Origin of the sequence: Polaromonas sp. (assembly GCF_029945895.1) — a bacterium.
Taxonomy (GTDB): Bacteria; Pseudomonadota; Gammaproteobacteria; order Burkholderiales; family Burkholderiaceae_C; genus Polaromonas.
The window spans coordinates 57672-114469 of record NZ_JAQSDL010000106.1 but is presented as its reverse complement, the minus strand read 5'-3'; the positions used below and the strand labels follow the sequence as shown (position 1 = coordinate 114469).

At 63.5% G+C, this 56798-nt stretch carries 53 protein-coding genes and 2 tRNA genes (1 of these 55 only partly in view); 30 read left to right on the top strand and 25 right to left on the bottom strand.

The genetic code is table 11. The features are described from left to right. Positions 1-16: 16 nt before the first annotated feature. Complete coding sequence (locus PSV33_RS16355; protein ID WP_300563327.1) at positions 17-1756, top strand: phosphoethanolamine transferase; 1740 nt, start codon at positions 17-19, stop codon at positions 1754-1756. Here PSV33_RS16355 and PSV33_RS16350 read toward each other — a convergent pair. From PSV33_RS16350 to earP, 3 genes are all read right to left on the bottom strand, one after another. Beyond that, the gene (locus PSV33_RS16350; RefSeq protein ID WP_300563326.1) at positions 1731-3098 is read right to left on the bottom strand and encodes an ATP-binding protein; all 1368 of its coding nucleotides are present in this window, start codon (positions 3096-3098) and stop codon (positions 1731-1733) included. The genes PSV33_RS16355 and PSV33_RS16350 overlap by 26 nt on opposite strands. Before the next feature lie 70 nt (positions 3099-3168). Then, positions 3169-3828, bottom strand: a complete 660-nt coding sequence (locus PSV33_RS16345; protein WP_300563325.1) for a response regulator — start codon at positions 3826-3828, stop codon at positions 3169-3171. After that, a complete protein-coding gene (gene earP, locus PSV33_RS16340) occupies positions 3825-4949 on the bottom strand; it encodes an elongation factor P maturation arginine rhamnosyltransferase EarP (RefSeq protein WP_300563324.1) in 1125 nt (374 codons plus the stop codon). Before earP ends, PSV33_RS16345 begins: the two co-directional genes overlap by 4 nt. Before the next feature lie 104 nt (positions 4950-5053). On the opposite strand from earP, the gene uvrC reads away from it, so the two are divergent. The 3 genes from uvrC (at position 5054) to PSV33_RS16325 (ending at position 8593) form a co-directional block, all read left to right on the top strand. Continuing rightward, complete coding sequence (gene uvrC / locus PSV33_RS16335) at positions 5054-6994, top strand: excinuclease ABC subunit UvrC (RefSeq protein WP_300563323.1); 1941 nt, start codon at positions 5054-5056, stop codon at positions 6992-6994. 127 nt (positions 6995-7121) lie between these two features. Further along, complete coding sequence (gene pgsA / locus PSV33_RS16330; protein WP_293592334.1) at positions 7122-7688, top strand: CDP-diacylglycerol--glycerol-3-phosphate 3-phosphatidyltransferase; 567 nt, start codon at positions 7122-7124, stop codon at positions 7686-7688. Then, a complete protein-coding gene (locus PSV33_RS16325; protein ID WP_300563322.1) occupies positions 7685-8593 on the top strand; it encodes a DMT family transporter in 909 nt (302 codons plus the stop codon). Before pgsA ends, PSV33_RS16325 begins: the two co-directional genes overlap by 4 nt. Before the next feature lie 12 nt (positions 8594-8605). Here the strand turns inward: PSV33_RS16325 and PSV33_RS16320 are convergent, their stop codons facing one another. Next, on the bottom strand, positions 8606-9559 hold the full coding sequence (locus PSV33_RS16320; protein WP_300563340.1) for a LysR family transcriptional regulator: 954 nt from the start codon (positions 9557-9559) through the stop codon (positions 8606-8608). A 74-nt stretch (positions 9560-9633) separates the two neighbouring features. On the opposite strand from PSV33_RS16320, the gene PSV33_RS16315 reads away from it, so the two are divergent. The 6 genes from PSV33_RS16315 to PSV33_RS16290 all read left to right on the top strand — a co-directional run bounded on the left by PSV33_RS16315 (position 9634) and on the right by PSV33_RS16290 (position 14410). Then, entirely contained in the window at positions 9634-10512 is an 879-nt protein-coding gene (locus PSV33_RS16315) for an alpha/beta fold hydrolase (protein WP_300563321.1), read from the top strand. A gap of 17 nt (positions 10513-10529) precedes the next feature. After that, a complete protein-coding gene (locus tag PSV33_RS16310) occupies positions 10530-11630 on the top strand; it encodes a tartrate dehydrogenase (RefSeq protein ID WP_300563320.1) in 1101 nt (366 codons plus the stop codon). Between the two features lie 268 nt (positions 11631-11898). Further along, on the top strand, positions 11899-12171 hold the full coding sequence (locus PSV33_RS16305; RefSeq protein WP_026779519.1) for an HU family DNA-binding protein: 273 nt from the start codon (positions 11899-11901) through the stop codon (positions 12169-12171). A 25-nt stretch (positions 12172-12196) separates the two neighbouring features. Then, positions 12197-12272: transfer RNA gene (locus PSV33_RS16300), tRNA-Val, on the top strand. Positions 12273-12369: 97 nt separating this feature from the next. Beyond that, positions 12370-14280 carry a SurA N-terminal domain-containing protein gene (locus tag PSV33_RS16295; RefSeq protein ID WP_300563319.1) on the top strand — a complete coding sequence of 637 codons (1911 nt, stop codon included), beginning with the start codon at positions 12370-12372 and terminating at the stop codon, positions 14278-14280. A gap of 54 nt (positions 14281-14334) precedes the next feature. Further along, positions 14335-14410 (top strand) — tRNA-His (locus PSV33_RS16290). A 61-nt stretch (positions 14411-14471) separates the two neighbouring features. Here the strand turns inward: PSV33_RS16290 and PSV33_RS16285 are convergent. After that, positions 14472-14912 (bottom strand): response regulator, encoded by a 441-nt coding sequence (locus tag PSV33_RS16285; RefSeq protein ID WP_300563318.1) that lies wholly within the window; start codon positions 14910-14912, stop codon positions 14472-14474. A gap of 129 nt (positions 14913-15041) precedes the next feature. Further along, positions 15042-16016 (bottom strand): NADPH:quinone oxidoreductase family protein, encoded by a 975-nt coding sequence (locus PSV33_RS16280; protein ID WP_300563317.1) that lies wholly within the window; start codon positions 16014-16016, stop codon positions 15042-15044. Between the two features lie 105 nt (positions 16017-16121). Here PSV33_RS16280 and surE point away from each other — a divergent pair, with 105 nt between their 5' ends. From surE to rlmD, 4 genes are all read left to right on the top strand, one after another. Next, positions 16122-16928 (top strand): 5'/3'-nucleotidase SurE, encoded by an 807-nt coding sequence (gene surE, locus PSV33_RS16275; protein ID WP_300563316.1) that lies wholly within the window; start codon positions 16122-16124, stop codon positions 16926-16928. Beyond that, on the top strand, positions 16925-17788 hold the full coding sequence (locus tag PSV33_RS16270) for a protein-L-isoaspartate(D-aspartate) O-methyltransferase (protein WP_300563315.1): 864 nt from the start codon (positions 16925-16927) through the stop codon (positions 17786-17788). The genes surE and PSV33_RS16270 overlap by 4 nt, the downstream gene beginning before the upstream one ends. A gap of 115 nt (positions 17789-17903) precedes the next feature. Further along, the gene (locus PSV33_RS16265; RefSeq protein ID WP_300563339.1) at positions 17904-18803 is read left to right on the top strand and encodes a peptidoglycan DD-metalloendopeptidase family protein; all 900 of its coding nucleotides are present in this window, start codon (positions 17904-17906) and stop codon (positions 18801-18803) included. 370 nt (positions 18804-19173) lie between these two features. Further along, complete coding sequence (gene rlmD / locus PSV33_RS16260; protein ID WP_300563314.1) at positions 19174-20673, top strand: 23S rRNA (uracil(1939)-C(5))-methyltransferase RlmD; 1500 nt, start codon at positions 19174-19176, stop codon at positions 20671-20673. 63 nt (positions 20674-20736) lie between these two features. On the opposite strand, the gene nirK is transcribed toward rlmD, so the two are convergent. After that, entirely contained in the window at positions 20737-22227 is a 1491-nt protein-coding gene (gene nirK, locus PSV33_RS16255) for a copper-containing nitrite reductase (RefSeq protein WP_300563313.1), read from the bottom strand. A gap of 347 nt (positions 22228-22574) precedes the next feature. Next, entirely contained in the window at positions 22575-23264 is a 690-nt protein-coding gene (locus tag PSV33_RS16250) for a Bax inhibitor-1/YccA family protein (RefSeq protein ID WP_300563312.1), read from the bottom strand. Positions 23265-23458: 194 nt separating this feature from the next. Between PSV33_RS16250 and PSV33_RS16245 the strand changes: the two genes are divergently transcribed. Continuing rightward, positions 23459-23866: a heme-binding protein gene (locus PSV33_RS16245; RefSeq protein WP_300563338.1), complete on the top strand. Its 408-nt coding sequence runs from the start codon at positions 23459-23461 to the stop codon at positions 23864-23866. Between the two features lie 233 nt (positions 23867-24099). Here the strand turns inward: PSV33_RS16245 and PSV33_RS16240 are convergent, their stop codons facing one another. The 14 genes from PSV33_RS16240 to PSV33_RS16175 all read right to left on the bottom strand — a co-directional run bounded on the left by PSV33_RS16240 (position 24100) and on the right by PSV33_RS16175 (position 37123). Continuing rightward, positions 24100-24291, bottom strand: coding sequence for a hemin uptake protein HemP (locus tag PSV33_RS16240; protein WP_300563311.1), 192 nt, complete (start codon positions 24289-24291; stop codon positions 24100-24102). Positions 24292-24489: 198 nt separating this feature from the next. Then, on the bottom strand, positions 24490-24903 hold the full coding sequence (locus PSV33_RS16235) for a biopolymer transporter ExbD (protein ID WP_300563310.1): 414 nt from the start codon (positions 24901-24903) through the stop codon (positions 24490-24492). A gap of 19 nt (positions 24904-24922) precedes the next feature. After that, a complete protein-coding gene (locus PSV33_RS16230) occupies positions 24923-25636 on the bottom strand; it encodes a MotA/TolQ/ExbB proton channel family protein (protein ID WP_300563309.1) in 714 nt (237 codons plus the stop codon). A gap of 3 nt (positions 25637-25639) precedes the next feature. Beyond that, a complete protein-coding gene (locus PSV33_RS16225) occupies positions 25640-26299 on the bottom strand; it encodes an energy transducer TonB (protein WP_300563308.1) in 660 nt (219 codons plus the stop codon). 153 nt (positions 26300-26452) lie between these two features. Beyond that, positions 26453-26710 (bottom strand): (2Fe-2S)-binding protein, encoded by a 258-nt coding sequence (locus tag PSV33_RS16220; protein ID WP_300563307.1) that lies wholly within the window; start codon positions 26708-26710, stop codon positions 26453-26455. Between the two features lie 231 nt (positions 26711-26941). Further along, the gene (locus PSV33_RS16215) at positions 26942-27658 is read right to left on the bottom strand and encodes a Fe2+-dependent dioxygenase (protein WP_300563306.1); all 717 of its coding nucleotides are present in this window, start codon (positions 27656-27658) and stop codon (positions 26942-26944) included. Between the two features lie 81 nt (positions 27659-27739). Beyond that, on the bottom strand, positions 27740-30019 hold the full coding sequence (locus tag PSV33_RS16210) for a TonB-dependent siderophore receptor (RefSeq protein ID WP_300563305.1): 2280 nt from the start codon (positions 30017-30019) through the stop codon (positions 27740-27742). Positions 30020-30328: 309 nt separating this feature from the next. Then, positions 30329-30604 (bottom strand): DUF6587 family protein, encoded by a 276-nt coding sequence (locus tag PSV33_RS16205; protein ID WP_300563304.1) that lies wholly within the window; start codon positions 30602-30604, stop codon positions 30329-30331. After that, on the bottom strand, positions 30601-32550 hold the full coding sequence (feoB, locus tag PSV33_RS16200; protein WP_300563303.1) for a ferrous iron transport protein B: 1950 nt from the start codon (positions 32548-32550) through the stop codon (positions 30601-30603). Before feoB ends, PSV33_RS16205 begins: the two co-directional genes overlap by 4 nt. Further along, positions 32547-32843, bottom strand: coding sequence for a FeoA family protein (locus tag PSV33_RS16195; RefSeq protein ID WP_300563302.1), 297 nt, complete (start codon positions 32841-32843; stop codon positions 32547-32549). The genes feoB and PSV33_RS16195 overlap by 4 nt, the downstream gene beginning before the upstream one ends. 338 nt (positions 32844-33181) lie before the next feature. Continuing rightward, positions 33182-33658 (bottom strand): bacterioferritin, encoded by a 477-nt coding sequence (gene bfr, locus PSV33_RS16190; protein WP_300563301.1) that lies wholly within the window; start codon positions 33656-33658, stop codon positions 33182-33184. A gap of 190 nt (positions 33659-33848) precedes the next feature. Beyond that, positions 33849-35420, bottom strand: coding sequence for an alkyl hydroperoxide reductase subunit F (gene ahpF / locus PSV33_RS16185; RefSeq protein ID WP_300563300.1), 1572 nt, complete (start codon positions 35418-35420; stop codon positions 33849-33851). 86 nt (positions 35421-35506) lie between these two features. Further along, entirely contained in the window at positions 35507-36070 is a 564-nt protein-coding gene (gene ahpC, locus PSV33_RS16180; RefSeq protein ID WP_300563299.1) for an alkyl hydroperoxide reductase subunit C, read from the bottom strand. A gap of 231 nt (positions 36071-36301) precedes the next feature. Further along, on the bottom strand, positions 36302-37123 hold the full coding sequence (locus PSV33_RS16175; protein ID WP_300519003.1) for a pyruvate, water dikinase regulatory protein: 822 nt from the start codon (positions 37121-37123) through the stop codon (positions 36302-36304). 175 nt (positions 37124-37298) lie between these two features. Here PSV33_RS16175 and ppsA point away from each other — a divergent pair, with 175 nt between their 5' ends. The 10 genes from ppsA to dnaB all read left to right on the top strand — a co-directional run bounded on the left by ppsA (position 37299) and on the right by dnaB (position 46765). Further along, positions 37299-39698: a phosphoenolpyruvate synthase gene (ppsA, locus tag PSV33_RS16170; protein WP_300563298.1), complete on the top strand. Its 2400-nt coding sequence runs from the start codon at positions 37299-37301 to the stop codon at positions 39696-39698. A gap of 214 nt (positions 39699-39912) precedes the next feature. After that, positions 39913-40209: a hypothetical protein gene (locus PSV33_RS16165; RefSeq protein ID WP_300563297.1), complete on the top strand. Its 297-nt coding sequence runs from the start codon at positions 39913-39915 to the stop codon at positions 40207-40209. Then, the gene (locus tag PSV33_RS16160; protein WP_300563296.1) at positions 40206-40784 is read left to right on the top strand and encodes a tetratricopeptide repeat protein; all 579 of its coding nucleotides are present in this window, start codon (positions 40206-40208) and stop codon (positions 40782-40784) included. Before PSV33_RS16165 ends, PSV33_RS16160 begins: the two co-directional genes overlap by 4 nt. Before the next feature lie 146 nt (positions 40785-40930). Then, positions 40931-41191, top strand: coding sequence for a DUF4212 domain-containing protein (locus PSV33_RS16155; RefSeq protein WP_300563295.1), 261 nt, complete (start codon positions 40931-40933; stop codon positions 41189-41191). A gap of 2 nt (positions 41192-41193) precedes the next feature. Then, a complete protein-coding gene (locus tag PSV33_RS16150; protein WP_300563294.1) occupies positions 41194-43320 on the top strand; it encodes a sodium:solute symporter family protein in 2127 nt (708 codons plus the stop codon). Between the two features lie 354 nt (positions 43321-43674). After that, positions 43675-44040: a 30S ribosomal protein S6 gene (gene rpsF, locus PSV33_RS16145; protein ID WP_007871089.1), complete on the top strand. Its 366-nt coding sequence runs from the start codon at positions 43675-43677 to the stop codon at positions 44038-44040. A 73-nt stretch (positions 44041-44113) separates the two neighbouring features. Then, a complete protein-coding gene (gene priB, locus PSV33_RS16140; protein WP_300563293.1) occupies positions 44114-44413 on the top strand; it encodes a primosomal replication protein N in 300 nt (99 codons plus the stop codon). 10 nt (positions 44414-44423) lie between these two features. Continuing rightward, complete coding sequence (rpsR, locus tag PSV33_RS16135) at positions 44424-44708, top strand: 30S ribosomal protein S18 (protein ID WP_077592883.1); 285 nt, start codon at positions 44424-44426, stop codon at positions 44706-44708. 11 nt (positions 44709-44719) lie between these two features. Further along, entirely contained in the window at positions 44720-45172 is a 453-nt protein-coding gene (rplI, locus tag PSV33_RS16130) for a 50S ribosomal protein L9 (RefSeq protein WP_300563292.1), read from the top strand. A gap of 180 nt (positions 45173-45352) precedes the next feature. Then, positions 45353-46765, top strand: a complete 1413-nt coding sequence (dnaB, locus tag PSV33_RS16125) for a replicative DNA helicase (RefSeq protein WP_300519035.1) — start codon at positions 45353-45355, stop codon at positions 46763-46765. A gap of 73 nt (positions 46766-46838) precedes the next feature. Here the strand turns inward: dnaB and PSV33_RS16120 are convergent, their stop codons facing one another. Then, positions 46839-47243: an RNA-binding protein gene (locus PSV33_RS16120; RefSeq protein ID WP_300563291.1), complete on the bottom strand. Its 405-nt coding sequence runs from the start codon at positions 47241-47243 to the stop codon at positions 46839-46841. A 107-nt stretch (positions 47244-47350) separates the two neighbouring features. Next, positions 47351-49186, bottom strand: coding sequence for a M14 family metallopeptidase (locus tag PSV33_RS16115; RefSeq protein ID WP_300563290.1), 1836 nt, complete (start codon positions 49184-49186; stop codon positions 47351-47353). 181 nt (positions 49187-49367) lie between these two features. On the opposite strand from PSV33_RS16115, the gene dusA reads away from it, so the two are divergent. After that, positions 49368-50399 (top strand): tRNA dihydrouridine(20/20a) synthase DusA, encoded by a 1032-nt coding sequence (gene dusA, locus PSV33_RS16110; protein WP_300563337.1) that lies wholly within the window; start codon positions 49368-49370, stop codon positions 50397-50399. Continuing rightward, positions 50392-51324 carry a DMT family transporter gene (locus PSV33_RS16105; protein ID WP_300563289.1) on the top strand — a complete coding sequence of 311 codons (933 nt, stop codon included), beginning with the start codon at positions 50392-50394 and terminating at the stop codon, positions 51322-51324. Before dusA ends, PSV33_RS16105 begins: the two co-directional genes overlap by 8 nt. Here the strand turns inward: PSV33_RS16105 and PSV33_RS16100 are convergent. Continuing rightward, on the bottom strand, positions 51296-51931 hold the full coding sequence (locus PSV33_RS16100; RefSeq protein ID WP_300563288.1) for a GntR family transcriptional regulator: 636 nt from the start codon (positions 51929-51931) through the stop codon (positions 51296-51298). The genes PSV33_RS16105 and PSV33_RS16100 overlap by 29 nt on opposite strands. 141 nt (positions 51932-52072) lie before the next feature. Between PSV33_RS16100 and scpA the strand changes: the two genes are divergently transcribed. The 3 genes in view from scpA to PSV33_RS16085 are tightly spaced (at most 21 nt apart) and all read left to right on the top strand, a layout consistent with a single transcriptional unit that may run on beyond the window. Next, complete coding sequence (gene scpA, locus PSV33_RS16095) at positions 52073-54241, top strand: methylmalonyl-CoA mutase (protein ID WP_300563287.1); 2169 nt, start codon at positions 52073-52075, stop codon at positions 54239-54241. Continuing rightward, positions 54238-55275, top strand: coding sequence for a methylmalonyl Co-A mutase-associated GTPase MeaB (gene meaB / locus PSV33_RS16090; protein ID WP_300563286.1), 1038 nt, complete (start codon positions 54238-54240; stop codon positions 55273-55275). Before scpA ends, meaB begins: the two co-directional genes overlap by 4 nt. Positions 55276-55296: 21 nt before the next feature. Beyond that, on the top strand, positions 55297-56798 hold the 5' portion of the coding sequence (locus tag PSV33_RS16085) for an acyl-CoA carboxylase subunit beta (RefSeq protein WP_300563285.1). It continues 31 nt past the right edge of the window; the window shows 1502 of its 1533 coding nt (coding positions 1-1502); it begins with the start codon at positions 55297-55299; the stop codon falls past the right edge of the window.

Below are 56798 nucleotides of genomic sequence, written 5' to 3'. Positions count from 1 at the left end.
TCCAGGCTGACTTTCCATGGTCATCCCCACCGCCCCGATGATGAATTTTTCCGCCACCGGCGCCCTGGCGCCGGCCCCCGTCCTGCCCTCAAAACCGTGGTTTCAGCGGCCGTCCCTGCAGGTCGAAACCCTGGTGCTGCTGTGCGTCGGCTTTCTGCTGCTCAGCGGCAACGGGCCGTTCTGGCGCGCCGCGCTGGCTGGCCGGGGGTGGGCGCTGGTGGCGACCTGGGGTTTTGCGGCTGCCCTGTTTGTCGCTTTCTCTGCCTTTTATTTCGCTTTTCTGGCGCTGCTGGCAACACGCCTGACCGTCAGACCTTTGCTGAGTCTGCTGGTGCTGTGTACGGCTTTTGCAGCCTGGTACATGGACCATTACGCCATTTACCTGGACCGCGCCATGCTGCGCAATGTGCTGGCCACCAATGTCAACGAGGCCCGGGAACTCTTTGTCTGGGGCATGGTGCCGCACGTTCTGCTACTGGGTGTCCTGCCGGCGGCGCTGATCTGGTGGCCCCGGTTGAAGCAACGCACCCTGGGGCGGGCGCTGGCCGTCCGCCTGGGCTGGATCGCGGCCGCGCTGGCAGTGGGCGCAGCCAGCCTGCTGCTGGTGTTTGCCGACTTTGCCTCGCTGATGCGCAACCACAAAGAGGTGCGTTATCTGCTGACGCCGGGCAATGTGGTGGCCGCGCTGGCCGGCAATGCACTGGGCGGCGTGCAGCGGCCATCGCAGCCCAAGCTGCCGGTTGGCGAGGATGCCCGCCTGGGTGCCAGCTGGAGCGCCCGTACCCGGCCGGTCATGTTTGTGCTGATCGTTGGCGAAACCGCGCGCGCGCAGAATTTTTCGCTCAACGGCTACGCGCGCCAGACCAATCCGCAGCTGGCCAGGCAGGACGTGATCAATTTCCCGCATGCCACCGCCTGCGGCACCTCGACCGAGGTTTCCCTGCCCTGCATGTTTTCGCCCTACGGCCGTAGTCACTATGACGAGGAAAAGATCCGCGGGCATGAATCGGTCTTGCACGTCTTGGCCCGCGCCGGCTTCAAGGTGCTCTGGCGCGACAACCAGTCCGGCTGCAAGGGCGTCTGCGACGGTCTGCCTGCCGAGCAGCTGGACGACGCCAAGGTGGAGGCACTGTGCGCGGAGGGCCATTGTCTGGATGAGGTGCTGCTGCAGGGCATGGAAGGCATTGCCCGGGACAACAAAGGCAACCTGCTGGTCGTCATGCACCAGCTCGGGAGCCACGGACCGGCCTATTTCAAGCGTTATCCGGCGGTGTTCAAGCAGTTCTCCCCGGCTTGCCAGAACGAAGACCTGAGCGTCTGCACGGCTGCGGAAATTGTCAATGCCTATGACAACTCGCTGCTCTACACCGACTTCTTTGTTTCAAAGGTCATCGATTTCCTGGCGGGCGCGCAGCAGCAGTACGACACGGCCATGCTGTATGTCTCGGATCACGGCGAGTCGCTGGGTGAGGGGGGCCTCTACCTGCATGGCATGCCTTACCCGATCGCGCCCGCTGTGCAGACACAGGTGCCGTTTGTGATGTGGTTGTCGCCGGGGTTTCGTCGCAGCTTCAAGATCGACCAGGACTGCCTGCGCTCGAACGCGGGCGCCGCGGTCAGCCACGACAACCTGTTTCATTCGCTGCTCGGCGTGCTCGATGTCCAGACCCTGGCCTATGACAAGTCGCGTGATCTGTTTGCGCCTTGCCGCCCGGCACCCTTGGTGGCCCTCAACGGGCCGGAAAAAGCACACTGACCCGCAAGCCGGTGCCGCCGCCCGGCGCTTCGTCCAGCCTGATGTCGGCGCTATGGCGTTCGGCGACCGCCCGGGCGATAGCCAGGCCCAGCCCGCTGCCATGCGACGCATGGCCGTCGGCACTGACACTGCTGCCCCGGTAAAAGCGGTCAAACACCCGTTCCCGCTCAGCGGCGCTGATGCCCGGCCCGCTGTCGGTCACGCTCAGGCAGGGGCGGCCCTGCTCAACCCGGGTGGTCACGTCGATGCGCCCGCCTGCAGGCGTGTGGCGCAGGGCGTTGTCGACCAGGTTGTTCAGCAGGATGGCCAACTGCTGCACATCGGCGTGGACAGTGGGTGTTTCTTCGGTCACCGCGCCCAGGTCAATCTGCCGGTCATCGGCGCGGGCGCTGAAACGGCCCACGGTGGATCGTGCCAGTTCTGCCAGATCAACCGCTTCCCGGCGCAGGGCCGGGGTTTCCGGCGCCAGCCGTGACAACTGCAGCAACTGCTCGACCAGGTGCTGGGCGCGCTCAATGCCGGCGCGCAGCTGCACCAGCGCCTCCTCGCGCTGGGCCGTATCGCTGGCGCGTTCGAGCAATTGCAACTGCAGCCGCAGCGCTGTGATCGGCGTACGCAGTTCGTGGGCCGCGTCGGCCAGGAACAGCCTCTGCAGTGACAGGGCCCCGCCCAGTCGGGCCATCAGGTCGTTGATGGCGCCTATCAACAGGTGCAGCTCCGGCGGGTGGGCCGACAGGGCGATCGGATGCAGCGCCTCGACACTGCGCGCCGTGACCTCACTGGCCGCCAGCGCCAGCGGCGCCAGGCCACGCCGCAGCGCCAGCGTCAGCATGCCGGCGAGCAGGGCCAGCATCACGAGGGCAGGCAGGATCAGCACGGAGCCTGTTTCACGCGCCAGCGCCTGACGCTCGCTGTCGCGCTGGCCGGCCTGCACAATGCCGTCCTCAAGCACGATGGTGTAGAGGTGCCAGCGCTCGTGGCCGATGTTGACCACGCTCAGGCCGCTGCGCGAGCGAAAGGGCAGGTTGACGGCCGGGTCGGACCGGTGCAGCAGGGTGCCGCTGCGCGTCCACGCCGCGGTGACAAACTCAAACTTGCCGTATTCCTCGTAAACCCGCGGCAACTGCTCGGCCAGGCTGGGGGTGCGCGCCATGCCGTAGGTGCCGTGGTGGTTGGCCACCGCGAGCGCGACCTGCTTGAGGTTGTCTTCGAACACCTCGCCCATTTCGTGCGCCAGCGTCCAGTACGAGATGCCCACCAGCAGGCTGGCGCCCGCCACCAGCGCACCCATGGCCCAGACCAGAACGCGGCGGTGGATGGACTGAACGGGACTTGTGCTCATGGCCTGCTCCTTGTGTTGTCGTTCGCCCTGGCCGCTACCCCCGGCAGGCCGGGGCCCCTCCCTGCGTAGCTCATGGTGCCACCACCTTGTACCCGACACCGCGCACATTGCGGATGGTGTCAGCGCCGAGTTTGCGGCGCAGCTTGTGCAGGTAGACCTCGACCGCATTGCTGCCGATCTCCTCGGCCCAGCCGTAGATGGAGTCTTCCAGCTGGGCTCGTGACAACACGGCGCCGGGCCGTTGCATGAGGGTCTCCAGCAGTGCGAATTCGCGGGCGGACAGGTTCACGGCTTCACCTTTCAGGCTGACTTGTTTGTGGACCGGGTCAAGGATCAGCTCGCCACATTGCAGCAGGGGGGAGCCGCCGCCGGCATGGCGGCGCAGCAGCGCGCGCACCCGGGCGATCAGCTCATCCAGGTCGAAAGGCTTGAGCACATAGTCGTCGGCGCCCGCGTTGAGCCCGGCGATGCGGTCGGCGACCGCGTCGCGTGCCGTCACGATCAGCACCGGCACGGCGTTGCCGCGCGTGCGCAGGCCCTTGAGCACCGCCATGCCATCCTGGCCGGGCAAGCCGAGGTCCAGCACGGCCAGGTCGTAGACGCCGTTGGCCAGCGCGCGCTCGGCGGCGTGCCCCTCCATCACCCAGTCCACGCTGAACCCGGCGTCGGCCAGACCCTGGCGCATCGCCCGGCCAACCATGGTGTCGTCTTCCACCAGCAGCAGCCTCACGGTGCAAGCCCCTGTTTCTGCGTGACAAAGTCCAGCAGCTGCGTGGCCAGGTCGGCCTGTTCCTTCAGGCGCTGACCGGCCGCGCGGGCGCAGCCGGACCACAGAGGCAGGTCGGGAGCCGGCAAGTCGCGCTGCAGGCCGTTCCACACCTCATGAAAACGCCGCAGCGACGGCGGGGCCTGCAACATGTCCAGAAAGGCTTGCAGCTTGGCCTGATGGGCGTGGTCGGCCTGGGGGTAAATCTGCCAGACGAAGGCCTGGCCGGCCCAGAGCGCGCGCACCACCGAATCCTCGCCGCGTACAAAGTTCAGGTCGCAGGCCCAGAGCAGGTGGTCGAAATCGTCCTGGCGCAGCCAGGGAAGGTATGAAATTGATAGCGGCTCGCGCCCGTCCTGCTTGGGCTGTGGCCACTTTTTGTCATGAACGGCGGTCTGGACGGCGGCCGTGGCGCGGCCCGCGGTCACGAGCAGGCGCACCGGCGCGGCGGCGCTGCCCATCTGCACCAGGTGGTCCAGCAGCTGCGCCAGGGCGGGGGGCTCGTAACAGAACAGCGACACCAGCATCTCGCCATTCCAGTCAATGCCGCGCCCGGCCAGCCAGGCCTGCCGGTCAAAGGCCGCCTGGCGCGCTGCCAGCGTGGACTCGCGCAGCAGCCCGCCAGTGGCGGCGCTGAAGCCGGGGTAGAAAAACCACTTGGTCCAGCCGGCAGCCGGGCCGCGTGGCACCGGCGAGGGCAGGGCATGGCAGCGCTCCACCCAGGGCTCGGCGGACAGGTATTCGAGGTTGATCCATACAGGTTTTTGGCCTGTAGCCCTTTCCCTGTCTGCGCAGGCAGCTATGAATTCAGGAGCAATTTCGCAGCCAAAGGCCTCCACCAGCACCTCGCAGGGGGCGGCACCCAGACGCAGGACGTTCATGCCCAGCGGCTCCAGCCAGGGCAGGACGTCGACACCGTCGCAGCCTTCGGGCGCCATCCAGTGCAGGGCCGACGCGTCGTCCACCCACAGCCGCACACGCTGCCCGCGCGCCGCCAGTTCCGCGCTGAGCCGCCAGCAGACGCCGATGTCGCCGTGGTTGTCGATGACCTTGCAAAAAATGTCCCATTGCGGGCGATGATCCATGCCCGGATTGTCCACAATACGGGGGCTGCCAGCCGGAGTTGTCCGGAATTGCCGATACTTCTTCCGGAAGACGGCCCCCACCGGCCCAACGCGCACCCACCACCATGACCCCATCCCACGAATTTGACCCCCAGCTGCTCAGCGAAGTTGCGGCGCTGCCGGCCATGCCCGGCGTTTACCGCTACTTCGATGCGGACGGCGCGGTGCTGTATGTCGGCAAGGCGCGCGACCTGAAAAAACGGGTCTCCACTTACTTCCAGAAGAACCACGGTGGCACGCGCATCGGCCACATGGTGACGAAGATCGCGCGCATGGAAACCACCGTGGTGCGCTCCGAAGCCGAGGCGCTGCTGCTGGAAAACAACCTGATCAAGACGCTGAACCCGAAGTTCAACATCCTGTTCCGGGACGACAAGAGCTACCCCTACCTCAAGCTCGCGTCGCACACCTTTCCGCGCGTCGCCTACTACCGCGGCGCGGTCGAAAAAAAGCACAGCTACTTCGGGCCTTATCCCAGCGCCTGGGCGGTCAAGGAGACCATCTTGCTGCTGCAGAAGGTCTTCAAGCTGCGCACCTGCGAAGACACGGTGTTCAACAACCGCACCCGGCCCTGCCTGCTGTACCAGATCAAGCGCTGTTCCGCGCCCTGTGTCGGCCATGTGACGCCCGAGCAGTACGCGCTGGACGTGGCCAACGCCGAGCGTTTTCTGCAGGGGCAGGCCGGGGACATCCTGACCGAGCTGGAAAAGCAGATGCGGGGCCGTGCCGAAAAGCTGGAGTTCGAGCAGGCGGCAGAGCTGCGCAACCAGATCTCGGCGCTGTCCAAGGTGCTGCACCAGCAGTCCATGGAAACCGGCGGTGACAAGGACGTGGACATCCTGGCGGTGAAGGTGCATGGCGGCAAGGCCTGCGTGAATCTGGCCATGGTGCGCGGCGGCCGGCACCTGGGCGACCGGCCGTATTTCCCCACCCATGTCGAACACGCGGCCGACCTGGCCGGACTCGATGAAGACATTGGCGAAGCTGCTGAAGGCGCAGAGGGCGCTGAGGGCGCTGAGCTCGCCGTGCCTGCAAAGACCAAAAAGCTCGAGGCCCTGGTGCTGGAAGCCTTCATCGCCCAGCACTATGTCGGCGTGCCGGTGCCGCCCGTGCTGGTGTGCAGCGAACCGGTGGACAGGGAACTGATCGCCGCGCTGGTCATGCAGACGGGCAACAAGGTCACGGCGATCCACCAGCCGCGCGAGCAGCGTCGCATCTGGCTGGAGATGGCGCAGACCAACGCCGACCTGCAGCTGGCCCGGTTGCTGGCCGAGCAGGGTTCGCAGCAGGCGCGCACCCGCGCGCTGGCCGAGGCGCTGGACCTGTCGCTGGACAAGCTCGATGCGCTGCGCATCGAATGTTTCGACATCTCGCACACGGCGGGTGAATCGACCCAGGCCTCCTGCGTGGTGTTCCATGGCCACAAGATGCAAAGCGCCGAATACCGCCGCTACAACATCGAGGGCATCACGCCGGGCGACGACTACGCTGCCATGCGCCAGGTGCTGATGCGCCGCTACAGCAAGCTCGCTGAAGCGGCGCGCAACAACACCGCCCGGCTGCCGGACCTGGTGCTGATTGACGGCGGCAAGGGGCAGGTCTCGATGGCGCGCGAGGTGTTCGAGGAGCTGGGCCTCGACCTCGGCCTGATTGCCGGCGTCGAGAAAGGCGAGGGGCGCAAGGTCGGGCTCGAGGAGCTGGTCTTTGCCGACGGCCGCGAGAAGGTCTACCTCGGTCGCGACTCGGCGGCCCTGATGCTGATTGCCCAGATCCGCGACGAGGCGCACCGTTTTGCCATCACCGGCATGCGGGCCAAACGCGCCAAGGTGCGGGTCGGTGCCAGCCGCCTGGAAGACATCGCCGGCATTGGCCCCAAAAAACGCGCCAACCTGTTGCAGCGTTTTGGCGGCATACGCGGCGTGAGTTCGGCCAGCGCGGAGGACATTGCCACGGTGGAGGGCATTTCCCGCGAGCTCGCCGAAGAAATCTACCGCGCCCTGCACTGAACCCGGTTCATGGCCTGAGACGTATTTGCGCCACGAAGCGGTGTGAAAGTGGGTCAAAGCGGCGGTATTTGACGGGTGCTGACGGCGTGCATGTTCGGCCCGGCGCCGCGCATGTCAAAATCGGGCCATGTTCCTGACCATACCCACCGTGATGACCTGGACGCGCATTGTGGCGATTCCGCTGATCGTGGGCATTTTCTATCTCGACATGACGCCGGCCAGCCAGAACCTGATTGCCACCGTCATGTTCGTGGTGTTTGCTGCCACCGACTGGCTCGACGGCTTTCTGGCACGCAAACTCAACCAGACCTCGTCCTTCGGCGCCTTTCTCGATCCGGTAGCCGACAAATTTCTCGTGTGTGCCGCGTTGCTGGTGCTGGTGCATCTGCGGCGCGCCGATGTGTTTGTGGCGCTCATCATCATCGGGCGCGAGATCGCCATTTCCGCCCTGCGCGAGTGGATGGCGCTGATAGGTGCGACCAAAAGCGTGGCGGTGCACATGCTCGGCAAGATCAAGACCACGGTGCAGATGATCGCGATTCCCTTCCTGCTGTTTGACGGCATCCTGTTCGGCGTCATCAACACCAACGTCTGGGGTACCTGGCTGATCTGGCTGTCGGCCATCCTGACGGTCTGGTCCATGGCCTACTACCTGAAAAAAGCCATTCCCGAAATCCGCGCGCGCGCCAAATGAGTTCTCCCGGCTCGAACAGCGCCCTGATCCGGGCCATGCCTGCCGTTTTTGTGCTGATCTGGAGCACTGGCTTCATCGTCGCCAAATACGGCCTGCCTTATGCGCCGCCGCTGACCTTTCTGGCGATCCGCTACGTGTTGTCGCTGGCCTGCTTCCTGGTCTGGATCGCCATTGCACGAGTGGCCTGGCCTGCCAGCCGCTCGCAGTGGCTGCATCTCGGGGTCACCGGCATCCTGATTCACGCGGGTTACCTCGGCGGCGTCTGGTCGGCCATCAAGGGCGGCATGGGTTCGGGTCTGTCGGCACTGATCGTCGGCCTGCAGCCGGTGTTGACCGCGGTCTGGGTCTCGCGCATGGGCGACGGCAGCCAGAGCGACAACCGTGTCAGTGCACGCCAGTGGCTGGGCCTGGTGCTCGGGCTGGCCGGCCTGCTGCTGGTGGTTTCGCGCAAGTTTGGCGCGGGCAACGAGGCGACCGCCTACACCCTGGTTTGCGCTGTTTTTGCGCTGCTCAGCATCACCATCGGCACGCTGTACCAGAAGCGTTTTGTCCGGGCGGCCGATGTGCGCAGCGCCAACGCCATCCAGCTCGGCGCGGCGCTGCTGGTGACGCTGCCTTTTGCCTGGTTCGAGGCAGAGCCCGTGCTGCTGACCCCGGAGTTCCTGGGGGCGCTGGGCTGGTCGGTGCTCGCGCTCACGCTGGGCGGCAGCTCGCTGCTTTACATGCTGATCCAGCGCGGTGCGGCCACGGCCGTGACCAGCCTGCTGTACCTGGTGCCGCCCACCACCGCACTGATGGCCTGGTTGCTGTTTGGCGAGTCCATCACGGTGGTCACCGTGCTGGGGACGGCGCTGACAGCACTCGGGGTCTGGCTGGTGGTGCGCAACGGCATGCGTGCCGCCTGAGGTCCTTCGGAATCAGGCGGGCAGCCGCCAGGGCTCGTGCCTGAATTTTTCTGCCAGGCAGTCAATCAGCAAACGTACCCGCTTCGGTGTCTGCGGCCGGAAGGGCGCCAGCCACTGGATGTCGGCGTCCAGCATGGCGTACTGCGGCAACAGCCGCACCAGCTTGCCCGAGTCGAGCTGCGCCTGCACGTCCCACAGGCTGCGCAGCATCACGCCGCGTCCCTGCAGACACCAGTCGCGTACCAGCTCGCCCGAGTTGGATGACAGCTTGCCCTGCACGCGAACCCGCTGATCGGCGGGGGCCTCTGCTGTAGTGCCGGATTTTCTGCGCGCGCCGCGCAAGGCCTGCAGGTGCCAGGTGTCGAACTGGCGATCGTTCTCCCGCGCGATCAGGCAGTTGTGCTGCGCCAGTTCCGCCGGCGTGGCGGGTTGGCCGTGCTGGCGGACATAGGCCGGCGCCGCCACCACCACGCGCTGGTTGCCGGCCAGCTTGCGTACCGTCCACTCGCTCGCGCGTTGCGGCCGGGGTGACCAGAGCCAGACGGCACCGTCAAAACCTTCCGCCGCCAGATCGGGCAGCTGTTCATAAAGCTGCAGCTGGATCTGGATGGCCGGGTGCCTGGCCTGGAATTCGGCCAGCACTGGTCCCAGCCAGAGGCGGCCGAAGCCGAAGGTCGCCGCCAGCCGGATCAGGCCAGAGGCTTCCGACTTTCGCTCCTGCAGGGACTGCTCCAGCGCATCGAACTGCGCCAGCATCAGGCGCGCACGTTCGCACAGCAATTCGCCGTCGAGGGTGGGGGCCACCCGCCGGGTGCTGCGCTGGAACAGCAGCAGACCGAGTTCGGCCTCCAGCTGGGCCAGGCGCTTGGTCACGGCAGAAGGCGCCATCTGCAATGCCTCGGCGGTGGCCACGAGGCTGCCATGCTGTTGAATAGCGACCACCAGGGCCAGGTCGGCACGTTCCATCATTTCCAATTTAAGAATAATCAATTCTCTTATTATTTCTTGATTCAAGGGAGACTGGCAATCACAATCGCTGCATGTTTGAAGCCTTCGAGACCTTTGAAACCAGCCGCGGGGAGCTCAGGCTGCATGGCCGCAAGGGCGGGCAGGGCGCGCCGCTGTTGCTCCTGCATGGCCATCCGCAAACCCACGTGATGTGGCACGCGGTGGCCCCCGCGCTGGCCAGGCACTTCACCGTGGTCATGATGGACTTGCGCGGCTACGGTGATTCCGGCCGGCCGGCGGCCGACCCCGGGCACCTGGCTTATTCAAAGCGCGACATGGCGCGCGACGCGCTGGCGGTCATGCGGCACCACGGCTTCGACACTTTCCAGGTGCTGGCACACGACCGCGGTGCGCGCGTGGCGCACCGGCTGGCCGCCGATCACCCCGCGGCCGTGCAGCGCCTGATGCTGCTCGACATCGCGCCCACCCTGGCCGTGTATGAGAACACCTCGGAGGCTTTTGCGCGTGCCTACTGGCACTGGTTCTTCCTGATCCAGCCGCCGCCCCTGCCCGAAGCCCTGATTGAATCCGATCCGGTACGTTACTTGCGCAGCGTGATGGGTAAACGCCATGCGGGACTTGAGGCATTTGCGCCGGCCGCGCTCGCCGAGTACGAGCGCTGTATCCAGATTCCCGGCACGGCAGAGAGCATTTGCGAGGACTACCGCGCGTCAGCCACGGTGGACCTGGTGCACGACCGTGCCGATGTGGCCGCGGCAAAGCGGCTGATGCAGCCTTTGCATGTACTCTGGGGCGAGCACGGGGCGGTTGGCCAGTGTTTCGACGTGCTGCGCCTCTGGCGTGAACGGGCTGTTGACGTCTCGGGCCTGAGCCTGCCCTGTGGGCATTACATTGCGGAAGAGGCGCCGGCACTGCTGCTGGCGCAGGCCCTGAATTTTTTCAAACCCTGAAATCAAGGAAGACAAACATGAGCAAGACCACCGGAAAGAAAAGAATCGCAGTCATCGCCGGCGACGGCATCGGCAAGGAAGTGATGCCTGAAGGCATCCGCGTGATGGAGGCCGCTGCGGTCAAGTTCGGCATCGACCTGCAGTTCGACCATTTCGATTTTTCCAGCTGGGACTACTTCGAGAAACACGGCAAGATGCTGCCCGACGACTGGAAAGACCAGATCGGCGGACACGATGCGATTTATTTCGGCGCCGTGGGCTGGCCCGACAAGATTGCCGACCACGTGTCGCTCTGGGGTTCGCTGCTGCTGTTCCGCCGCGAGTTTGACCAGTACATCAACCTGCGGCCCGCGCGACTGATGCCCGGCATCATCGCGCCCGTGGTGCGGCGCGATGGTTCGGCGCGTGCCCCTGGTGAAATTGATTTTTACATCGTGCGCGAAAACACCGAGGGCGAGTACTCGAGCATAGGCGGCAAGGCCTTCCCTGGAACGGACCGCGAGTTCGTGTTGCAGGAGTCGGTGTTCACGCGCATCGGCGTGGACCGCGTGCTCAAGTTCGCTTTCGAGCTGGCGCAATCGCGTCCTAAGAAACATCTGACAAGCGCGACCAAGTCCAACGGCATCTCCATTTCGATGCCTTACTGGGATGAACGTGTCGTCGAGATGGCCAAGGGTTACCCGGGCATCAAGCTCGACAAGTTTCACATCGACATCCTGACCGCGCATTTTGTCCAGCGTCCGGACTTCTTCGATGTGGTGGTGGCCAGCAATCTGTTCGGCGACATCCTGAGCGACCTGGGTCCGGCCTGCACCGGCACCATCGGCATCGCCCCCAGCGCCAACCTCAATCCCGAGCGGAAGTTTCCTTCACTGTTCGAACCGGTGCACGGTTCGGCGCCGGACATTGCGGGCCGCGCCATCGCGAACCCGATCGGGCAAATCTGGTGCGGCGCGATGATGCTGGAATTTCTCGGGCACAAGGATGCGCATGACGCGGTGCTTGCCGCGATTGAAAAAGTCCTGGCTCCCCACAGTGGTGCGCCTCGCACCCCCGATCTGGGAGGCACCGCCAGCACGGCCGACGTGGGCAAAGCCATTGCGGCGGCGCTTGCCTGAAAACGTGCTGTTCAGTCTGCGGGAGGCCATCCCTGAAATACAGGGTGTGCTTACGAATAGGGCCTGAAAGCGTGAAAAATAAGGCTAGAATCCGCCACCGCACGTTGTAAAAATCTGATGTTGTATTGACACGATGGGAGTCCATGGCTCTAATTGGAATCAGCAGACGATCTGCACATGCCGCCTCCCGCTGCCATCTTTGTGACAGGTGTCCAGGGGAGATATTCAAGAGACAACCAGATTAACTTTCAACAACGAGGGGCTCCTTGTGAACAAGACTGAACTGATCGAGCACATTGCCAAGAACGCTGACATTTCCAAAGCTGCCGCAACGCGCGCGCTGGAGTCAACCATTGGCGCTGTCAAGTCAACCCTGAAAAAAGGAGGCTCCGTGTCTCTGGTGGGTTTTGGCACCTTTGCAGTGGGCAAACGTGCTGCCCGTACCGGCCGCAACCCGCGCACCGGCGATGCGATTAAAATCAAGGCAGCCAAGGTGCCCAAGTTCCGTCCAGGCAAAGCGCTCAAGGACGCACTGAACTGATGGGCATGAAGTAAAAGTTGAGGTGGGGTGCTTAGCTCAGTTGGTAGAGCAGCGCCCTTACACGGCGTAGGTCGGCGGTTCGAGCCCGTCAGCACCCACCACCGACTGGACAAAAAGGCGAACAGATGTTCGCCTTTTTCATTGATGGCTTCACGCAAGTTTTAAATGGCCGATTGACAGCCGCACAGGAAATTCGAGATGTTTGATTTCATTCGCAAGCACACCAAGGTCACGATGGCGTTGCTGTTTTTGCTGATTGTTCCGTCCTTCATATTGGTCGGCATGAACAACAACGGCCCCACCGCTGGTGGCGGCGGGGTTGTAGCCGTGGTCGACGGCAAGGACATCACTCAGCCCGAATGGGATGCTGCGCACCAGAACGAAGTGAGCCGCCTCAGCGCATCGATGCCGACGCTCGATGTCAAGTTGCTGGACACGCCGCAAGCGCGTTATGGCACGCTGGAGCGCCTGGTGCGTGACCGTGTGCTGGCGGCCGCAGCGGCCAGGAGCGGCCTGGTGGTTGCGGACCAGAAGTTGCAGCGACTGTATGCCGAGGACAAGGCCATCGCCGCATTCAGGCTGCCTGACGGCAAGTTTGACCGCGCGGGTTTCATTGCACAAACAGGCATGGCACCGGAGCAGTACGAAGCCGGCCTGCGCGCGGACCTGGCCTCCAGGCAGGTCTTGCTGGGTGTCTCCGGTACAGGCTTCGCCTCCAAGGCCGTGGCGGACGTTTCGCTCAACGCCTTTTTCGAGAAGCGCGAAGCACAGGTGGCGCGTTTCAACACGGCGGACTATGCCGCCAGGGTCAACCCCAGCGATGCGGACCTGGAGCAGTTCTACAAGGACAACCAGGCCCTGTTCCAGGCGCCTGAAGAAGCCAGCATTGAATACGTGGTGCTGGATCTGGAGGCGGTCAAAAAAGGCATCACAGTCAACGAAGCCGACCTGAAGACCTATTTCGAACAGAACGCACCGCAACTCGCGGGCAATGAAGAGCGCCGCGCCAGCCACATCCTGATCGAAGCACCGGCCTCCGCACCCGCTGCCGACCGCGAAAAAGCAAAAGCGAAAGCCGAGCAGCTGCTGGCGGCCGCCAGGAAAGCGCCGGACTCGTTTGCCGAGCTGGCCCGCAAGAACTCGCAGGACACCGGTTCTGCCCCGGCCGGCGGCGACCTGGACTTCTTTGCACGCAATGCCATGGTCAAGCCTTTCGCCGACGCCGCGTTTGCAATGAAGAAGGGCGACATCAGTGACGTGGTGGAAACCGAGTTCGGCTACCACATCATCAAGCTGACGGACATCAAGGTGCCCAAGCAGAAGACCTTTGACGAGATGAAGCCCGCTCTGGAGGCAGAACTCAAGCAGCAACAGGCACAGAAGAAATTTGCCGAGACGGCGGAAACCTTCAGCAACGCGGTGTACGAACAGTCCGACACCCTGCGCCCGATTGCCGAACGGCTCAAGCTCGAGGTCAAGACGGCTGCGAAGCTGACGCGTGTCCCCGTGGCTGGCGCCAGCGGCGTGCTGGCCAATCCGAAATTCCTGGCGGCGCTGTTCTCTCCCGATTCGGTGGAAAAAAAGCGCAACACCGAAGCCCTCGAAGCGGGCCCCAGCCAGCTGGTGGCCGGGCGGATCACCCAGTACACACCGGCCCGGACGCTGCCGCTCGCAGAAGTCAAAGACCGGGTGCGTGCCCGCCTGCAGCAGCAGCGCGGCGCGGAGATGGCCCGCAAGGATGGTGCCGAGAAGCTCGCGGCCTGGAAAGCCAGTCCGGCAGCCGCCACTTTCCCGGCGGCAGTGGTCATCTCGCGCGACCAGACGCAACAGTTGCCCACGTCGGTTGTCAGCGCCGCATTGAGCGCAGACGCGGGCGCCGGGCCCACGCTGGTGGGCGTGGACCTGGGCGCGCAGGGTTACGCCATCGTCCGTGTACTAAAGGTGCTCCCGCGCCCGGCACAGGCCGCCGACGTTGCCCAGCAGGACCAGGCCCAATACACCCAGTGGTGGACCTCGGCGGAAAGCCTCGCGTACTACAACATCCTGAAAGAGCGCTTCAAGGCCGACATCAAGGTGGCCAGGCCTGCCGAGCAGAAGGCCGGCGCTTAAAGCAGCGGGTGCGGCGCATAAGGCGCGCAGTTCCCGCTATAATGTGAGGCTTCGGTGGCTGTAGCTCAGTTGGTAGAGTCCAGGATTGTGATTCCTGTTGTCGTGGGTTCGAGCCCCATCAGCCACCCCAGTATTTCAAGAAAAAAGCCCCTGCAAAGGGGCTTTTTCTTTGGGCAAAACACAAACGTGGCTCAGGCGCTCAAGGGGGCGAGACCGGACAGGCGCCAGTATTCCCTGATTTCCTCCAGCCTGGCTTCGAAGTCGCGAATATCGAGCGGCTTGCTGACGTAGCTGTTGAGCCCGCCTTTCAGGGCCAGGATGGCGTCCGACTGCTCGCTCGCAGAGGTCAGCATGATCACAGGCACAAAAAACGTACGGGGATCATCACGCATGCGCTGCAGCACTTGCAGGCCGTTCATCTTGGGCAGCCCGAGGTCGAGCATGACGAGTTCGGGCTGTTCGTCAGCGTTGCGGTCGCTGTAGAGGCCCTGGCAGAACAGGTAGTCCAGTGCTTCCAGACCATCACGGGCCACCACGATATCGTGGGGCACGCCGTTTTGCTCGAGGATGGTCAGGGTCAATTCAAGGTGATCTGGATTGTCTTCCACCACCAGCATGGTTGGTGTGCCCATTGTTGTCCTCCATTGCCAAGGAAAGATCAATATACCCCCAAAGTATGTCGCGGTGCCGAATGTTCTGGGGCGATTGCTGCGCAAAAGTACCTAGTTCCGGGCACCCGCGGCGATTTGGCGGGCTGCTACTCAGTTGACCATCACCAGTTTGCCCTTGACACCGCGCGAGCCCATGTGGGCGTACGCGGCCTTGAGTTCGGCCATGGGCATGGTGCGGTCGATGACAGGCTTGATCTTGCCTTGCGCGTACCACTGCGCCAGTTCGGCCATGGCGGCGGCGCTGGCCTTGGGCTCGTTTTTCGCAAAGCCGCCCCAGAACACGCCGACGATGGACGCGCCCTTGAGCAGGGTCAGGTTCAGTGGCAACGAGGGGATGGGGCCGGAAGCAAAGCCCACCACCAGGTAGCGACCGCGCCAGGCGATGGAGCGGAAAGCCGGCTCTGCAAAATCACCACCCACGGGATCGTAAATCACGTCGGGGCCCTTGCCGTCGGTGAGGGTCTTGATGGCCTCGCGCAGGTTTTCGGTGCTGTAGTTGATGGTGGCGTCGGCGCCTATGGATGTGCACAGCGCACATTTTTCGTCGGTGGAGGCGGCTGCGATCACTTTGGCACCCATGGCCTTGGCGATCTGGATGGCCGAGGTGCCGACGCCGCCGGCCGCGCCCAGCACCAGCACGGTTTCGCCGGCCTTGAGCTGCGCGCGATCCACCAGCGCGTGGTGCGAGGTGGCGTAAATCATGATGAAGGCAGCGGCATCGACATACGGAAAACCGTCCGGCAGCGGCATGCACAGGGCCGCCGGTGCGATGGTGTGGGTGGCAAAACCGCCGGTGCCCGACAGGCAGGCGACGTTCTGGCCGACCTTCAGGTGTTTGACGCCTTCGCCGACCGCCTGCACGATGCCGGCGTACTCAGAGCCCGGCACAAAAGGCAGTGGGGGTTTCATCTGGTACTTGTTCTGCACGATCAGCAGGTCGGGGAAATTCAGGCTGGCGGCCTTGATTTCTATCAGCACCTCGCCGGCCTTGGGTGCGGGGGTGGGCAATTCTTTCCAGGTCAGGGCGTCAACGCCGGTGGGGTTTTCACAAAGCCAGGCATGCATGAGGGTCTCCATTGAAATCAGATAGACACATCATAGGGATGTTGGAAAGCTGAATAAGCGCACCGGTACTCGGGTTTGTCACCCGTGAGACCTTAAAATCGGGCCATGAAAATCCTGATCTGCAACGACGACGGCTACCAGGCCTCCGGCATCATCGCCCTGTACGAGGCCCTGAAAGACATTGCCGACGTGGAGGTTGTTGCCCCCGAGCAGAACAACAGCGCCAAATCGAACGCACTGACCCTGCATTCGCCGATGTACGTGCAGACGGCGGCCAACGGTTTTCGCTACATCAACGGCACGCCCGCCGACTGTGTGCACATTGCGCTGACCGGGCTGCTGGGCTACCGCCCAGACCTGGTGGTCTCGGGCATCAACAACGGCGCCAACATGGGGGACGACACGATTTATTCGGGCACCGTGGGCGCCGCCATGGAGGGTTATCTGTTCGGCATTCCCTCGATTGCGTTTTCACAGACCGAGAAAGGCTGGGCCCACATCGACGTGGCCGGGCGGCGCGCGCGCGACCTGGTGCAGCAACTGATTCCCTCGCTCGAAAAAATTGCCGACGGTGGCTTGCCGACGCTGGCGCCCTGGCTGCTCAATGTGAACATTCCCAACCTGCCCGATGAGCAGCTCAAGGGCTACAAGGTCTGCCGCCTGGGGCGACGCCATGCGGCGGAGCGCGTCATCACGCAGACCAGCCCGCGCGGCGAAACCATGTACTGGATAGGCGGTGCGGGGCCAGCCAAGGAAGAGGGCGAGGGCACGGACTTTTTCGCGACCAAACACGGCTTCGTCGCCATCACGCCGCTGCAGGTGGACCTCACCGACCACGAACGCCTGCCGTACTGGGCCCAGACCGCCGCCCAGCTCACACAGGGCCAGGCCGCCGCACCGGTCGTCGCATGAAGCCGCCCCTCAAGCCGAACTTGACCTCGCCGGCTCCAGCCAACGCCGCCCCGGCCCGGCGGCCGGGTTTTCCGGTTCGGCTGGAACCCGCGGCAGGCACGCCATCTGCTACAAAAAGTGTAGCTGGCCGCGCCCATCCAGAAAGGGATACAGGCATTTTTGATCTTAAAGTGCCAGCCAGGACGGCGTCCGCCCCAAGTGGCGTTGGCCTGGACTCCAGGGCGGTACGGGCGCGCATGGTCAGCAAGCTGGCGGCGCAGGGCATCTCGGACGCCCAGGTGCTCGCTGCCATGGGCCATGTCGAGCGCCACCGGTTTGTCGACACGGCGCTGGTCAACCAGGCCTATGAAGACACCAGCTTGCCGATCGGGCTGGGCCAGACGATTTCCAAGCCCAATGTGGTGGCCCGCATGCTGGAGCTGCTGCGCCAGGGGGCCGGCAGCCCGGCAGGCAAGCTGGGTCGTGTGCTGGAAATCGGCACCGGTTGCGGTTACCAGGCCGCGCTGCTGGGCCAGCTCGCCAGCGAGGTCTACAGCATCGAGCGCCTGCGCGGGCTGCACGACAAGGCGCGCGAGAATCTGCGCGCTTTCCGCCTGGCCAATGTGCACCTGCTGTTTGGCGACGGCATGGTGGGTTATGCCAGGGGCGCGCCTTACGCGGCCATCATTGCAGCCGCCGGCGGCGAGGCGATTCCGCCGGCCTGGATCGAGCAGCTCGCGGTCGGTGGTCGTCTGGTGGCGCCCATGCATGTGGCAGGTGGTGCCCAGGCCTTGGTGGTGCTTGACCGGACCCCACAGGGTGTTACACAGACCGTTCTTGAGGCCGTGCACTTTGTACCTCTAAAATCAGGAACCAGCTGAGCGGGCATGAACCCGGGTGCGTGCATGGTGCCTCCCGGCGCCAGGAACGCAGAATAAACAGACAGCTTTGTAGAACAGGGTGAATCAAGCAATGAACGAACAAGCCGGATCGGCCATGACAGCGTCTTTTTACACCGCTCCTGACGGCCGTCCCGGCGGCCAGCGTGCGGGCCGCCTGCTGACGACCTGTTTTCTGGCCGCCGCGGTGCTGCTGCTGTCTGCCTGCGGCACGCGCAGCCTGGGTCGCGCGCCGGTGGAGGACCGCGGCGCCGGCATGGGGCGTGCCCCGGTGGGTGCCGTCGATACCGCGGGCGTCAAACCGCTTCCGGGGGCGGAAAATGCCGGCAAACCCGGCTATTACACCGTCAAGCCCGGCGACACCCTGATCCGCATCGGGCTGGACACCGGCCAGAACTGGCGCGACATCGGGCGCTGGAGCAATCTTGAAAACCCCAACCTGATCGAAGTCGGCCAGGTGTTGCGTGTGGCGCCGCCGGTGGAAACCTCCGTGGCCGTGTCGCGGCCCGTGACGTCCGGCTCAGTCACGCCGCTTCCGCCGACACCCGCCGGCAGCGCCCCGGCCCCGGTGACTGCCAGCGCCAGCGCCGCCAAACCTGCGGCATCGGCCTCCACGCCGGGCGCCGAGGACGATCTCGCCTGGATCTGGCCGGCGCAGGGCCAGGTGCTGGCGGGTTTTGACGAAGCCAAGAACAAGGGCGTGGACATTGCTGGCAAGACCGGCGACCCGGTGATCGCGTCCGCCGACGGCCGCGTGGTGTACGCCGGCGCCGGCCTGCGTGGTTACGGCAACCTGATCATCCTCAAGCACAACAACACCTTCCTGACCGCCTACGCTCACAACCACACGCTGCTGGTCAAGGAAGACCAGTCGGTGCGCAAGGGCCAGAAGATTGCCGAAATGGGCGCCAGCGACACCGACCGCGTGAAACTGCATTTTGAAATCCGCAAACAAGGCAAGCCGGTGGACCCGGCCAGGTTCCTGCCGGCCAAATAATCGGGCCGCCGCCGCGATATCCCCAGGGAGCCCTGCAGTGCAGGGCTCCCTTTTTTTTTCTTGCCACTGCGTCCGGGGCCAACCCGAAGTCCCGTGGTTGAATTTCATCAGGGTCATGCATCAAATCGGCTCTCTGCCCTTGCAGGATGGGCGCAAGCAGCTATCAATCTGGTAGCGACCCGGCGCGCTGCATGGCCCCGTCGTCGCTGCGCCCGTGGAACTGCCGCCGGTCGATGCCGTGGTCAAAAGCACCGGCTGGCCCGGCCGGGGCATGCGGGCGTCGCCGCCTGCGCCTGTCCTGAAGCCGAAGCCAAGCCTTTCATTGCGTTTGGCGGCTTCTTGCGGCTGTACCGGCCTGAGACAATGGGGCATGTCCAGAAGAAAACACCATCAGCCGCAACATCCGCCCGCACCCGCACAGACCGACTACCCGCCCGATCTGCTCACCATCGAGTCGCTCGACATCGAAGCCCAGGGCATTGCGCACCGGGACGACGGCAAGGTGGTGTTCATCGAAGGCGCCTTGCCCTTCGAGACCGTCAGCGCCAGCGTCTACCGCAAGAAACCGAGTTTTGAAAAAGCCACGCTGATGGCAGTGCTGCGTGAGTCCTCGCAGCGGGTACGGCCGCAGTGCCCGCATTTCGGCCTGCACACCGGCGCCTGCGGCGGCTGCAAGATGCAGCATCTGCATGTGGGTGCCCAGGTGGCCGTCAAGCAGCGGGTGCTGGAAGACAACCTCTGGCACATCGGCAAACTCAAGGCCGGCAACATCTTGAGGCCGATTGAAGGGCCGGCCTGGAATTACCGCTACCGCGCCAGGCTGTCGGTGCGTTATGTGCGGAAAAAGGGCGAGGTGCTGGTGGGTTTTCACGAGCGCAAAAGCGGCTATGTCGCCGACATGCGCGAGTGCCACGTGTTGCCCCGGCATGTCAGCGACCTGCTGCTGCCATTGCGCGCACTGATCGCCAGCATGGACGCGAAGGAAACCCTGCCGCAGATCGAGCTGGCCTGCGGCGACACGGTCACGGCCATGGTGCTGCGCCACATGGAGCCGCTGTCGGGCGGTGACGTGGAGAAGCTGCGTGCCTTTGCGCTGGCCCATCCCGGCCTGCAGTGGTGGCTGCAGCCCGGCGGGCTGGAGACGGTCAAGCTGCTCGATGAAATGACTGATCCGGCGCAGCAACTGGCCTACGGCCTGCCCGACTACGGCATCACCATGCCCTTCAAGCCGACCGACTTCACCCAGGTCAACCCGCATATCAACCAGGTGCTGGTGTCGCGCGCCTTGCGTCTGCTGGGCGTGCAGGCGCACGAGCGCGTGATCGACTGGTTTTGCGGGCTCGGCAATTTCACCCTGCCGCTGGCGACCCAGGCGCGCGAGGTGCTGGGCATCGAGGGCAGCGAGGTGCTGGTTGCCCGTTCGCGCGAAAATTATGAGTCAAACAAGGCCTCGGCCCAGAAGGGGCGGGCGCTGGCAGCTACCAAATTTGTAGCGCGTAACCTGTTCGAGATGACGCCCGGCATGCTCGTGAAGGACGGCGCCGCCGACAAGTGGCTGGTTGACCCGCCGCGCGAAGGCGCATTCGAGCTGTTCAAGGCCTTGGCTGCGCTGCACCAGCAGATCGTCACCGGCGTGCCTTGTGACGACGCCGGTGGACAGCAAAATCTGCAGATCGGCAACTGGACACCGCCGCAGCGCATCGTGTATGTCAGCTGCAACCCGGCAACGCTGGCGCGTGATGCGGGCGTGCTGGTCAATGATGCCGGTTACCGCTGCACAACGGCCGGCGTGGTCAACATGTTTCCGCACACCGCGCATGTGGAATCGATGGCCGTTTTCGAGCGGCTGCCGGTCGGCGCCGGGCACTGAAAACGTCAAAAAGGCTGCCCGCCATGACAGCGGACAGCCCGGGGCAGGCCCTTGGCCGGCCACTCAGTGGGTGGCAGCCGCCTTGCCTGGCGTGTGTGCCTTGTAGATGCCTGCATCGGCGGCACCGGCGACTTCCAGCGTGCCGACCAGCCCCTTGCCGGCCCGGGACAGGGCGTGGTCCACCAGCAGGTAGCTGCCGGGGTAGTCCACCTTGAACTCGACGATGGTGGCACCACCCGGCGCAACCAGCGTGGTCTGCACGTCACGCTTGACCGAGCTGACAGAGCCTTCGCTGTAGACCTTGTCGAAAATCTCGCCGATCACGTGGAAAGACGAAATCTTGTTCGGGCCGCCCACACCAAAGAAGATGCGCACGGTCTCGCCCACATTGGCGGTGAGCTTGTGCTCCCTGGTCAGCGAACCCACCGCGCCGTTGAAGACGTAATAGTCAGGCAGCTCGGCCGCCATCTTGTCCAGGTCGAACTCCTGGTGCGTTTTGGCTCCGTGTGGCCGCGTGGTGTACATGTCGCCCTGCATCACGTAGTACTCGCGGTCCACCTTGGCCAAGCCACCTTCGGGCTCGACCAGAATCATGCCGTACATGCCGGCCGAGATGTGCTGCGGCACCAGTGGCGTGGCGCAGTGGTACACAAACAGCCCCGCGTTCAGCGCCTTGAAGGTGATGGTTTTTTCCTGGCCGGGGCCGACCTGGGTGTGTTCGCCGCCACCGTGGCCGCCGGTCACCGCGTGCAGGTCAATGGAATGGATCATCTTGCTGTCGCGTGCGTTGGCCAGGGTCAGCTCGATGGTGTCGCCGATGCGGGCGCGCAGCATGGGACCAGGCACCTTGCGGTCAAAGGTCCAGTAGGTGAAGCTGGTGCCGTCGTCAAGCTTGCCGGTCAGCTCCACGGTTTCCAGGCGGTACTTCAGGTGCTGCGGGGCACGTGCGCCTATGGGGGTGGGCACGGCCGCCGGATCCATCGCCACGCTCACGGCGGCCGCATCGGCGGGCCGCACGGCGGGCGCGGTGTACAGCTCGGCGCCGGGCCCACCGCTCATCTTCGCTGCGGCCTTTGGGGCCGCCCCGGCGATGCTGGTGCCAGCCACCTCAAACACGCCTTCCATGCCGATCTGGCGGTGGCCCGCGATGGTGCAGTAGTAGGCAAATTTACCGGCTTGCGTGACGGTGAAACGCAGGGTGGTGGGGCCGCTGGCGGCATCGAATTTCTGCGACTGGACCTTCAGGTCCGGAATGGCGATGTCGTGCTGTGCGCCTTCGCCGCTTTTGAGGTGGATCTCCACCGTGTCGCCCACATTGGCGCGCAGCAGCGGGTTGGCCTGGCCGCGGTCGTCGATGAACACCATCTTGCCGTTGACGATGCCGGTTTCAAGCGTGTACTTCCTGACGGCGCCCTTGGCCTGCTCAGTGGCCGGAGTGGGCGATGCACCGCTCGGGGTCGCTGCGACCGGTGCCGAAGCGGCGCCCAGACTGGCCAGCGCGAGGGCGGCAGCCAGGGCCAGGAGTGAAAAATTCCTTGAATGAGGGGTACGCATACAAACAACCTTCTTTCTACTTTGAAGGCATCCGGATCTCTGTTGTCCGGGTGCCTGTATGCAGTGTAGTTAGAAGATGGATTTAATGTGCACCTTTATAAGGGTTAACGCTAACCTTGTTGATCCAGCGCAAGCTGGCCTGTCCGACGATTTCAAGTCAAAACCAGCTCTACCCCTTTTGGAGTATGGAAAGTTTGCTATCGAATAAATAGCTTTTGAAAGCACCCTGATTTGTGGGGTTCCGGACTTGCTGCCAGGACGCTGGCCGTGTGCGTGGAATTGCCCGGGCGCGACGGCCCATGAAAAAAGGGCCCGAAGGCCCTTTTTTTCAATGGGGACAGGCAGGCTCAATCGCGCTCGCCGCCCATGATGCCCAGCAGGGCCAGCAGCGCCTGGAACACGTTGAACAGGTCCAGGTACAGGGCCAGTGTGGCGCTGATGTAGTTGGTCTCGCCGCCATCGAGGATCTGCTTGAGGTCATACAGCATGTAGGCGCTGAAGATACCGATCACGGCGACCGAGATCGCCATCATGCCGGCGGTGGAGCCGACAAACACATTGATGATGGCACCCACCATCACGACCAGGGCGCCGACAAACAGCCATTTGCCCATGCCCGAGATGTCGCGCTTGATGACGCTGGCCAGGGTGGCCATGACAAAAAACACGCCGGCGGTGCCGCCCATGGCGGTCATGATCAGCTCGCTGCCGTTCTTGAAGCCGAGAATCATGCCGATCATGCGCGAGAGCATCAGGCCCATGAAGAAGGTAAAGGCCAGCAGCACCGGCACGCCGGCGGCAGAGTTCTTGGTCTTTTCAATGGCGTACATGAAGCCGAAGGCGCCACCGAGGAAAACGACCAGGCCCAGCCCGCCGCTCAGGGCGGCGGTGATGCCCGTGGCCACGCCCACCCAGGCGCCCAGCACCGTCGGCAGCAGGCTCAGTGCCAGCAGCCAGTAAGTGTTGCGCAGAACCCGGTTGCGTTGCTCGGCAGAGCCAACGTAGCCATGGTCCAGGGTTTGAACATTGTCATTCATAGGGTCTTCTCCAGTAGAGGCCTGCATATGCGGGCAGTTTCATTTTAGGGGACAGCGGCGGTTTTCAAGGATTAACCCTGTGGACTGCCTACTATTTGTCAGGGTTCTATAAGTTTTCAGGTTGGCAATAGGACCCGGAACTGCCCGCAAAGTTGCGTATGCTTGACGTTTTACCCAAACAGAACCTGGAAACCATGAAATCAAAAACAGTGCTGGAATTTTCCGATGTGCAGGCCATCGCCGCTGCCGCCGCCACAGAAGCGGCCAACAACAGTTGGGCGGTGACGATTGCGATTGTTGACGACGGCGGCCATCTGCTGCACCTGCAGCGCCTGGACGGTGCCGCGCCGATTTCCGCCCACATTGCGCCCGCCAAGGCCCACACGGCGGCCATGGGCCGGCGCGAGAGCAAGATTTACGAAGACATGATCAACGGGGGACGTTTCTCCTTCCTGAGCGCGCCGGAACTCAAGGGCCTGCTCGAAGGCGGCGTACCCATCCTGAAGGACGGCCAGTGCCTGGGCGCGGTCGGTGTCAGCGGCGTGAAGTCCAGTGAAGACGCGCAGATCGCGCGTGCCGGCATGGCCGCCATCGGTCTGTAACGCTTGTTTGCCAAATAGCGAATGCTATTTAATGGGTAGCTGGCTGCGCCCGTCAGGAAAGGGCTGGAGCCTGTTTTGAATAGAAAAGCCGACCCGCGGGTCGGCTTTTTGCATGGTGTGTGGCAAAAAAAGCCTGGCTAATGCAACTGCCCGAAAGGCGGGTGGCTGGCTGGCAAAAAACGACCTGTGAGACCGTTGCCGGCCCCGGATCGTCCCACGATGAAACTTGTCGGCTATTTGGTCAGGATCAGCTTGCCCAGACGGGTTGCCTGCAGGCGGTAGGTCGAGCCGTTGTGCACGATGTCCACGGCTTTCTGGCCGCGCAGCAACTCGTTGCTGTCCACGGCGGAGGGGGTGGCTTGCGCGTGCTCGTTGCGGCGGGACGGCAGGTTCAGGGTGGCGGAGGCAGGCTGTGCAGGGGACATGGGGGTGGACCGGGGTGGGTCTGATGGGTTGTCGTTATCGTAATGATAACTATTCTCAATTAAAAGTCAAGCGCGACTCTGGTTTTTCTGAAAAAAATACGCCGTCGGGCTTGTTGAAGAACGCGGGCAGCACGCAGCCAAAATGCTGGCATGGTGAAGCACCAGGCGGGTCACGCGGGAGCACGCAGCCGCTGACCGTCAGGGCTGGACCGGTTCGGTGATGAAGCCGATCTTGCGCAGCCCGGCCTGCTGCGCCGCCGCCATGGCCTGGGCCACCCGTTCGTAACGCACCGCCTTGTCGCCGCGGATGTGCAGTTCGGGTTGCGGGTCCTTCGCCGCCGCCGCCTGGAAGCTGGGCGCCAGCGCGGCATCCTCGATCCTGGCCTCGTTGAGGTAGTAGGCGCCGTCGGCATCGACCGTGAGCCGCACCGTCTCGGGCTTGACGTTCTGCACCTCGTTGGTGGCGCGCGGCAAATCGATGTTGACCGCGTGTTTCATCACCGGCACGGTGATGATGAAGATGATCAGGAGCACCAGCATCACGTCGACCAGCGGCGTCATGTTGATCTCGTTCATCACCTCGTCGGTGTCGTCCTGGGTTCCGAAAGCCATGTTGCGTGCTCCTTGTGCGTCAGGCTTTTTTCATGGGCACGACATTGGCGGGCCCGCTGCTGGTGACGCGTGCGCCGGTCACGAAGTAGGCATGCAGGTCGTGGCCAAAACGGTTGAGCTTGTGCAGCACACCCTTGTTGCCGCGCACCAGCGCGTTGTAGCCCAGCACGGCCGGAATGGCGACGGCCAGGCCCAGCGCCGTCATGATCAGCGACTCGCCGATCGGACCGGCGACCTTGTCGATGGTTGCCTGGCCGGCCGTGCCGATGGCCAGCAGCGCGTGGTAGATGCCCCAGACCGTGCCGAACAGGCCGATGAAGGGGGCGGTGGAACCGACCGAGGCCAGGATGGCCAGGCCCGATTGCAGGCGCGAGGTGAACTCGTCGATGGTGTTGCGCAGGCTGCGCGTGACCCAGTCACTGACGTCCAGCGCGTCGTGCAGGTGCGCCCGGGTGTTGCGGTGGTGCGCGGTGGCCTCGCGGCCTTCGATGGCGAGCTGGCGGAAGGGGTTGGCCGGGTCGTTGCCCAGCCGGGCCAGGCCGGCGGCGAAGTCTTCGCTGTGCCAGAAGTCTTCGGCGCTGCGGGCAATCTTCTTGTACTTCAGCACGTCCAGCGTCTTGATGATGATGACCATCCAGGAGGCCAGCGACATGCCGATCAGCAGCAGCGCCACCGCCCGGGTGATGAAGTCGCCCTGCGTCCAGACGTTCATCAGGCCAAATTGTGAATTCATGAGTTACTCCAGAACAAAATTAATCGGGGCTTTGAGCAGGAACTGGGTGTCGTCATTGACACCCGCCCGCCGGAAAGGGGTGACCTGTGAGGCCATCACGGCTTCGCGTGCCGCACGGTCCAGGCGCTCGAAGCCGCTGGACTTGAAGACTTCGGCACGTCTGGCGTGGCCCGAGGTGCTGTAGTAAACCGCAATGATGACCACGCCGGCTTCGCCGCTGCGTTTGCTCAGGGCGGGGTAGACCGGACGCGGCGGGCGGATGTACTCGGTTTCGCCCTGCGTGATTTCCACCAGACGCGCCGGGGCGGGCGGGGCGGGAGGCGCCGGGGCAGGCGCCACCGGGGCCACCACCACGGGTGCAGGCGGCTGCGGTTCAATCACGCCAGTGGGCGCATTGGGCGCCGGCGCGGGGTCGCGAATGGCCACGGGCATGGGCGGCGGAGGCAGCTTGACGGTTTTGGTTGCGGGTTTGGGGGGCGGTGGCGGCGGCGGGGGCGCCACCTTGGGCGGCTCGATTTCAATGATGCGCGTCAGCAGTTCGGCCGGCACCACCTGTTCCACCGCCCGGCGCAGCAGGCCGTTCTGCAACGCCCACAACGCAGCCACGTGGAAGATGACCACGCTGGCGGCAATCACGATGTTGCGGCTGATTGGCAATCGCACGGGGCTTGTCGGAAGTGCAGGGGTGTTGGAGCCCGAAATGGCGGGAGCGTTCATCGGAAGTCTAGTGGATGCGAGGGGAGGAACGCGTGTGCGGCAACAGGGGGCGCGCTGGCTGGCGCCGGAAGATCCACCAGAGCGGGCTGATGGTCAGGATCAGGCTGCCGGCGAGGCTTGCAAAGAGGGTGAGAGAGGATTCCACGGGCTGCCTTCCAGAGAGGAGTCGGCGAGCTTGATGTTGGCCGTGGGACAGGTGGCGCTGCATTGCGCCACCACGTCCCGGGCACACCCTTCACACTGGCCGCACTGCGTGGCGACGCCGAGTTCGAACTGGATCTCGTCAAAGCCCATTCCCGCGCGGGCGTGGCGGGCAATTTCGCGGTCGGAGATTCGGCGGCAGACGCAGACGATCATGGGATTGGCTTGCTGGTTGATGGGGGAAAATTTCAGGGGTCGATGTTATTATAAATACGAATCGCTCGCATTTGCAATCATTATCTTTTTTTATCCACACAGTGCACTGGCATTCTTCAGGAAAAGCAGCCCAAAGGGGTCTTCGCCCTTGTCGGAAGGGCGTCAGTTGCTATCCATGGAGAAGCAACCGGGAAGCGGGAAAAAAGAGAAAGAGGGGGGGCGGCGAGGCGTTCAGACCTCGGCCCACATCCTCAACAGGTTGTGGTAACAGCCGGTCAGGCGGACGACCTCCGGGCTTTCGGCGGCCCCTGCGGGCTTGTCCGCTGCCTGCTGCAGCTCCTTCTGGCGCAGGGCCGTGATGGCCATGTCCATGTCGTACAGCAGGCGGCGCTGGGCGTCCTGCCGGACCATGCTCTCGATCCAGAAAAAGCAGGCCAGGCGCTCGCCGCGCGTGACGGGCTCCACCCGGTGCACCGAGCTGCCCGGGTACATCACCAGGTCGCCCGCCTCGAACTTGATGCGCTGCTCGCCGTAGGTGTCCTGCACCACCAGTTCGCCGCCGTCGTAGCTGGCCGGATCGCTGAGAAACAGTGTGCAGGAGATGTCGGTGCGCACATGCCGCGCGCTGGCGGCATGGGTGCGCACGGCGTTGTCGATGTGGTCGCCGAAGTGGTTGCTCTCGCCGCCGTAACGGTTGAACAGCGGAGGGTAGACCGATTTGGGCAGGGCCCCGGTCACAAACATCGGGTTGCGCGCGAGCGCCACCGACACCATCTGCCGCGCCTGCTGCGCGGCGGGCAAGGCTTCGGGCAACTGGCGGTTGTTCTTGACACTGGCGCTCTGGCTGCCGGCCGTGACACGGCCATCGGTCCAGTCGGCGGCAAGAATGAGCTGGCGGATCTGTGCAAGTTCATCCGGCTGGAGGGCGTGAGGAATGCGAAGCAGCATGGCGGTGATTTCCAGAAGGCATCGGGCGGTCCACCGATGGCGGACCGCCCGAAGTTTAAGCGCCCTTGAACGGCGCGGCGCTCAGAATTTGCTCGTCAGGGTGACTCGCACCGCGCGGGCGTCGCCCGGTGCCGCAAAACCCCGGTACAGGGTGTTGTAGTAGACCTTGTCAAACAGGTTGTCGATGTTGAGCTTGATCGTGTTGCCGGCGTTGACGCGGTACTCGACCAAGGCGTCGGCCTTGACGTAGCCGGGCGCCCGGTTGCCGGTGGTCACGCTGTTGGCGGGTTTGTTCTGGCTCACGGCGGTGAATCCCCCGCCAACGCGCCACTTGCTGTCCAGGCGGTAAGTGGTGAACAGGTTGGCCTGGCGGCTCGGGCTCAGGCCCGGGTTCTGGCCGACTTCGGCCTGGCCCGCAGCGTTCGAGCCGGACTTGTCGATCACGGCCCTCAGAAAACCGATGCCCGCAAACACATCCCACTGCGGTGTGATGCGGCCGGCGATCTCGAACTCCAGCGCATCGGTGTGGCGCTGGCCCGATAGCAGGTAGGAGTTGTTGGCGGTGTCGATGTCGGTGTTGCGCTCGTTGTACTTGTCCGTGCGGGCCAGCGCGGTGCGCAGCGACAGGTCGCCGCCATAAAGCTCCCATTTCGCGCCGATTTCCATGTTGCGGCTGCTTTCGGGTGGCGTGTTGGCGGAACGCGGGTCGTACTGGTAGAGGTCGCCCGAGGTGTTGAACGAGGTTCCCCACGCGGCGTAGTAGCTGACTTCTTCGGTGGGCTGGTACATCAGGCCCAGGCGCTTGCTCAGCAGGCTGTCCGAGCGCGACAGCGCGGTGTTGTTGGGGGCCGTGTTGCCCGAGCGGTCGAAGTCCCCCTGGAACTGGTCCACACGCAGGCCGCCCACCAGCTTCCACTGGGGTGTCAGTTCAATCGTGTCCTGCACGTACAGGCCCAGCGTGCTTGCCTTGAAGGACGTGGCCACGCGCTCACTGAGGTTGCCGCTGATGCCGGTGCTGTCCGGGTTGCCTGCGGTGGTGGCCGGTTTGGCCGCGACCAGCGACGGATAGGTCGAACGGCTGGAGTTCTCCACCGCGTATTCGGCGCCCAGCAAGATGCTGTTTTTGCGGCCGAACCACGAGGTCGTGGTCAGGTAGTCACTCTGCAGGAAGGTGTGGTGCTCTTCCCCGGCCTTGGCGTTGGTGCGCCGGTTCACTGCCGTGCTGTCATTGATATTGGCCACTGTAGTGCCGGCCGCGAAGCTCGATTGCGTGGCCCACATGGAGCGCGAGTAGTAGCCGTCGCGCACGGTTGTCTTCAGGCTGCTGCCGTCGTTCCAGCGATGGGTGTGCGACAGCGTCAGCGCATCGGCCTTGTCCTTCTGGAAGTCGCTGTCCAGGCCGTACCAGTAGCGGTTGGTGGGCGCCGGCGCCGGACGGTTGTTGAGCCAGGCAAAGCCCCAGTCGGGCTTGTCGTTGTAGTGCAGGTGGTAGTAGCTGATCTCGAATTCGTTGGCGGTGCCTATGCCGAAACGGTAGTCCAGCGCCAGACCGCGGCGATGGGTGGAGGCGCCGGTGTTGTCGCCGCGTCCCTCGCCGTCGGTGGCCATGGCGTTGATGCGCAGGGCCGCGTCGCCTTCGAGCTTGAAATTGAAGTCGCCCTGGTAGCGCTGGTAGCCATCGGTGCCGACCGTGGCATTGACCTCGTGCTCGGTGATCATGCGCGCCTGCTTGCTGACCTGGTTGATCACGCCGCCGGTGGAGCCGCGGCCGAACAGCATGGAGGCCGCGCCGCGCAGCACTTCCACGCGGTCCACGTTGAAGAGATCGCGGTTGTACTGCGCGATGTCGCGCATGCCGTCCTGGTAGATGTCTCCGGCCGCGCTGAAGCCGCGCAGGCGGATGTTGTCCCCGACGCGTCCGCCTTCACCGGCCTCGAAGGTGATGCCGACGACGTTTTCCAGTGCGCCCTTGAAGCTGTCCTTGCCCTGGTCGTGGATCAGTTTTTCATTGACCACGGTCAGTGACTGCGGGATGTCCTTGGCGGGTACCGGCACCTTGCCGACGCTGGTGATGCCACTCTGGTAGGTTTGCGCGGCGCGGTCGCGCGGGGCGATCACGGTCACCGGGGCCAGGGTGTTGTCGCTGGCCGATGTGGCCACCGGCGCATCTGTGGCGCTGCCTGGCGGGGTCTGGGCCCAGCCAGCCATGGAGGCGGCAAGCATCAGTGCGCCCAGTGGCAGTACCGCTTTTTCGGACGCTGGCAAGGTGCCGAAGGCGCCGGGGTCGGAAGGCGCACAGGCGCGAACGCGAGAGGGTTTGCTGCGCGCAGCGCGCGTCTTGAGATCAGGAAAGTGTGCCAAGTGGCCTCCAGCAGGGTCCCGCCGGATCGGCGTGGAATGGTTTGAGTCGTTGGCTTGGCTGGCTCGGCGGTTCGTGGCGAATGCGAGCGGGCTGGCTGGTCAGGTGTCACTGCGAGTGTATATCAAATGATAATGATTCGTAATAACTTGCAAGGGAGAAATGGTGTTTTCCTGGCCATCATGCGCAGACGTGGCGAAAACGGAACAGGAAACAGGAAACAGGAAACAGGAAACAGGAAAAGCGATGGCGCCTGCCTTTGCCGGGAGCCGGCATGGGTGCCAGAAGCTGCAGCTTGGCAGCGTTTTGTTTCAGCGGCGCCGAAACACCCCGATCTTGTGTTCCTGCAGGGCCGGCGCCGGCCTGGAGGCATTGCTGTCGCAACTGCCGCAACCCGAGCCGCAGCCGGAGGGTTGCCGCGCCAGTGTCTGCAGGCGCGCGGACGCCTGCAGGCGCGGAAAGCGTGACATCAGCGCCACCGCTGCGCGCCGCTTCAGGGCGGCAGGCAGCAGGCGCCAGAGGGAATAGGCCGTGCACAGCGCGACCACGGCATAAACCAGCAGGGATTGCAGCAGTGTGGCCGTCATGCGGTCAGCGCCAGCACGGCGCGGTAGGTGACAAACGAGGCGGCGTAAGCCAGCGCAAACAGGTAGGCGGCCATCAGCAAGGGGTAGCGCCAGGAGTTGGTTTCGCGCTTGACCACGGCCAGGGTCGAGATGCACTGCGGCGCAAACACATACCAGGCCAGCAGCGAATAGGCGGTGGCGGTGGACCAGCTCTGGGCGATCAGCGGGCTCAGGGCCGCGGCGGCGTCGTCACCCGAGGCCGACAGCGAATAGACGGTGCCCAGTGCGCCGACCGCGACTTCACGCGCAGCCATGCCGGGCACCAGTGCGATCGAGATCTGCCAGTTGAAACCGATGGGCGCAAACACCACTTCAAGCGCCTTGCCTATCATGCCGGCGAAGCTGTACTGGATCGCCGCGCCAGTGGCGCCCTCGGGAGCACCTGGAAACGTCGAGAGAAACCACAACACCACCATCAGCGAAAAAATGATGGTGCCGACGCGGTGCATGAAAATTTCGACGCGTTGCCACAGGCCCAGCAGCAGGTTGCGCAGGTTCGGCACGCGGTAGGGGGGCAACTCCAGCATCAGCGGCTGGTAGCTGCTTTTGGACCAGGTGCGCTTGAAGACCCAGGCCACCGCCATGGCCGACACAATGCCCAGGACGTAAAGCCCAAACAACGTCAGGCCCTGCAGGTTGAAGAAGCCCACCTTGCGGTCGGGAATGAAGGCGCCTATGAGCAGCGCGTACAACGGCAGCCGGGCCGAGCAGGTCATCAGCGGCGCGATCATGATGGTGGCCAGGCGGTCGCGCCAGTGCGGGATGGTGCGCGTGGCCATGATGCCGGGAATCGCGCAGGCAAAACTCGACAGCAGCGGAATGAAGGCGCGCCCCGACAGCCCGACCTTGCCCATGAGGTTGTCGAGCAGGAAGGCGGCGCGCGGCAGATAACCCGAGTCTTCCAGCAGCAGGATGAAGAAAAACAGAATAATGATCTGCGGCAGGAACACCAGCACGCCGCCGACGCCGGCGACGATGCCATCGACCAGCAGGCTTTGCAGCAGGCCGGGCCGCACATGACCCTGCACAAAAGAGCCGACTGCTGCGACGCCTTCCTTGATCAGGTCCATCGGCAGGTTGGCCCAGGCAAACACCGCCTGAAAAATCAGGAACAGCACGGTCGCCAGCAGCAGCAGGCCGGCGACCGGGTGCATCACGACCGCGTCGATGCGGTGGTTGAAGCGCTTGACCTGCCCGGCGTTGGGCACCGCGGCGGCCAGGATGGCCCTGACCTGCACCTGCAGCGCGGCCATGTCCGGCGTTCCATCTGCTCCTGTTTTGATAGCTGTTGGCGAAGACGGGGATTGGGCTGGAGGCATAAAAGCCTCACTACTTTGCGCTGCAAAGGCTTTCTGGGCCGCTTGCAGCAGGGCGTCACGCCCGCTCTCGCCGGCCTTGCCGCGCCAGGCGGCAAACCAGGGGTTGTGCACGGCGACGGTTTCGACCACCGGCATGCCGAGCTCGGCCGACAGCCGGGCGATGTTGATCTGCAGGCCGCGCGCGCGTGCCACGTCCATCATGTTGAGCGCGAGCACCATGGGCCGGCCCAGGGCGCGCAACTGCAGCACCAGGCGCAGGTTCATGCGCAGGTTGGTGGCGTCCACCACCGCGATGATGCCGTCGGGCCGGCTTTCCCCGGCGCGCAGGCCCAGCACCACGTCATGCGTGACGGCTTCGTCGGTGGTGGCCGGGCTCAGGCTGTAGGCACCCGGCAGGTCCATCACGGCCAGTTCGCGGCCGTCGGGCAAACGGGCACGGCCTTCCTTGCGTTCAACCGTCACACCGGCATAGTTGGCCACTTTCTGGCGCGCGCCGGTCAGCAGGTTGAAGAGGGCCGTCTTGCCGCAGTTCGGGTTGCCGACCAGGGCGATGCGCAGCGGGCCTGCGGTGCTGGAGGCAGCGTTCATGCGGGCACTTTGACCTGGATGCAGCTCGCCTCATGGCGGCGCAGCGCAAACACGGTGTCGCCGACCTGGACCGCCAGCGGCTCGCGCCCGCCCGGGCCGCGCTGCAGCACGCTGATGGTTTCGCCCACCATGAAGCCGAGTTCTCCCAGCCGCTGCAACACGCCGGCAAAGGCCTCACCGCCCTGGCTGGCCAGACCGGTGATGGTGGTCACCCGGTGAACGGGCAGGTCGACCAGGCAAAGCGTGCCGGGGTCGGGCGCTGCGGCCGGGGAAAGCGAAGCGACAGGTGTCATAAGGCGGAAAGCGGCGGGGGAAGGGTGAGCGGGGTTATCCGGCAAGTACGCCATTCTTTATGAGAATCATTACTATTTGTATTGTATGCCTTCCCGCGCCAGACCGGGGCGCGCCGGGCGATCTGCGCGGCAAGTGCGCGGTGCCGGAAAATTGCTATGAATTAAATAGCTGGCTCCGCTTTACCGACGGGCGCTGCAAGCTGTTTTTGCCTGAAAATGAAGGGCGGTGGAGGTGCTGATGGCCCGGCTGCGCTGACTGCCCTGGCTGCACGGAGGTGGCCGACGGCCGAAAAAAAGCGGGGACTTGCCCCGCCTGGTTCTTCCGGCTCCGGGCCGTGTCAGCTCAGCTCGCCCATCTGGCTTTGCAGGTAGTTCTGCAACCCGACCTTGGCCACCAGCTCGATCTGGGTTTCCAGGAAGTCGATGTGTTCTTCGGTGTCGTCCAGAATGCCCTGCAACAGGTCGCGCGAGACATAGTCACGCACGCTTTCGCAATGGGCCATGCCGTCCTTGATCGTGGCCTGGGCGCCGGTTTCGGCCTTCAGGTCGCAGGCCAGGGCTTCCGGAACGTCCTCGCCGATCATCAGCTTGCCCAGGTCCTGCAGATTGGGCAGGCCGTCGAGCATGAAGATGCGGTCCATCAGTTTGTCGGCGTGTTTCATCTCGCCGATGGACTCCTCGTATTCCTTCTTCGCGAGCTTGTCCAGGCCCCAATGCTTGTACATGCGGTAGTGCACGAAGTACTGGTTGATGGCGGTCAGTTCGTTCTTGAGTTGGGCCTGCAGGTGGGTGATGACTTGTGCGTCGCCTTTCATGGCATTTCCTTTTTGTTTCTGTTGTCGATGCTGCATTGTCTCCCGGCTGCCGCTTCTGCTCAAGCATGTCCACACGCGTCCGGTCGGCCTGCGTGTGAGTGTGATAACCGTTCGTATTGCCAGAGACCGCTGACCCGGAAAAGGCAAAGCCCGCCGGAGGCGGGCTTTGCAGCGCAGCTTGTCGGGCGGGTCAGTGCGCGATCGCCGGACTGCGGATCAGGTAATCAAACGCACCCAGCGCCGCCTTGGCACCGTCCCCGGCCGCAATGATGATCTGCTTGAAGGGCACAGTGGTGGCGTCCCCCGCGGCGAAGACGCCGGGCAACGAGGTCTGGCCGCGCGCATCGACAATGATCTCGCCGTGTTTCGAGAGATCCACCACACCCTTGAGCCAGTCGGTGTTGGGTACCAGGCCGATCTGGATGAACACGCCTTCGAGCGGCACGGTCTTGAGTTCGCCGCTGGTGCGGTCTTTGTAGACCAGGCCGGTGACCTTCTGGTCGCCGGTGATCTCGGTGGTCTGCGCGTTGGTGAAGACCTCGACGTTGGACAGGCTCTTCAACTTGTTCTGCAGCACCGCGTCGGCGCGCAGCGCGGTGTCGAACTCGATCAGCGTCACATGGCCCACGATGCCGGCCAGGTCAATCGCCGCCTCAACGCCGGAGTTGCCGCCGCCGATGACGGCCACGCGTTTGCCCTTGAACAGCGGGCCGTCGCAATGCGGGCAGTAGGCCACGCCCTTGTTCTTGAACTCCTGCTCGCCGGGCACGTTGATGTTGCGCCAGCGCGCCCCGGTGGAGATGATCACCGACTTGCTTTTCAGCGAGGCGCCGCTTTCCAGCTGGATCTCGATCAGGTCCTTGCCGGGACCGCTGTGGGGAATCAAGGCCTTGGCACGCTGCAGGTTCATGATGTCGACGTCGTAGTTGCGCACGTGCTCCTCAAGGGCGTGGGCGAATTTGGGGCCTTCGGTTTCCTTGATCGAGATGAAGTTCTCGATGCCCAGGGTGTCCAGCACCTGGCCACCGAAACGCTCCGACGCCACGCCGGTGCGGATGCCCTTGCGTGCCGCGTACACGGCCGCTGCCGCGCCGGCCGGGCCGCCGCCGACGATCAGCACATCGAAGGGTGCTTTTTCAGCGATTTTTCTGGCTTCGCGCTCGACGCCGCTGGTGTCGATCTTGGCGAGGATTTCTTCCAGGCTCATGCGGCCGTTGCCGAACATGGTGCCGTTCAGGAAGACCGTGGGCACGCCCATGATCTCGCGCTCTTTGACTTCTTCCTGAAAGGTGCCGCCTTCGATCATGGTGGTCTTGATGCGCGGGTTCTGCACCGCCATCAGGTTCAGCGCCTGCACCACGTCGGGGCAGTTGTGGCAAGTCAGCGAGACGTAGATTTCGAACTCGAGATCGCGGTCGAGCGCGCGGATCTGGTCCAGTATTTCCTGTTCCACCTTGGGCGGGTAGCCGCCGATCTGCAGCAGCGCCAGGATCAGCGAGGTGAACTCATGGCCCATGGGCAGGCCGGCAAAGCGCGGGCCGTGGTTTTCGCCCGGGCGGTTGATGGAAAACGAGGGTTTGCGGTGCGGGTCGTCGCGGCTTTCGGTCAGCGTGACCAGTGGCGACGCCTCTGCGACATCCTTCAGCAGTGACAGCACTTCGCCAGAGGCCTCGCCGTCGTCCAGTGAAGCGACGATTTCGATGGGGGCATTGGCGCGTTCGAGGTAGCTTTTCAGTTGGGCTTTGGTGGCGTCGTCAAGCATGGCGGACTCACTTTCAGTTTCAATGGGGAACAAAAAAGCCCGGGGCACACCAAGGTGTGCATCGCCCGGGCTTGGACCGCGGGGGCTTAGATCTTGCCGACGAGGTCGATCGAGGGAGCAATCGTCTTGGCGCCTTCGTTCCACTTGGCCGGGCAGACCTGGCCGGGGTGGGCGGCGGTGTACTGGGCAGCTTTGAGCTTGCGCAGGGTTTCCTTGACGTCGCGCGCAATCTCGTTGGAGTGCACTTCAGCGGTCTTGATGACGCCATCGGGGTTGATCACGAAGGTGCCGCGCAGTGCCAGGCCTTCTTCGGGGATGAACACGTCAAAGGCCTTGGTCAGCGTGTGGGTCGGGTCGCCCACCAGCGGGAACTTGGCCTTGCCGACAGCGGGAGAGGTTTCATGCCACACCTTGTGCGAGAAATGGGTGTCGGTGGTCACGATGTAGACCTCGGCGCCTGCCTTCTGGAATTCGGCGTAGTTGTCTGCAGCGTCCTCGACTTCCGTCGGGCAGTTGAAAGTGAATGCAGCCGGCATGAAGATCAGGACCGACCATTTGCCCTTCAGCGATTCGTCGGAAACTTCGATGAACTTGCCATTGAGGAAGGCTTGGGTTTTGAAAGGCTGGACTTGCGTATTGATCAGGGACATCGGGATAACTTCCTATGGGCGGGTTAAAAGTACTTGCGAAACGATAGTATAACTCTTTAAAAGTACATTGTCTGATAGGTAATTGCTATTATTGGAATAGGCGTCACGGCGCGCGGCGCCAGTGCTGCGCCGGCGACTGCGGCCGTCAGCCCGTTCTTGCATGCAAATAATGCTTTTTCCCCTTATGGGGCGTACGCAGGCCGCTATCAAAAGAAGAGCGGTCGAGGTGCCTCAGTACTCCAGCCGCTCGGGCCGGATTTCCTGCAGGATGGTGGTGGCGATCTCTTCGATGGACTTGGTGGTGGTGGACAGCCAGCGAATGCCTTCGCGCCGCATCATCGCTTCGGCCTCGTGGATCTCGTCGCGGCAGTTTTCCAGACTCGCGTACTTCGAGTTCGGCCGGCGTTCGTTGCGGATCTGGGCCAGGCGCTCGGGCGCGATCGTCAGCCCGAAAATTTTCTTGCGGTGCGGTACCAGCGCCGGCGGCAACTGGCGGCGCTCGAAGTCCTCCGGGATCAGCGGGTAGTTCGAGGCTTTCAGTCCGTACTGCATGGCCAGGTACAGCGAGGTCGGCGTCTTGCCGCTGCGGCTCACGCCCACCAGGATCACGTCGGAACCGGCCAGGTCCCTGTTGCTTTGCCCGTCATCGTGGGCCAGCGAGAAGTTGATGGCTTCAATCCGGTCGTCATAGGCCTTGCTTTTGGAGGCATCCGAAAAACGGCCCACACGGTGGTTCGACTTGATGCCCAGTTCGGTTTCCAGTGGCGCCACAAAGGTGCCGAACATGTCCAGCATCATGCCGTGGCAGTGGGCCTTGATGACGGCCAGGATCTCCATGTTGACCAGCGTGGTGAACACGATCGGCCGGTTGCCCTCCAGCAAGGCCGCGTGGTTGATCTGACGCACGGCCTGATGCGCCTTGTCCACGCTGTCAATAAAGGGCAGGCGCACGTGACGCGCGGTGAACTCAAACTGGGCCAGGATGGCGTTACCAAAGGTTTCAGCGGTGATGCCGGTGCCGTCGGAGATGAAAAATACGGTGCGGTTGGGCATGTCGGGCCTGGTTTGATGGCAAAGCGCCTACACGAAGCATGCAGGCGACGTTCTACAATTGGCTGATTATCCAGATTTGCGACACCATGCCCCGCTACAACCCCCTCCAAGAACCACAAGGTTGCTTGCCGCGCATGGCCGATACCCCCGTTTTTAAACCTCCCGGAGTATTTTCATGTCCAAGCTTTTTGAGGCGACCGCCCTGGTCGTACCGTTTGAAAACCTGAGGATGACAGACGTCGAGTCTGTCGGCGGTAAAAACGCCAGCCTCGGCGAAATGATCTCGCAGCTGCCGACCGGCCCCAAGGGCGTGCAGGTGCCCACCGGCTTTGCCACCACCGCCCACGCCTTTCGCGTGTTCCTGGCCCACGACGGGCTGGACAAGAAAATCAACGCCGTCCTCGACAAGCTGGACACGGACGATGTGCGTGCACTGGCGGTCGCCGGCGCCCAGATCCGCACGCTGGTCGAGGCCCAGCCTTTCCCGCCTGACCTCGAAAAAGCCGTACGCAGCAGTTTTGCTGCATTGAGCGCGGGCAACGCCCAGGCCAGTTTTGCCGTGCGCTCTTCGGCCACCGCTGAAGATCTGCCAGATGCGTCATTCGCAGGCCAGCAGGAAACCTTTCTGAACGTGGTCGGCATCGAGGACGTGCTGCACAAGATGAAAGAGGTGTTTGCCTCGCTGTACAACGACCGCGCCATCAGCTACCGCGTGCATCAGGGCTTTGCCCATGCCGACGTGGCCCTGTCGGCTGGCGTGCAGCGCATGGTGCGCAGCGACATCGGCGCGGCCGGCGTGATGTTCACCATCGACACCGAAAGCGGTTTTGAAGACGTGGTTTTCATCACCTCCAGCTACGGGCTGGGCGAGACGGTGGTGCAGGGCGCGGTGAACCCCGACGAGTTCTATGTGCACAAGCCCATGCTCAAGGCCGGGAACCGCGCCGTGATCCGCCGCAACCTGGGCAGCAAGCTGCTGCAGATGGAGTTCACCACGGCGGAGGAAAAGAAGGCCGGCGGCAAGCTGGTCAAGACCACCGACGTGCCGGCCGAACTGCGCAACCGCTACTCGCTGACCGACGCCGACGTCGAGCAGCTCGCGCGTTACGCCGTCATCATCGAAGACCACTACGGCCGTCCCATGGACATCGAGTGGGGCAAGGACGGCACCGACGGCCAGCTTTACATCCTGCAGGCGCGCCCCGAAACGGTAAAAAGCCAGTCCAAGGGCAAGGCGGAGATGCGCTACAAGCTCAAGGGCACCGGCACCGTGCTGGCCGAGGGCCGCGCCATCGGCCAGAAAATCGGCACCGGCCCGGTGCGGATCGTGCACGACATCAAGGACATGGACCAGGTCCAGCCCGGCGATATTCTGGTCACCGACATGACCGATCCGAACTGGGAGCCGGTCATGAAGCGCGCCAGCGCCATCGTGACCAATCGCGGCGGGCGCACCTGCCACGCCGCCATCATTGCGCGCGAGCTCGGCATCCCGGCGGTGGTTGGCTGTGGTGACGCCACCGAGCGGCTTCTGGACGGCATGCTGGTGACAGTGAGCTGCGCCGAGGGCGATACCGGCAACATCTACGACGGACTGCTGGAGACCGAAGTGACCGAGGTGCAGCGTGGCGAGATGCCGCCGATTGACATCAAGATCATGATGAACGTGGGCAACCCGCAGCTGGCTTTTGACTTCTGCCAGGTGCCCAACCACGGCGTGGGCCTGGCGCGGCTGGAGTTTGTCATCAACAACAACATCGGCGTGCACCCGAAAGCCATCCTCGACTACCCGCAGGTCGATGCCGACCTGAAGAAGGCGGTGGAAAGTGTGGCGCGTGGCCATGCCTCGCCGCGCGCTTTTTATGTCGACAAGGTGGCCGAAGGCATCGCAACGATTGCCGCGGCCTTCTGGCCCAAGCCGGTGATTGTTCGCCTGTCGGACTTCAAGTCCAACGAGTACCGCAAGCTGATTGGCGGCTCACGCTACGAGCCCGAGGAGGAAAACCCGATGCTCGGTTTCCGCGGCGCGGCGCGTTACCTCAGCCCCGATTTTGCCGAGGCCTTTGCCATGGAATGCGAAGCGCTCAAGCGCGTGCGCAAGGACATGGGCCTGACCAATGTCGAGGTGATGGTGCCTTTTGTTCGTACCCTTGGCCAGGCCAAGGCGGTCACCGAGCTACTGGCCCAACACGGCCTCAAGCGCGGCGAGGATGGCCTGCGCATCATCATGATGTGCGAGGTGCCGAGCAATGCGGTGCTGGCTGAGCAGTTCCTCGAGTACTTCGACGGCTTCTCCATCGGCTCGAACGACCTGACCCAGCTCACGTTGGGCCTGGACCGCGACTCCGGCCTGGACATCCTGGCCAAGGACTTTGACGAGCGTGACCCGGCCGTCAAGGCCTTGCTGAGCCAGGCGATTGCGGCCTGCAAGCGCCAGGGCAAATACGTCGGCATCTGTGGTCAGGGCCCCAGCGACCATCCGGACTTCGCACTGTGGCTCAAGGAGCAGGGCATCGGGTCGATTTCGCTCAATCCCGACACCGTCATCGACACCTGGAAGCAGTTGGCGAATTAGGCGGCTTTGGCTCCCTGCGCCAACCACCTCAGGCGCGGGGAGGGCGTGCCATGCCCGTTTGTAGGTACTTGGTTCTAGTTGCCTTCGCAGGTGTAGCCAGAACCAAGGGAAAGTCCTAGGCAGGGTTTCAACGGGGTTTGCCGCCATGTGCGGCAGTTTGTAAGAAGTCGGTAAGCACCGGGGCAACAATCAGGCCATTGTTGCCAGGGGTCTTATGCTTTTTGCCGCGTCCACTCTTAAATTGATAGCAGAGATCGCATTGCTCGCATTGTTCGGGCAGTGGGTGCTTGGCTTGCTGGCGGGCGCCAAAAAAGACGGCAATCTGTTCTACCAGATCCTGCAGATCGTCGGCAAACCCTTTGTGGTGGCTGCGCGCTTTATCACTCCGAAACAAATCATTGACCGCCACGTTCCGCTCGTGGCGTTTTTGTTGCTGCTGTTTGTCTGGGTGGCCGCGACCCTGACACGCATCCGGATCTGTCTTGAAATTGGTGTGGAGCTTTGCAAATGAACACAATCCTGGCCTACTGGTATCTCAAGCTGCAGGCGCTGGTCCTGCTGGTGTTCGGCAAGCAGCGGGCAGCCCTGGAGAAATTCGACCAGATGCTGGTGCTGCGGCCGGGCGACCGTTACGCCCTGGCCAGCCGCGCCCACATCCTCGCGCAGGAGGGCGACAAACACGGCGCCATCGAAGCGCTGCGCCTGCTGGCGGAGCGTTTTCCCGACAATGCCGCAGCCTGGTTCAACCTGGCTTACATGCTGGAGGACATCGGCGGTCACGCCGACGCGGAGCCCGCCTTTCGCCGCGCGCTGGACATTGAACCCAAGATGGATCGGGCCTGGTACGGCCTGGCACTGCTGCTGATTCGTGACCGCCGCTTTGACGAAGCGGTTCAGGCACTCAAGAAAAATACAGAACTGCAACCCATGAGCCCGTTTGGCTGGTATCAGCTGGCGCGGGTTCATGTCGACAGGCAAGACCCTGATGAGGCGGTGAAGGTCATTCGCCACCTCAAACGGTTTGAGCCTAAAGTGGCCGCCCAGCTGGAACGCGAGACGGGATTGCGCGTAGCGCAGTCTTCCTGAAAGCAAACCAGCTGAGTGGTTATTTGACGGCCGGGGTCTGTGCCCAGGCTTATAAAAGAGACGCGATCCGGCTTGCAGGCCACGCTTGGGGACAAGTGGTGATCGTGATGTGCCCGAAAGGGTGTTGTTAGATGGAGGCAAGTGTTATGCAGTTGACTGACAACCATCGCCGTTATTGGCGAAAGAACCTCAACATCACGGCAATCCTGCTCGTGATCTGGTTCGTCGTGACGTTCGTCGTGAGCTACTACGCCCGCGAGTTGAGCTTCACTTTCTTTGGCTGGCCTTTCAGCTTCTGGATGGGAGCGCAGGGGGCTTTGGTGGTTTACGTGGCGATCATCGGCTATTACGCCTGGTACATGGGCAAGCTCGACATCGAACACGGTGTTGAAGAAAGCGAGGAATAATCATGGCTGGAATGTTTGGTTCTGACGCCGGCACGAATACCGCCGCCTCCAATGCTGCCTTCAAGGCCGGCCTGAGCAAGGTCTACAAGTGGTACACCGGGGGCTTCCTGGCCTTCGTGGTCGTCCTGGCCGTCCTTGAACAGATGGGCTTGTCCCGCCAGTGGATCGGCCTGATCTTCCTGCTGGCCACCATCGGCCTGTATGCCGGTATCGGCATCATGAGCCGCACGACCGACGCTGCCGAATACTATGTCGCGGGGCGCCGGGTCCCGGCCATGTACAACGGCATGGCGACCGGGGCCGACTGGATGTCTGCCGCGTCCTTCATCGGTATGGCCGGAACGCTCTACCTGACGGGTTACAGCGGGCTGGCCTTTATCATGGGATGGACCGGGGGTTACTGCCTGGTGGCCCTGTTTCTTGCGCCCTACCTGCGCAAGTTTGGCCAGTTCACGATTCCCGACTTTCTGGGCGAGCGCTACGGCGGCAACCTGCCACGCTTTCTGGGTATCGTCGCTGCGATTCTGTGCTCCTTCACCTACGTGGTGGCACAAATCTACGGCGTCGGCATCATCACCGCTCGCCTGACTGGTGTGGCCTTTGAACTCGGGATTTTCCTGGGTCTGGGCGGCATTCTGGTCTGCTCCTTCCTGGGCGGCATGCGTGCTGTGACATGGACACAGGTGGCCCAGTACATCATTTTGATCGTGGCTTACATGATTCCGGTGGTGTGGCTGTCGGTCAAACAGACCAGCGTCCCGATTCCGCAGGCGATTTACGGCTTCCAGCTGCAAAAAGTCACGGCCAAGGAAAAGGAGCTGACCAACAACGCCAAGGAAATCGAAGTTCGCGATATCTACAAGCAGCGTTCGGCTGCCCTGGATGCCAAGCTCAAGGATCCGGCCGCCGCCCTGGCTGCCGACAAGGCCGCCGCAGAGAAAACCGTGGCAGACCTGAAGGCCGCCAATGGCGCATTGTCGGAAATTTCGGCGGCTGAAAAAGCGCTGGCAGCCTTGCCTAAAGATGAGGCTGCCGCCAAGAAAGCGTGGGCTGCTGCCAAGGCTGGGGCCGACACCAAGGCCAAACCGCTCAATGGCATGCCACCGCACGCCCAGCAGTTTGCCGGTGATCCCAATGGCGATGCCAAGGCCCAGCATGCATACGACGTTTCGCGTCGAAACTTCCTGGCACTGATTTTCTGCCTGATGGTGGGAACCGCCGCGCTGCCGCACATCCTGATGCGTTATTACACGGTGCCCAGCGTGAAGGAAGCGCGGCAATCCGTCACCTGGTCGCTGTTCTTCATTTTCCTGCTGTACTTCACGGCGCCGGCGCTGGCTGTGCTGGTGAAATATGAAGTCTTCACGGTGCTGATTGGCACGCCCTTCAACCAGCTGCCGGAATGGATTTCTGCCTGGAACAAGGTCGATCCGACGCTGCTGTCGGTGGTGGACATCAACAAGGACGGCATTTTGCAGCTCAACGAGATGTCCATCGGTGGTGACATCATCGTGCTGGCCGCGCCCGCGATTGGCGGCCTGCCTTACGTGGTGTCCGGCCTGGTGGCTGCCGGTGGTCTGGCTGCGGCGCTGTCAACTGCCGACGGCCTGCTGCTGACGATTGCCAATGCGCTGAGCCATGACCTGTACTACAAGATGATCGACCCGAACGCATCAACCGCACGCCGCGTGACCATCTCCAAGGTTCTGCTGCTGGTGGTTGCCCTGTGTGCCGCTTATGTGGCATCGCAGAAACCGGCCGACATTCTGTTCCTGGTGTCTGCGGCGTTCTCGTTCGCTGCTGCGGCGTTCTTCCCGGCCCTGACGCTGGGGATCTTCTGGAAACGTGCCACCGGTATCGCTGCCTCCCTGGGCATGATCGCCGGCCTGGGAACCACGTTCTTCTACATGATCACCACCCAGCCCTGGATGCGCGGCCTGTTCGGCATCACCTCACCGGTTCAGCTCTGGTGGGAAATCCAGCCGATCTCGGCCGGTGTCTTCGGTGTGCCTATCGGTTTTGCCGTGATCATCCTGGTCAGCCTGGTCACCCCTGCGCCAAGCCGCAAGGTCCAGGAACTGGTCGAGCATGTGCGCTACCCAACCCTGCGTGCTGATCCTGTGCGCTGAGTCCTGAACTGACCGGGCGACCGGTCAGCTTCAACGAAAAAGCCCGGCAACGCAAGTTGCCGGGCTTTTTTCATGGGCGAGCGTTTGCGACAGGCCATCCAGGGACAAGTCCCCACGGCGTAATCCTTCGCCAAGCTCAGGATGATTGGATATGAAGTGGACGTTCGCGAGGGCTCTCCAGCCAAGCAGGTGCCGCGGATCTGGCTCTGCCAGTCCGCAGGCGCAGCGCCCCCTCGGGGGACAGAGAGCTACACGAAGTGAGCGAACGTGGGGGCTGGTATATAATCATGGGCTTCGCCTTGCTGCACCCTTAACGACGCTGGGGCAGCTTCAACCAAACCACAAGGAGAGTTTATGCGTCATTACGAGATCGTCTTGCTGATCCATCCGGATCAAAGCGAGCAAGTCCCAGCCATGCTGGAACGTTACAAGGGCATGATTACCGCCGGCGGTGGAAAAGTGCATCGTGTTGAAGATTGGGGCCGCCGCCAGCTGGTGTACCTGATTCAGAAACTCGCCAAAGCCCACTACCTGTGCATCAACATCGAAGCCAGCCAGGCCGTGATGGAAGAAATTGAACACGCGTTCAAGTTCAACGACGCCGTGCTGCGCCACCTGACCGTGGTCAAGAAAAAGGCTGAAACCGGCCCGTCCCTCATGATGCGCAACGTCGAGAGGGAAGAAGCCCGCAAGGCACAGCAGCAGGAGTATGCGGCCTGACCCTTCATCGGGTTGCCCCACATGCTGTTGAACAACTGATTGCTGCGCATCGTCGCAAGATCACGATTCTGCAGTGAACCGCGTTGAATTGACCGCTTGTATCGCCGAGGCCAGTCCTCTTCGTTACACCCCCGCTGGAATCCCCGCTGCCAATTTCGTCCTCGAACACGAGTCGGAAATGACAGAAGCAGGTTCCACCCGGCAGGTCAGATTGACAATGAAGGCGGTGGCTTTTGGTACGCTGGCTGAGCAAACAGGCCAGTTGCCCCTAGGCAAACCCTTCAGGTTCACCGGTTTTCTGGTCAATGCCCGCGGCAGCAAGAGCGTTGTTCTCCATATCCAAGCCATCGAATCAGTACCGAACCCCCTTTAAGGAGTCCATCATGCCCGGACCAAAACGTTTCAACAAAGACAAGCGCCCCAAGCGCAATACCCAATCCCTGCTGTTCAAGCGCAAGCGGTTTTGCCGTTTCACCGCTGCCGGCGTTGAAGAAATCGACTACAAGGACATCGACACCCTGCGCGATTTCGTAGCCGAGAACGGGAAAATCATTCCCGCACGCCTGACCGGCACCCGCGCGATTTTCCAGCGTCAGATCAACACCGCCGTCAAGCGCGCTCGCTTCCTCGCGATGCTGCCTTACAGCGACCAGCACCGCAGCCTGTAAGGAACACGACCATGCAAATCATTCTGCTCGACAAAGTCGTCAACCTGGGCAACCTGGGTGAAGTCGTCAAGGTCAAGGACGGTTACGCCCGCAATTTCCTGATCCCTTCCGGCCGCGCCCGCCGCGCAACCGCTGTGGCGATCAAGGAGTTCGAGGTCAAACGCGCCGAACTTGAAAAAGCCGCCGCTGCCAAGCTGGCCGACATGCAGGCCCAAGGCGAAAAGCTCGGCGGTACCACCGTGAAGCTCACGCAAAAAGCCGGCGTGGACGGCCGTCTGTTTGGTTCTGTCACCAACCACGACATTTCTGCCGAACTGACCAAACAGGGCTTCCCTGTGGCCAAGTCGCAGATCCGCATGCCCAACGGTCCCTTGAAGACTGTTGGCGACCACCCGGTGACTGTTGCGCTGCACACCGATGTGGCTGTGGACATCACCGTGACGGTGTACGGCGAATCTGCCTGATCGGCCTCGTTGCCCCTCAAAAGCCGCTCACTGAGCGGCTTTTTCAATGGTGCGGCCGTCAGACATAGTTGTGCACATCTCCCGCGGGGATTTACACCGCATTTCCCACGCTTGTTCACAACTTTATCCACCGCGTTTTCGCTGTGGCGGCGTAGTATTTAGCACTCTCTCAGGAAACCCATGTCCGCCGTACTTTCAACCGCTCCCGATCCCCGTTACAGCGCCGACCGGCAGATTGCCCAGTTGCGCATCCCCCCGCATTCGATCGAGGGCGAATCGAGTGTGCTGGGTGGCCTGCTGCTGGACAACGGCGCGTGGGACCGGGTCGGCGACCTGCTGGTGGACGAGGACTTCTACCGCTACGAACACAAGCTGATTTATGCCGCCGTGGGCGCCCTGATCAATGCGACCAAACCGGCCGATGTGATCACGGTGTACGAGCACCTGCAGAACCAGGGCAAGGCGGAAGACGTGGGCGGCCTGAGTTACCTGAACTCGCTGGCCCAGTACGTGCCCAGCGCCGGCAACATCCGCCGCTACGCCGAGATCGTGCGCGAGCGCTCCATCCTGCGCAAGCTGGTGGCCGCCAGCGACGAGATCGCCACCAACGCCTTCAACCCGCAGGGCAAGGCGGTGGCGATGATTCTGGACGAGGCCGAGCAGAAGATTTTCAAGATTGGCGAGCAGGGCTCGCGCATGAAGCAGGGCTTCCAGAGCATGGACACCCTGGTGGTCAGCCTGCTGGACCGCGTCACCGAGATGTCGGAAAACCCGAACGACGTGACTGGCGTGCCCACCGGTTTCTACGACCTCGACAAGATGACCTCCGGCTTTCAGGCGGGCGACCTGGTGATCCTGGCGGCGCGGCCGTCCATGGGGAAAACCGCGCTGGCCATCAACATTGCCGAACACGTGGCGCTCAACGAGGGGCTGCCGGTGGCGGTGTTTTCCATGGAGATGGGCGCCTCGCAGCTGGCGGTGCGTATCGTCGGCTCGATTGGCCGCATCGACCAGACCCATCTGCGCACCGGCGCACTGACTGACGAGGAGTGGCCGCGCCTGACCGAAGCCATCGAGAAGCTGCGCAACATCTCGCTGCACATCGACGAAACCCCCGGCCTGACGGTCAGCGAGCTGCGCGCCAACGCGAGGCGGCTGGCCCGCCAATGCGGCAAGCTGGGCCTGATCGTGGTCGACTACCTGCAGCTCATGAGTGTGTCCAGCGGCATGGCCGAGGAAAACCGCGCCACGGCTGTCGGCGAAATTTCGCGCGGCCTGAAGATGCTGGCCAAGGAACTGCAGTGTCCGGTGATTGCGCTGTCACAGCTGAGCCGCGGCGTCGAGTCACGCACCGACAAGCGCCCCATGATGAGCGACCTGCGCGAGTCCGGTGCGATCGAGCAGGACGCCGACATCATCATGTTCATCTACCGCGACGAGTACTACACCAAGGACGCCTGCAAGGAACCCGGCGTGGCCGAGGTCATCATCAGCAAGCAGCGTAACGGTCCGACCGGCACGGTCAAGCTGGCGTTTATCAACCGCATCACGAAGTTCGAGAGCCTGGCGCACGGCGGCAGTGGAGATTTCTAGATAAAAGAGGGCTCCAGCCCTGTATTTACCGGCGGCTATAGCTACTTATTTGATAGCAGTCAGGACGGCAATCCTATTCCAGGTCCTCCATGGCCAGCATGTGGTATTTCTGGGCGAAGGAAAAGGGCTGCTTCCTGACCACGGTCATCACGTGTTCCGTCTCATTCTCGGAAGGAGCGTGCACCATCAGGGCGTGCTGGCCGGCGCGGGCCAGGGTGACATATTTCTGGACCGTGGCGCCTTCGGTGCCAACCGAGGGCAGGACCACATCCGACTCGCCATCGACCCGGCCGATCTCGCGCAGGATGGTGTCGGGCTCCAGCAGCATGACGGCTTCGGTGTCGAAGCCGCTTTCTTCCAGCTCACGCGCCGCCTGCTCTGCCTGGGCACCCTCGGGAAACATGATGAAGGCATAACCTGTGGGGTAGAACACGCCCGACAGGGTCAGCATCTTGGGATGGAGCGCAAATGTTTTCATGATGAATCCTTTCGTGGTGATCCATCATTAGTGCACGCCGGTGCCGCCTTGTCTGTAGGCCGGGTCGCACAAATCGCATGCAGCGCCGGACCTTTGTACGACAGGGCTCAGGGCAGCTCTTCAGTCCGGAGGCTGGGTTCGGACAGGACGCGCGCGGTGCTGGACAGGCTGTCGAGCAGCCGGTTCGCAAAATAGCTGCTCTGGGTGTCCGGTTCCAGCGCCGCGATGACGAGGTTGGCCAGCGGCTGGTTCAAGGGCACGTAGTAACTTCCGGACGGTGCGTCGATCACGCCGCGCACCAGCGCTACCTCGGCCCGGACGATCTGCCCGGCATCGGCGATGCTGCCGCGTACGTCCTGCCGGACCCCGGCCGAACGGGCCGTCTCGCGGTAGAGGTCGCCCAGCATGGACGCCGGCTCGGCCACCCGCAGCACCTGCACGCCGTGCAGGCGCAGCCGCTCCACAGCCGTTCGCGATCCCGCCGACAGCCAGTAGCCGCAGGGGCGCACTCGGGTCTTGATCTTGCGCAATGTGAGTGCCGAGTTCCACTCGACTTTCACGGTCCTGTCGGCACCGGTGACCGGGTCCAGCATGACGAGATCCTTTTGGGTGAGGGTGGGCGCGGCCTCGATCACGGCTTCATCCTTGCAGGCCAGGGCGCTCATCTCTTTCTCGATGTAGGGCTGCAACTGGCCCAGTTCGCTAGCCCGCTGGGCGGTGCTGGCGAGCACGCTGGAGATCGCCGTGACATGAGTGTGCACGCGGCGCTGGATGTGCAGCCGGGCTATGCCCACGCCGCGGGTTTCGATCAGCAGACTGACCGCGTTTTTCAGGCCGCTGACGTTGCGGCCGGTGTCGGGCTGCGTACCGCCCATGGAGACGGTCTTGTCCGCCAGGTCCGTCGACGTGGTGTAGTACCACTCGGTACTCAGTCCCTGCGCCTGGAGGGCAGTCACCAGCGGGCGGCGGTACCACTCCTCGGAGGCTTTGGTCAGGAACTCGGGGATGTTGGCGGTGGTCGCGTACTGCAGCAGCGCGTCGTACTTCTGCACCGTACCGAATTTCTGCAGAAAACGGCCCACCACCGTGTATTCGTGGGCATCGACCACGACCGTCGGGTGGTAGTCGCGCGCGAGCCGGGCCAGGGCCTGCGCTTCCGGGGTGTTGAGCAGCAGGTGGTCGCGGTTCATGTCCAGTCCGCCCGTGGTGACGCGCTGTCCGGCGGCCGAGCCATCGGGGTTGGCGCGCGGCACGATGATGACGTTGACACGCTCGAGCACCGGCCGCAGCAGGCCCTGGGTGAGTTCGCGGGCCACGACCAGCAAGGCTTCGGTGCCGGCGGGTTCATCGCCATGCTGCTGGCCGACCAGCAGCACGGTGGGGTGGCCCGTGGCTGCGATGGCGGCCGCATCGGTGCCGGCGGCACGCGTCAGCACCAGGGCTTCCAGGGTCTCACCGCGCTGTGACTGGCCGATGGGCAGCACGGCGGCCTTCAGGCCTGGTGAGCGCGACGCCGCTGTGCTGAGCTCACGCAGCCAGGTCTGGATTTCTGCATTCGAGGTGAAGCTGCTGCGCCCTTGCTGCAGGCCGGGCGTGTTGTAGATGACGGAAGGCGCCGGGAAGCGGGCCGCGACGGCAGCGCTGTAGGGGGCGGCGCCGGCCGGTGGCAAGGGGGCCAGCGCCGGCCGGTCGGGGACGGGCTGGACGACAACGGCGGGAATGGGGGCGGGTACAGGTGCCAACACTGGCGCCGGCGCAGAGACCGTTCCCGTGGGCGTCGGCCAGGGCGGCAACGGCACCGACGTGCAGGCCGCCAGTGCCAGCAGCAGCGGCAGCAGAACGACGGCGCGTGAGGCGGTCCCGTGATGGCGCAGGAGGAGGGACGGTGGTTCCGGAGGGCTGAGGGGACGGTTCATCCGCAGGGGCAGGTCGGTCTTGGTCATGGCGTGGTGTTGGGAAGGCCGGCGCAGGTGCGGCCCAGGCTGCCATTATCCGGCTTGCGCGCCCGTGCCGGTGTCGGTGCCTACCCTCTGGGGCGTCATTTTCGTCACCCGTTCGCGGCGCCGGACCGGCCCGCGTGAGAAACTAGGGGCCTCCATGCCCCCTGAATCCGCTGTTTCCTCCATGAATTCCGGTCTTTTCCCCGCACACCGCCTTAGCGTGGCCCCAATGATGGACTGGACCGACCGGCATTGCCGCTACTTCCACCGCCTGCTGTCACGCCACGCCTTGCTGTACACCGAGATGGTGACGACAGGCGCGCTGGTGCATGGCGACGTGGCGCGGCACCTGCGCTTCAACGCCGAAGAACACCCGGTGGCGCTGCAGCTGGGCGGTAGCGAGCCGGCCGACCTGGCGCACTGCGCGCGGCTCGGCAAGCAGTGGGGCTACGACGAAATCAACCTCAACTGCGGCTGCCCCAGCGAGCGGGTGCAGCGCGGGGCCTTCGGCGCCTGCCTGATGGCCGAGCCGCAACTGGTGGCCGACTGCGTCAGGGCCATGGTGGATGTGGTCGACGTCCCGGTGACGGTCAAGCACCGCATCGGCATCGACAAAAGCGAGAGTTATGGCTTCGTGCGCGACTTTGTCGGCGCGGTCAGCGAGGCGGGTTGCCGCACCTTCATCGTGCATGCGCGCAACGCCTGGCTCAAGGGCCTGAGCCCGAAGGAAAACCGCGAGGTGCCGCCGCTGCGTTACGAGCTGGTGCACCGGCTCAAGCGGGAGTTTCCCGACCTCACCATCGCCATCAACGGCGGCATCACCACCGGCGAACAGGTGGCGACGCAATTGCGCGAACTCGACGGCGTGATGGTCGGCCGCGAGGCCTACCACAACCCCTGGTGGCTGGCCTCCTGGGATGAGAGCTTTTTCGGCGCGGCGCCCAGCGAAGCGACCCGTGAGTCCGTCGAGGCGCAGATGGCCGACTACATGGCCAGGGAGTTCACTGCCCACGGCACGCCCTGGCCGACGATCGCCCGCCACATGCTGGGCCTGCGCCACGGCCTGCCCGGTTCGCGGCGCTGGCGCCAGGTCTGGAGCGACCACAAGCTCAAGACCCTGCACCCGCGCGAGGTGATGGCGCTGGCTCATGCGCCGGGCGTTGCTGGCGAAAGCGCTGAATCCTCGTTGCAGGCTGCGGTGACGGCCAATGTCTGATGCCGCGCAGCGCGAGACGCGCCGGGCGCTGCTGCTGCTGTGGCTGGTTCCGGCGCTGTGGGCCGTCAACTACATCGTGGCGCGCAAGGCGCCCGGGGTCATCGGGCCCTACATGCTGGCCCTGGGCCGCTGGGGCCTGGCCGCCCTGATCCTGGTAGCGCTCACGCGGGCGGAGCTGTGGGCGCAACGCGCGGCGATCGCCCGGGCCTGGCGGCAATACCTGGTGCTCGGTTTCCTGGGCATGCTGGTGTGCGGTGCCTGGGTGTATGAAGGGGCGCGCTCCACGGGGGCCATGAACATTGCGCTGATCTATTCGGCCTCGCCGGTGCTGATCGCCCTCGGGGCGATGTGGTGGCTGGGCGAGGGTTTCGGCGCGCGGCAGGCGGCCGGTGTGCTGCTGGCGCTGACGGGCGTGGTGCATGTGGTCGTCAAAGGGCGCTGGACAGCACTGGCCGACGTGCAGTTTGTGGCAGGAGATGCCTGGATTCTGGCGGCCACCGTGTCCTGGGCCGCTTATGCGCTGCTGCAGAAAAGGTGGCCCAGTTCCCTGAGCGCGACGGCGCGGCTGGCCGCCATCTGCATGGGCGGCACCCTGGTCCTGCTGCCTCCGGCCGTGTGGGAGGCGACACGGCCCGGCGCGGACGCCCTGGGTGGCCAGGCCTTGCTGCTGGTGGTGGTGGCTGCGCTGATCCCCGGCGTAGGGGCCTACTGGATCTACGGCTGGGCGCAGAAAATCCTCGGGGCCAGCCGGGTGGCCGTGGCGCTGTACCTGGGCCCGCTTTACGCGGCGGGGGCGGCCTGGTTGCTCGGTGAACCGCCGGGCTGGCACCATGCCGCCGGCGCACTGCTGATCCTGCCGGGGGTGTTTCTGGTCACGCGGCCGATCAAACAGCCTGTCAAGCCGCCGCTTCCAGCCCGTTCCTGAAGTGTTCGCGCATGCGCTGCACGGTGGCATCGGCATCGCGTGCGCTCAGCGCCGCCATGATGGCGCGGTGTTCGGTCAGTGATTCTTCGATGCGGCCGCTTTTGAGCAGGGAGTTGTGGCGGTTCAGCTTCATGACCTTGCGCAGATCGGCCACCATCTGGTCGCGCCAACGGTTGTTGGCGATTTCCAGCAGGCGCATGTGGAAGGTTTCGTTGATCTGGAAGAAGCGCTCGCGGTTGGCCACGGCTTTTTCGAGCTCGCGGTGCAGGGTTTGCAGCTCCTGCAGCTGGGCCTCGGTGGCCTGGGTCGCCACCACGCCAGCGGCGTCGCTTTCCAGCAGCGAAAGCAGGTGGTAGACATCGGTCAGGTCGCGTTCGGACACCTCGGTGACGTAGGCGCCGCGTCGCACCTTCATGGTCACCAACCCTTCAGTGGCCAGCACCTTGAGGGCTTCACGCAGCGGCGTGCGGCTGATGCCATATTCTTCGGCCAGTTTGAGCTCGTCGATCCAGCTGCCTGGCGCCAGTTCGCGGCTGAAAATACGCTGGCGCAAAAGCTCCGCCACCTCTTCGTAAAGGGCTCTAGGGGTCAGTGAAACAGCGGCCATGGTCGTGGTAAGGGGTCGATTGCAGCCGGAGGGCTGGACTGCGCGATCTTATCCGAAACTAAATTTTGCATCAATAATTATAAATAATGTAAACTGGCGAAATCGGCAGCCTCGCTGCGCAAACCCATCGAAACACGCGCCATGAGCACCCCAAAACCTCCCGCCAGCCCTGAATTTGCCTCTGCCAGCCTGGAGGCCTGGGCCAGGGCAGCCGCCAAATCGGCGCCCGGCGGCGACGTCAACGCGCTGAACTGGCAGACCCCCGACGGCATCAGCGTCAAGCCCTTGTACACCGCGGAAGACTTGAAGGACCTGCCTTACACCAACACCCTGCCGGGGTTTGAGCCTTTCATCCGCGGTCCGCAGGCCACCATGTATGCGGTGCGCCCCTGGACCATCCGGCAATATGCTGGCTTTTCCACCGCTGAAGAGTCCAATGCGTTCTACCGAAAGGCGCTGGCCGCCGGCGGGCAGGGCGTGTCGGTCGCCTTTGACCTGGCCACACACCGCGGTTACGACAGCGACCACCCGCGCGTGACGGGCGACGTCGGCAAGGCCGGCGTGGCCATCGACAGCGTCGAGGACATGAAAATCCTGTTCGACCAGATCCCGCTGGACAAGGTATCGGTGTCCATGACCATGAACGGTGCGGTGCTGCCGGTGCTGGCCGGTTATGTGGTGGCGGCCGAAGAGCAGGGCGTGGCGCAGGATCAGCTCAGCGGCACCATCCAGAACGACATCCTCAAAGAGTTCATGGTGCGCAACACCTACATCTACCCGCCCGCGCCCAGCATACGCATCATCGGCGACATCATCGAGTACACGGCCAAACACATGCCGAAGTTCAACTCGATCAGCATCTCGGGCTACCACATGCAGGAAGCCGGCGCCAACCAGGCACTCGAGCTGGCCTTTACCCTGGCCGATGGCAAGGAGTATGTAAAGACGGCGATCGCCAAGGGCCTGGACGTCGATGGTTTTGCCGGACGTCTGAGTTTCTTCTGGGCCATCGGCATGAACTTCTACCTCGAAGTCGCCAAGATGCGCGCCGCGCGCCTGCTCTGGTGTCGCATCATGAAAGAGTTCAACGCGAAAAGCCCGAAGAGCCTGATGCTGCGCACGCATTGCCAGACTTCCGGCTGGAGCCTGACCGAGCAGGACCCCTACAACAATGTGGTGCGCACCACCATCGAGGCCATGGCCGCCGTCTTCGGCGGCACCCAAAGCCTGCACACCAACAGTTTTGACGAGGCGATTGCGCTGCCGACCGAGTTCTCCTCGCGCATCGCCCGCAACACCCAGCTCATCATCCAGGAAGAAACCCACATTCCGCATGTGATCGACCCCTGGGCCGGCAGCTACATGATGGAAAAATTGACCCAGGACATGGCCGACGCGGCGTGGGCCATCATTGAAGAGGTTGATGCCATGGGCGGCATGACCAAGGCCGTGGACAGCGGCTGGGCCAAACTCAAGATCGAAGCCGCCGCCGCTGAAAAGCAGGCGCGTATCGACAGCGGCAAGGACGTGATTGTTGGTGTCAACAAGTACAAGCTCAAGACCGAAGATGCGATTGAAACCCGCGACATCGACAACGTCGCGGTGCGTGACGGACAGATCACGCGTCTCAAGGCCATCCGCGCCAGCCGGGACAGCGCAGCGGTGCAGGCCGCGCTGGACGCGTTGACGGCCGCTGCCGAAAAAGGCGACGGCAACCTGCTCGACTTATGCATCAAGGCCGTGCGCCTGCGCGCCACGGTGGGTGAGGTCAGCGATGCGCTTGAAGAAGTTTACGGGCGCCATCGCGCCGATACGCAAAAGGTGACCGGTGTGTACGCTGCAGCTTATGACTCGGCCGAAGGCTGGGAAAACCTCAAGTCTGAAATCAACGCCTTTGCGGAAGCGCAGGGCCGGCGCCCGCGCGTGATGATTTCCAAGCTGGGCCAGGACGGCCACGACCGCGGCGCCAAGGTGGTGGCCACGGCCTTTGCCGACCTGGGTTTTGATGTGGATATGGGGCCGCTGTTCCAGACGCCCGAAGAATGCGCGCGCCAGGCGATTGAAAACGACGTGCATGCGGTCGGTGTCTCGACCCTGGCCGCCGGCCACAAGACGCTGGTGCCGGCCATCATTGCCGAGCTCAAGAAGCAGGGCGCCGACGACATCATCGTGTTTGTCGGTGGCGTGATTCCGCGTCAGGACTACGACATGCTTTATGAAGCCGGCGTGAAAGGCATTTACGGCCCGGGCACGCCGATTCCGGCCAGCGCCAAGGATGTGCTCGAGCAGATCAAGGCTGCGCTGAAGTGATTTCCGGCGATCTGGTGGGTGCGGTTCTGCACGGCGACGCTGCCGCGCAGCGCCGTGCCATCGCCAAGGCCATCACGCTGCTGGAATCGACCCGTGCCGACCATCGGGCACAAGGCGACGAACTGCTGACCGCTTTGCTGTCGCACACCGGAAACGCTTTCCGCCTCGGCATCAGCGGCGTTCCCGGTGTCGGAAAATCCACCTTCATCGAGGTGCTGGGCCTGCACCTGATCGCGCAGGGCCACCGGGTCGCGGTGCTGACCGTAGACCCGTCTTCCAGCGTCTCGGGCGGCTCCATCCTCGGCGACAAGACACGCATGGAGCAACTGTCGGTTCACGAGTGCGCCTACATCCGGCCGAGTCCGTCCAGCGGCACCCTGGGCGGCGTGGCGGAAAAAACGCGCGAGGCCATGCTGGTCTGCGAAGCGGGCGGTTATGACGTGGTGATTGTCGAAACCGTGGGGGTCGGCCAGAGCGAAACTGCGGTCGCCAACATGACCGACATGTTTGTGCTGATGCAGCTGCCCAATGCCGGCGACGACCTGCAGGCGATCAAGAAGGGCGTGATGGAGCTGGCCGACCTGGTGGTCATCAACAAGGCCGACATCGATGCCGACGCCGCGATGCGCGCGCAGGCTCAGATCGCCTCGGCCATGCGCCTGTTCGGGCTGGTCAACAACGCGATGGGCAGCGCACAAGCGGCAGCGTACGACTCCTTCTGGCATCCGCAGGTGATCCAGCTCAGCGCGCTGCACAACCAGGGGGTCGATGGCTTCTGGGCTGCGGTGACGAAGTTCAGAAACATCCAGACCGCCAACGGCCGTCTGGCCGAGCGCCGCCGGCACCAGTCCCTGGCATGGATGTGGGAGCGTATTGACGCCGGGCTCAAGCAGGCCTTCCGGCAGGACCCGGCGGTCAGCGCCTTGCTGCCCACCCTGGTGGCCGAGGTCGAAAGCGGGCGGCTCCCGGCCTCCACTGCGGCAAGAAATCTGCTTGCAGCCCAATCGGGACGGGCGCAAGCTGCTATTAAATAAAGAGCATATAGAAAGCAAACCATGCAAGACATTCTTGAACAACTCGAAACAAAACGCGCCGCTGCCCGCCTGGGCGGAGGGCAGAAACGCATCGATGCCCAGCACGGCAAGGGCAAGCTCACGGCGCGTGAGCGGCTGGAGCTGCTGCTCGACGAAGGCACGTTTGAAGAATGGGACATGTTTGTCGAGCACCGCTGCACCGACTTCGGCATGGCCGACAACAAGATCCCCGGCGACGGTGTGGTGACCGGCTACGGCATGATCAACGGCCGCTTGGTGTTTGTGTTCAGCCAGGACTTCACGGTGTTCGGCGGCGCCCTCAGCGAGGCCCATGCCGAGAAAATCTGCAAGGTGATGGACCAGGCGATGAAGGTGGGCGCACCGGTGATTGGCTTGAACGATTCCGGCGGCGCGCGCATCCAGGAAGGCGTGGCATCGCTCGGTGGTTATGCCGATGTTTTCCAGCGCAACGTCATGGCCTCGGGCGTGGTGCCGCAGATCAGCATGGTCATGGGCCCCTGTGCTGGTGGTGCCGTGTATTCGCCGGCCATGACCGACTTCATCTTCATGGTCAAGGACAGCAGCTACATGTTTGTCACCGGTCCCGAGGTCGTGAAAACCGTGACCCATGAAGAGGTGACGGCCGAGGAACTGGGGGGCGCCACCACCCACACCACCCGCAGCGGCGTGGCCGATCTGGCGTTTGAAAACGATGTCGAGGCGCTCCTGATGCTGCGCCGGCTCTACAACTACCTGCCCCTGAACAACCGAGAGAAGGCGCCTATCCGCCCGAGCGCCGACCCGGCTGCTCGAATGGACCTGAGCCTGGACACGCTGGTGCCCGAGAACCCGAACAAGCCCTACGACATGAAGGAGCTGATCACCAAGACGGTGGACGACGGCGACTTCTTCGAGCTGCAGCCCGAATACGCCAAAAACATCATCATCGGTTTCGCCCGCATGGAAGGCCAGAGCGTCGGCATCGTCGCCAACCAGCCGCTGGTGCTGGCCGGCTGCCTGGACATCAAGAGCTCGATCAAGGCGGCGCGCTTCGTGCGTTTTTGCGATGCCTTCAACATTCCGGTGATCACCTTCGTGGACGTGCCCGGCTTCATGCCCGGCACCAGCCAGGAGTACGGCGGCATCATCAAACACGGCGCCAAGCTGCTGTATGCGTACGCCGAATGCACGGTACCGAAAATCACCGTGATCACGCGCAAGGCCTACGGCGGTGCCTACGACGTGATGAGTTCCAAACACCTGCGCGGCGACGTCAACTTTGCCTGGCCCAACGCCGAGATCGCCGTGATGGGCGCCAAGGGCGCCGTGGAAATCATCTTCCGCGAAGACCGCAAAGACCCGGTCAAGCTGGCTGCGAAAGAGGCCGAGTACAAAGCGCGTTTTGCCAACCCCTTTGTGGCTGGCGCGCGCGGCTTCATCGACGACGTGATCCTGCCGCACGAAACCCGCAAGCGGATTTGCCGCTCGCTAGTGATGCTGAAAGACAAGAAGCTTGAGAACCC

Bases quoted from the DNA above. Each gene is read 5' to 3' on its own strand.
- ahpC (WP_300563299.1), bottom strand. From the start codon at position 36,070: ATGTCCCTGATCAATACGCAAGTCCAGCCTTTCAAAACCCAAGCCTTC.
- ahpF (WP_300563300.1), bottom strand. From the start codon at position 35,420: ATGCTTGACGACGCCACCAAAGCCCAACTGAAAAGCTACCTCGAACGC.
- feoB (WP_300563303.1), bottom strand. From the start codon at position 32,550: ATGAACGCTGCCTCCAGCACCGCAGGCCCGCTGCGCATCGCCCTGGTC.
- PSV33_RS16270 (WP_300563315.1), top strand. From the start codon at position 16,925: ATGAAGCCGCCCCTCAAGCCGAACTTGACCTCGCCGGCTCCAGCCAAC.
- PSV33_RS16245 (WP_300563338.1), top strand. From the start codon at position 23,459: ATGAAATCAAAAACAGTGCTGGAATTTTCCGATGTGCAGGCCATCGCC.
- bfr (WP_300563301.1), bottom strand. From the start codon at position 33,658: ATGAAAGGCGACGCACAAGTCATCACCCACCTGCAGGCCCAACTCAAG.
- PSV33_RS16115 (WP_300563290.1), bottom strand. From the start codon at position 49,186: ATGACCAAGACCGACCTGCCCCTGCGGATGAACCGTCCCCTCAGCCCT.
- PSV33_RS16105 (WP_300563289.1), top strand. From the start codon at position 50,392: ATGTCTGATGCCGCGCAGCGCGAGACGCGCCGGGCGCTGCTGCTGCTG.
- uvrC (WP_300563323.1), top strand. From the start codon at position 5,054: ATGACCCCATCCCACGAATTTGACCCCCAGCTGCTCAGCGAAGTTGCG.
- PSV33_RS16120 (WP_300563291.1), bottom strand. From the start codon at position 47,243: ATGAAAACATTTGCGCTCCATCCCAAGATGCTGACCCTGTCGGGCGTG.
- PSV33_RS16215 (WP_300563306.1), bottom strand. From the start codon at position 27,658: ATGCTGCTTCGCATTCCTCACGCCCTCCAGCCGGATGAACTTGCACAG.
- PSV33_RS16165 (WP_300563297.1), top strand. From the start codon at position 39,913: ATGCTTTTTGCCGCGTCCACTCTTAAATTGATAGCAGAGATCGCATTG.
- PSV33_RS16220 (WP_300563307.1), bottom strand. From the start codon at position 26,710: ATGATCGTCTGCGTCTGCCGCCGAATCTCCGACCGCGAAATTGCCCGC.
- nirK (WP_300563313.1), bottom strand. From the start codon at position 22,227: ATGCGTACCCCTCATTCAAGGAATTTTTCACTCCTGGCCCTGGCTGCC.
- PSV33_RS16195 (WP_300563302.1), bottom strand. From the start codon at position 32,843: ATGACACCTGTCGCTTCGCTTTCCCCGGCCGCAGCGCCCGACCCCGGC.
- scpA (WP_300563287.1), top strand. From the start codon at position 52,073: ATGAGCACCCCAAAACCTCCCGCCAGCCCTGAATTTGCCTCTGCCAGC.
- PSV33_RS16100 (WP_300563288.1), bottom strand. From the start codon at position 51,931: ATGGCCGCTGTTTCACTGACCCCTAGAGCCCTTTACGAAGAGGTGGCG.
- PSV33_RS16310 (WP_300563320.1), top strand. From the start codon at position 10,530: ATGAGCAAGACCACCGGAAAGAAAAGAATCGCAGTCATCGCCGGCGAC.
- PSV33_RS16205 (WP_300563304.1), bottom strand. From the start codon at position 30,604: ATGACGGCCACACTGCTGCAATCCCTGCTGGTTTATGCCGTGGTCGCG.
- PSV33_RS16295 (WP_300563319.1), top strand. From the start codon at position 12,370: ATGTTTGATTTCATTCGCAAGCACACCAAGGTCACGATGGCGTTGCTG.
- PSV33_RS16240 (WP_300563311.1), bottom strand. From the start codon at position 24,291: ATGTCCCCTGCACAGCCTGCCTCCGCCACCCTGAACCTGCCGTCCCGC.
- dnaB (WP_300519035.1), top strand. From the start codon at position 45,353: ATGTCCGCCGTACTTTCAACCGCTCCCGATCCCCGTTACAGCGCCGAC.
- rlmD (WP_300563314.1), top strand. From the start codon at position 19,174: ATGTCCAGAAGAAAACACCATCAGCCGCAACATCCGCCCGCACCCGCA.
- PSV33_RS16155 (WP_300563295.1), top strand. From the start codon at position 40,931: ATGCAGTTGACTGACAACCATCGCCGTTATTGGCGAAAGAACCTCAAC.
- earP (WP_300563324.1), bottom strand. From the start codon at position 4,949: ATGGATCATCGCCCGCAATGGGACATTTTTTGCAAGGTCATCGACAAC.
- PSV33_RS16350 (WP_300563326.1), bottom strand. From the start codon at position 3,098: ATGAGCACAAGTCCCGTTCAGTCCATCCACCGCCGCGTTCTGGTCTGG.
- rplI (WP_300563292.1), top strand. From the start codon at position 44,720: ATGCAAATCATTCTGCTCGACAAAGTCGTCAACCTGGGCAACCTGGGT.
- ppsA (WP_300563298.1), top strand. From the start codon at position 37,299: ATGTCCAAGCTTTTTGAGGCGACCGCCCTGGTCGTACCGTTTGAAAAC.
- PSV33_RS16150 (WP_300563294.1), top strand. From the start codon at position 41,194: ATGGCTGGAATGTTTGGTTCTGACGCCGGCACGAATACCGCCGCCTCC.
- rpsR (WP_077592883.1), top strand. From the start codon at position 44,424: ATGCCCGGACCAAAACGTTTCAACAAAGACAAGCGCCCCAAGCGCAAT.
- rpsF (WP_007871089.1), top strand. From the start codon at position 43,675: ATGCGTCATTACGAGATCGTCTTGCTGATCCATCCGGATCAAAGCGAG.
- PSV33_RS16235 (WP_300563310.1), bottom strand. From the start codon at position 24,903: ATGGCTTTCGGAACCCAGGACGACACCGACGAGGTGATGAACGAGATC.
- PSV33_RS16320 (WP_300563340.1), bottom strand. From the start codon at position 9,559: ATGGAACGTGCCGACCTGGCCCTGGTGGTCGCTATTCAACAGCATGGC.
- PSV33_RS16265 (WP_300563339.1), top strand. From the start codon at position 17,904: ATGACAGCGTCTTTTTACACCGCTCCTGACGGCCGTCCCGGCGGCCAG.
- pgsA (WP_293592334.1), top strand. From the start codon at position 7,122: ATGTTCCTGACCATACCCACCGTGATGACCTGGACGCGCATTGTGGCG.
- PSV33_RS16325 (WP_300563322.1), top strand. From the start codon at position 7,685: ATGAGTTCTCCCGGCTCGAACAGCGCCCTGATCCGGGCCATGCCTGCC.
- surE (WP_300563316.1), top strand. From the start codon at position 16,122: ATGAAAATCCTGATCTGCAACGACGACGGCTACCAGGCCTCCGGCATC.
- PSV33_RS16285 (WP_300563318.1), bottom strand. From the start codon at position 14,912: ATGGGCACACCAACCATGCTGGTGGTGGAAGACAATCCAGATCACCTT.
- PSV33_RS16280 (WP_300563317.1), bottom strand. From the start codon at position 16,016: ATGCATGCCTGGCTTTGTGAAAACCCCACCGGCGTTGACGCCCTGACC.
- PSV33_RS16355 (WP_300563327.1), top strand. From the start codon at position 17: ATGGTCATCCCCACCGCCCCGATGATGAATTTTTCCGCCACCGGCGCC.
- dusA (WP_300563337.1), top strand. From the start codon at position 49,368: ATGAATTCCGGTCTTTTCCCCGCACACCGCCTTAGCGTGGCCCCAATG.
- PSV33_RS16315 (WP_300563321.1), top strand. From the start codon at position 9,634: ATGTTTGAAGCCTTCGAGACCTTTGAAACCAGCCGCGGGGAGCTCAGG.
- PSV33_RS16175 (WP_300519003.1), bottom strand. From the start codon at position 37,123: ATGCCCAACCGCACCGTATTTTTCATCTCCGACGGCACCGGCATCACC.
- PSV33_RS16230 (WP_300563309.1), bottom strand. From the start codon at position 25,636: ATGAATTCACAATTTGGCCTGATGAACGTCTGGACGCAGGGCGACTTC.
- PSV33_RS16160 (WP_300563296.1), top strand. From the start codon at position 40,206: ATGAACACAATCCTGGCCTACTGGTATCTCAAGCTGCAGGCGCTGGTC.
- PSV33_RS16250 (WP_300563312.1), bottom strand. From the start codon at position 23,264: ATGAATGACAATGTTCAAACCCTGGACCATGGCTACGTTGGCTCTGCC.